This is a genomic window from Microcoleus sp. Pol17C6 (assembly GCF_036701145.1).
Classification (GTDB): domain Bacteria; phylum Cyanobacteriota; class Cyanobacteriia; order Cyanobacteriales; family Microcoleaceae; genus Microcoleus.
Genome location: NZ_JAUBQH010000019.1, coordinates 57,672 through 102,837, shown reverse-complemented (window position 1 = coordinate 102,837; position 45,166 = coordinate 57,672). Strand labels below are relative to the sequence as shown.

Here is a 45,166-nt window from a genome sequence, read left to right as displayed (position 1 = left end):
TGTCGGTGGGAGAGTCCGCCGTCGGCGAACTCTCCCACCTTTACCCCTTTTTTGATTATCATTATTGTTCCATAATATTTCTGCAGAAAGAGGTATTGACAAAATCTACTCCTTTCTAACTTGTTACCAATGAACACCCGCTTAGTCGCTACACTGTAGATACTCTGTATATACTTTCTCTTAGAAAGGGTAAATTCCTCAGAGTGATATCACTAACTAGAGGTTCAGGCTATGGTTGCGACGATCGCAAAATGGGGAAACAGTCTTGCTATTCGGATTCCACAGAATTTAGCTAAAGAGATTAACTTGGCTGAGGGTTCCGAAGTGAAGCTTGTCTTGATAGATGGCAAGCTGACGATCGAGCCGATAACTCGTCGGCGGTATTCGCTTGAAGAGTTGATCGAGGCAATGACGCCAGAGAATGTTCATACTGAGATTGATACTGGAGTTGCTATTGGGAACGAAGTTTGGTGACACAATCAAATCCCTACATTCCGAGTCGAGGCGATATCGTTTATTTAGACTTTGACCCAACTAAGGGACACGAGCAAAAAGGACTTAGACCTGCTTTTGTGCTGTCGCCTCGTTCCTACAATGAGAAAAGCTCCTTAGCTCTATTTATGCCGATTACAAAACAACAAAAAGGGTATCCTTTTGAAGTTATCCTACCCACAGGATTAAAAGTTCAGGGAGTAATTCTTGCAGATAAAATTAAGTGTTTAGACTGGAAAGCTCGCGGTATTCGATTGGTTGAGTCGGTATCTCAAGATGTAATTGAAGAGGTACAAGCTAAAATAGAGCCGTTGTTATTGTAAAAGCATGAAGTTCACGGGGCTGCATAAATCAGACATCGCACTTTTCCTGAAATTACCTATGTGCGGGGCGCTAGCGGCGAACTCGTACCCGTTTTGCGCGGCACTCGGTTGCGCGTGCAAACAGTAGTAGTTGCAGCTCAGAAATGGGGTTTTTCACCAAACCAAATTGCCACTGAGTATGATTTAAGTGAAGCTCAAATGAACGATGTTTTCGCTTTTTATGCAGTGCACTGTCAGGAAATAGATGCCTCTATTGCCGCTGAGCGAATTATCGAAGCTGCCAATGTGTAAACCGCTATTGCATCTGGATATCGATTATGACCATCAAAGAACAACTTCTCCAAACCGTTGAAACACTGCCTGATGACTTGCTAGCACAAACGCTGCAATTCGTCCAAACTCTTCAACATCCCATTCACAAAACTCCAGGAATTTGTGGCGGTGCAGCGCGAATTCGCGATACCCGCATTCCCGTCTGGACGATTATCGCCTACCAACAACAGGGCGCAACTGAAGCCGAACTTCTCTATAATTATCCAGGACTCACCCTTCAAGATTTGCAAGCGGTTGCGAATTATTACGAACACAACCGAGAAGAAATCGATCTGTGGCTTGCTGAAAATGAATAACTGCCGATGCTAAAGTTTTACTCAAATGAAAACTTCGCTATGGCGATCGCCCCAACCAACTTATCAATCTCCGCCTCAGTGGTCAAATAGTGAACACAAGCCCGCACACAATCAGGATTAAGAATAGTCCTTACCATAATTCCCTGTTTTTCCAACAAATCGACAAGCTTTTTGTGCGGCATCCCATTAGTTAATCTAAACGAAACCAAACCAGCTTCCGGTGCCGAAGTCCGCAAACATTCCACATCGGGAAGTTCCGACAAACGCTCCCAGAGATACTTACTCAAACGGCAAATTTCTGCATACCTTTCCTCGATCGTACCCCATTCATGTTGCAGGGCGATCGCACTCCGCAAACCCCCATACAAAGGATAAGCCGAAGTCGCAATTTCATAGCGCTGCGCTCCAGACTTCCACCCCATAACTTTAGCATTAGCATCCGTCACAATTCCCCGCCAACCGATAAACACCGGATGCAAATCTGCCAAAGCTTCCGCACTCACATAAAGCCCCCCCAAACCTTCCGGGCCGCACCACCATTTGTGACCAGTAAAAGCATAAAAGTCAACCCCCGATTCAATCAAATTTAAAGGCAAAACCCCCACTGATTGAGCCGCATCAACTAACACTTTGACTCCGGTTTGATGACATACTTTCACAATCTCAGCCAGAGGCAAAACTTGGCCAGTATTCCACAAAATGTGACTGATAACCAACAAGCGAGTATTTGGCCGCAAACTATCAGCAATCACCGCCACCGGATCGCCTTCATTCAAAGTTGCCGCCAACGGACAAACCGAAACCTCAATGTTGAAACGGCGCTGAAGTTCCATTACACTAGCTACAATGCCGGGGTGTTCGCAATCAGAAAGCAGCAAATGGTCGCCTGCTTTCCAGTCAATGCCCCACAGCGCAATATTGCAGCCGACGGTGACATCTTCAGTCAGGGCGATGGTTTCAGGAGGTACCGTCAACTCAGATGCGATCGCACGTCGCGTCAGCATCGCCTCCTGAACCACCCAAGCCCCCACCTCCCCCGAAAACGGCCCCCCAAGCTGCACCCGTTTGTAAGCCTCATAAATCGCCTCTAAAGCAGGCTCAGGCAGCGGCCCTTGTCCGCCGTAGTTAAAATAAGCTTTATTGGCCAAAGCTGGGAATTGTTGCCGGTGATTGTCCTTTGTCATTTTTTTTGGGGAATTATTGATAGCGTTAATATTGAATAACTAATGCTGTGAATTTTATACCTTTGGCCTGATACTCTATGCCTTGCGAATACTAAATGTTAATAACTGACAAACTGCTACTTTCCTATCAGCGATGCCATCTCCGAGCATTTTTAGACACTTGCGGAGACTGGAAACAACTAGATCCCCCCAGCGACTTTTTGCTGAAACTGATGCGCGACAGCGCGGCATACCAGCAGCAAGCTTTGGAACACGAGACTTACCAACAACCATATTATCCTAGAGGGGATTGGGAAGCTGGCGCGGCCGCTACATTGAGTTTAATGCAGCAAGGGGTCGATCGCATTTACCGAGGAGTTCTGATCCAGGGCGAATTCGGCAAAACCAACGCCGCAACAACTTCTCTGGTAGGAATTGACGGTCAATATTTCCCAGAATTTGGCGAAATCCCCGAAACCCCCGTTGATCTTTCATCCTCCAATCTTCCCTCTTCAAACATTACCCTGATCGGCCGCCCCCATTTATTAATCAAACAGCCGGGACAATCAAAATTTGGCGATTGGAGTTATATTACTGCGGATATTTGGCTTAGCAAGCGACCAAAACAAGAGTATCAAATTATCGCAGCTTTTCACGCCCAAGTTTTAGCTTCCGTACAGGAAACAATGCCCGATACTGCGTGGCTGATGCTGCGAAAAAAAGGGCTGTGCTCGGTGAATCTCGGTCAGCGAACTCCTCAGATGTTCGAGATTTTAGACAACTGCATTCAGATGATAGAAAATCGGGATAAACCAGAGGTGTTCATTTCCCGGCAAAAGTGTAATCTTTGCGGTTGGTATACTCTCTGTCACGCCGAAGCCGAATCTATTAAACATCTTTCGTTATTGCCGGGAGTTACTGCCAGCCGCTATGCTAGACTAAAAACTCTCGAAATTACTGATGTAGAAGCTCTCGCTAATGCTAGTTCCGAACTGCTTGCTGAGTATCCAGAGTTCCCCGACCGAGTTGCTTTTGATGTGGTGCAGCAAGCTCAATCGCACTTGCTAAATCAACCGCTGTTGCGGGAAGAAGGAAGTTCGGCAACGGATTTTGTAACGGATGTAACGGATAGAAGTTCGGCAACGGATTTTGTAACGGATGTAACGGATAGAAGTTCGGCAGCGAACACTGTAGGGGATTTAACAAATTTAACCGATGTAGGTGTGAGGAAAGAAAGAATAAGGGAAGAGGTAGAAGTTAATCAATTTATAATCATACCAGAAGTTGCCGAGAAGAGTTTAGCAACAGTTAATCTTGTTCTGGGAAACACTACAGAAAATAAACCTGCCACATCTTCTATACCTGCACCAATTCTCCGTAAGAAACCAATTCCCTATTCTCAATCGGTCTTTTTGCCGATCGCCCCAATCGAACTCTACTTTGACATTGAAGCGGAACCCGAGTTAAACTTAGATTACCTCCACGGAGTCTTAGTTGTTGACCGATGCAACAATACGGAAAAATTCCACGGCTTTTTAGCAGAATCAGCAGCAGAGGAAGGTGCAATCTGGGAGCAATTTTTAGAATTAATGTGGACTTATCCCATTGCTCCGATTTTCCATTTTTGCGACTACGAAGTCAAGACCTTTAAGCGACTGGCTAAACTTTACAATACTCCAGCTTATTTGTGGAAACCCGTGCTGAAACGGTTTGTAGATATTCACAAACAAGTGACGCAAAAAGCGATTATGCCGGTGGAAAGTTACGCACTCAAACCAATTGCCCGCTGGCTGGGTTTTGATTGGCGAGATGCTAAGGCTAATGGTGCTCAGTGCGTCTGCTGGTACGACGATTGGCTTAAAACTGGCGATCGATCGCTCTTGGAGGCGATCGTCCGCTACAATGAGGACGACTGTCGTGCTACTTATGTGGTTAAAGATTGGTTGACCAATTTTTTGCTAAATCATGAGCCGTGATTTTATGATTTAATGAACCGCTTTCGTCGCGGCGCGAAGGAAGAAAGGGAAGAGGAAGATAGGTAATAAGGTATTTATTGGTAAAATGCGAAAGCTAGCAAAAGCGACTATATTTATTGTCTGTTTTTTGATGGCAGCAACTGTTGCTATTTGGGTAAACCAGTCAGCCAAATCTTTCGCCGTTACGAAAATAGATTTTATCGGCAGAGCAATATTTCCTACAGGTTCTCCGTTTCAGGGGACGGAAATTGGCGGGCTTTCGGGCATTACTTATGATGCCGAAAAACAAGTTTATTATGCCATTTCAGATGACCGCAGCAGCAAGGCTCCGGCGCGCTTCTATACTCTCAACATTAACTTGGAATCTGGTAAACTCCAAAAAGAGCAAATTACTTTTACGGGAGTCACTACTTTATTAGATGAAAACGGCAAAGGTTTTCCTGAATTAAGTTTAGATTCAGAAGGGATAGCTTTTACTGGCAATAGCGTGTTTGTTTCTTCTGAGGGAGATGTCGATCGCCAAATAAATCCTTTTATCAAAGAGTTCTCCCTGGATGGTAAACTCCTGAAAACGCTGCCAATTCCTGACCTATTTTTGCCCGACGACAAAGGCACTAAAGGCATCCGCAACAATCTCGCTTTTGAAAGTTTAACTTTAACGCCCGATCGCAAATATCTATTCACCGCTACCGAAAACGCCTTGGTTCAAGATGGCGCCGTAGTTTCCCTGGAAACCGGGAACCCGTGCCGGATTTTGCGCTACGATGCGGTGAGCGGCAATCCAGAAGCATCGTTTCTCTATATCACCGAACCGCTACCCGCTGGTGCGAATCCTGTGGGAAAATTAACTAGCAACGGTTTAGTGGATTTGGTGGCGATCGACGATAACCGCTTGCTGAGTTTAGAGCGTGCTTTCTCCCTGGAAACCGGAGTTACTGTTAAACTATTTGAGATTTCTCTGGAAAAGGGCGATCGTATTGAAGCACTCGAAAGCCTCAAAAGCCGTCTCAGCGAGGTGTCTCCCGCTCAAAAACGCCTGCTGCTGGATTTGGAAACGCTGAAAATTCCCCTAGACAACATTGAGGGGTTGACATTTGGCCCGGTGTTAGGCGATGGTAGCAGAGGTCTGATTTTGGTGAGCGACAACAACTTCAGTCCCCTGCAAGAGACTCAAATTTTGGGCTTCCAAATAAAAGTTCAAAAAACCTCTTGACAAAAGGTGAAGTTATAGGCATAATAGAAATTGTGCCTGAAAAAACGGCAAAACGAGGGACAGTAGTTCAATTGGTTAGAGCACCGCCCTGTCACGGCGGAAGTTGCGGGTTCGAGCCCCGTCTGTCCCGTTCAAAATAGAAAATGTTCAGATTGCTGAAAAAAGCTATCGCAATTTCTTATTGATTATAAATTAATGGGTAGTTGAACATTTTACTACTCAATAAATGGGTAGAGATACGGAAGTCTCTGGATATCATCTCAAATCAGGTGACATCTGGAGACTTTCCGTATGTCATCGGCTTACAGAAACAGCCTTGGACGCATCAAAACCATAGCAACGGGGTTTTGGCCGTTGAGGCGGGCTGTAACGAATTATTCTCGCAAAAAAACCCGGTTTCTGGCCATCCGGGATTCCACTACTAAGAAAGAGTTGCGGAAACTTGATGTTATATTTTAGTTGTTGGTATATGGATTACCTAAATTTTAGCTAGATAACGGGTTGATTAGGAGAATGTTTACCAAAACCCATTTATAGCAATCATTTGCGTAAACGATATTAGAGGAGTAGGGAACATGGGTGACTCAGCCTTCGACGGGTTAGACGAAAAGAGCTTTTTTGACCGGGTACAAGCGAAATTTGTGGAAAAAGCACCTGATTTATCGCAATCTCTCAACATTGCGATTATCGGCAAGGTAAGTGCGGGCAAAAGTTCACTCATTAATGCTTTGTTGAAACTGAGCCGAAGAAAAGCTTTAGAAATTGCCAAGGTAGGAGCTGTTTCGGGCGTTACTAAAGATTTAACAATTTTAAAACTTGATGAAAAGGTTTATTTAATTGACTCACCAGGTCTTGACGATGTGCGTGCAGAGAATAGTGAAGTCACCAAGATTTTTTTGAGGCATATTGATGTTGGCATATTTGTAGTAACTGGTTCATCAGATGCTTCACAAAAGAAAACCCTAGATGACTTGAGGCAGCATTGTGATTCATTGTTTGTCGTTCTTAACAAAATTGATGAGTGGGATGATCTCGATCCAACGGTTGTAGACGATGTAGTCAATCAGTGGAAAAACGATTTAAAGGTAGACAAGATTTATCCAACTTGTACGAAGGGTTACGATCCTAAAAGCCGTAATCCCAAGATGGATATTAGAGGAGTTTTCCCACTACGCAGTGAGATCGAGGCATTTCTTGAAAAAAAAGGAAAAGACCTGCTGCTGGCAAGACACATGGCTGAAAAGCAGTCTTATGCAGTCAAAATAATTGCGGTAGCTTTGATAGCAGTGGCAGGTCAAGCATTGATTCCGGGCAGCGCAGTATTTATTACCGCAACCCAGGCAGTTGCCATAGGGTCTTTACATTACTTATACACTGGCAAACTTTTGTCTCCTCAAGCTGCGCTTGCTATTTTGCCAACATTTTTAGATGAAACAGTGACTTCCAGCCTCTTTTTGTTTGTTAAATCCTTTTTTCCACCTACAGGTATTTTTGATGTGGCGGCGGCTGGGGTTGCAGTTATTCTCACTCTTGCAGTATTGGCAACCGTTAATTATATTCTTTCTAGTGATGCTAAGCTTGAGCAGGAAGAGCTTCTACGTTCAAAATTTAGAAGCTACCATAAACAAGCTAAAGATGTGTTGAGGGATTTAGCATTGACGGACATACGCGATCTGCGCGATCTGTCTGAATGGAAAGTGCTTGTTAGCAAATTTTTGGGTGGTCTCTAGTTTCCGCCTAGTCCAGCGCGAAGGTGTGGCACTCACTCCACCCCCATCAACGACTCCTAATATTCCTTGCCCTTTCCTAGAACTCTCCTAACAAGTTCCGCAAACTCTTTGCCTATAATTAAATTTAAAGATCGACTCCCAGCAGCCCTCAAAGGTGCGAGGAAATAAAGGGCCTGGCTATCTGATATGTCAAAACCAGGACGATGGGCACGAGGATCGGAATAGCCACTAGCAGTCCCCATTTGCCAAACCTAAGTTTTTGACCGTCCGATTTTAACAGGAAAATCACAGCGGCAATTCCCATAAGTATCCAGAGACCGCCGAAGCCCATGAAGACTGTATAGCCTGCATCTTGCATTTTTTTTGCCTTTAATAGTCGTCCATCTTTAATGTTAGTTACAGTCTGTTTCTGCTGACATCTTCTGATAGACCGATCGCACTTACTAAATATGACTCATTTCGAGTTTGGCCGGCAGCGGCCCTGACTTTCGCACTCGATCCGCTGAGTTCGATCGCTCATAATAGTTGCTAAATCCGGCCTTCCCGTCAGCTTCAGCCGCCAGTCAGCCCAAATTCCGTACAGCCAATTGGCGATCGCCCCGATCGCTGGTAACTTAGTCACAGCATAAACCCAGCCCATACCTAAAATCTCGTAGGTGCGGCGAAAAACCTCCACATTTTTAACTGTCGTACCGTCGGGTAACACCGCGTGAATCCGCCCCATCGCCGTTTCGTAGTCGATTCCGCCGTGGGCCTCCGGGTTGTAGCCATCATCCGCGATATCCACAAACGACACTAAACCTCGCCCCGCGTCCTGTTTTTTCAAGAAATTAACCTCCCGCACGCACAGAGGACATTCACCGTCGTACAGCAACTCAATTTGCCAAGCAGGCGCAACAGAGTCGAGTGAGGGCGCAACAGATTCGGAAAACTCAGTTTTAGCAGCAGACATAGGGAAATATATTTTAACGTCGTCGATCGCACACAAACATTTTACAAGCATCAATAGTTATCAGGAGCGCCTTGGGTACTCCTAAAGCAGTTATTTGTGCTGTGAAAAATAGTCCCAAAGGTCAATCCAGTCTTGGCCACCCGCAAGCTATTATCATCAAGATGCCGTCTCTTGCCATGCCGGAGACTTTCGCCCGATCACCCGATAGTCGAATATCAAACAATTGGAGGCAAAGCACCTGCCAAGCACAACTGTTAATTCGGCAACAAAATATAATAAAATCTAAAGTCTTAAACATCAGCTATTCCCCCAACCAGCAAATCGCCCCCAATCTAAAAGCAAAAATCTACATGAATGTCAGAGTCCGTCTAGCCCCCAGTCCCACCGGAAACCTACACATCGGTACCGCCAGAACCGCCGTATTCAACTGGCTGTTTGCCCGCAACCAAGGCGGCAAATTCATCCTGCGGGTAGAAGACACAGACGTTGAACGTTCTAAAAGCGAATACACCGATAACATCCTCGAAGGACTCACCTGGCTGGGTATGGAGTGGGACGAAGGCCCGAGTTTTCAGTCGCAACGTTTGGAAATATACCGCCAATCAGTCCAAACCCTGCTAGATAAAGGACTCGCCTACCGCTGCTACACCACGTCGGAAGAACTCGACCAAATGCGGGAAGCACAAAAAGCCAACAAACAGGCCCCCCGCTACGACAACCGCCACCGCAACCTGACTCCAGAACAGCGAGAAGCTTTTGAAGCCGAAGGGCGGCAAGCCGTAATTCGGTTTATCATCGAGGACGATCGCACGATCGCTTGGAACGACATGGTGCGCGACACCGTAACCTGGAAAGGTAGCGACCTCGGCGGCGATATGGTGATTGCCCGTGCATCCAGCGGCGGCGTCATCGGCCAACCCCTCTACAACCTCGCAGTAGTTGTCGATGACATCGACATGGGCATCACCCACGTCATCCGCGGCGAAGATCACATCGGTAATACTCCGAAACAAATATTGCTTTACGAAGCTTTGGGCGCGACAATCCCAGAATTTGCCCACACGCCGCTGATTTTAAACTCCCAAGGGCAAAAGCTTTCTAAACGCGACGGCGTAACCTCGATTTCTGACTTCAAAGATATGGGCTACGTCCCCGAAGCTTTAGTTAATTACATGACTTTGCTCGGTTGGACTCCGCCGGATTCAACGCAGGAAATATTTACACTGTCGGAAGCAGCAGAATTATTTACATTCTATCGAGTCAACAAAGCTGGTGCAAAATTTGATTGGGATAAACTCAATTGGCTTAACAGTCAATACCTGCACAAAATGCCAGTGCCGCAATTGACAGATTTGCTGATACCTTATTGGTGGCAGAAAGGCGGTTATGAGTTTGACTTGGAGGCAGACCGCCCCTGGCTCGAACAAATAGCTGCTTTAATCGGCCCGAGTCTCGTTCGCTTAACCGATGCTGTGGATATGTGTAAGGTATTCTTCTCCACCACGGTGGAATACGAAGAAGAAGCACTCGCACAATTGCAGCAAACAGGGGCTGCACAGGCTTTACAAGCAGTTGTAGAAGCTATGGAAAGTCATTCGTCCCTGACATCAGCGGAAGCTCAGAAAATCACTAAAAAGCTCAGTAAAGAGAAAAATCTTAACAAAGGGCTAATTATGCGATCGCTCAGAGCAGCTCTGACAGGTGCAATGCACGGCCCCGACCTGATAGAATCTTGGGTAATCCTTCACCAGCGAGGAACGGCTAAAACCCGTTTGCTTGATGCCATTAGCAACTTGAATGGGCCTGCTGTTGGTGTCGCGGACGAAACTCCTACCCCAGAACAACCACACGCAGAAACAGTCGCCGAAAGTTCTGCTACAGAACAGTCAGCAGTGGAGGTTTCAAAAGTCGAAACACCGACTCTTGAAACAGTCGAAACCCCGGTTGTTGAACCATCAGCAGCAGAGGTTTCAGAAGTAGAAAAACTTGCGATCGAAACAGTCGAAACGCCGACTGTCGAACAAGCAGTGGAAGTTACAGCAGTCGAAATACCGACTTCAGAAACAGGCGAAGTGTCGGCTCTTGAACCAACCGACGGGGAGGTTGCAGCAGTCGAAATACCGGCTCTTGAAACAGTCGCAGCAGCAGTTGAAATACCTGCCGCCAACCAGCAAAAAACTATTGCGAGTGGAGAAATGACTTCATCAAACGAACCAGAAACAACCGTTATCATCACCGAAGTTCCTGCCGGAAATGAAGCAGACAGTTCAAGCGGTACAACAAAAGTCATAATTACCGAAGAACCGCCAAGTCAGACCCAGCAGATCAAAGAACAAATTATCTCAATTTTGTCTGAGTTTCCCGCTTACATTGGCAGCTTTTACGAGCAGTACAAAAGTCCCCTGACTGTTATCGGTGTAATTGTAGCCTCGATTGTCTCTTTGAAAGTGCTTTTGGGCGTAATAGACGAACTCAACGACATCCCCCTGCTAGCACCCACATTCGAGCTAATTGGTATCGGATACACCGGGTGGTTTATCTACCGCTATTTGCTGCGATCGTCCAATCGGCAACAATTAGGTCAAGAAATTCAAGCCTTGAAAGAACAAATTTTCGGCAAAAAATCCTAAACTTTTGCTGTAATTTGTTGAATTTATGCCCGACATTGACAACTTTAAATAAGTTGGTAGTGTCGGGTTTTTAAATGACTAATAACTAAACCCCAGTCGCAGTAAAAGCCGCCCAATAATAAGGATTAGCAAAAGGATAGGGTTTGCGGTTGCGGATTTGCTGCAAAGAAGCCTCCGCAATTAGGCGAGAACTTTGAGAAAGCCGATCGAACATTTGCGAAATTTGAGGTTGAAAATCCGCCAGCAACACCTCCAATTCCTCGCTAGTCAAATCCCGCAGCCACCTTTGAGCGTCCCCCAGCGCGATCGCCACATCTCCCACCTGCAACCGAGAAAACCGTCCCAGATTTTCATAAAACTTGCTCGTCAGCAGCAGCGTAGAAACATCGTTCACCTTCCACAGACTGCTAACTACACTAGACGTGCCAGCATACAACAAACCCGCCGACAAACCCACAAAATCTCCTCCAGCACCGCTAACTCCGCCAGGGGCAATTTCGCAACCCGATAAAGTAACTAAAAAATATTGCCGAAAATCCAGATTAAAAATTTCCTCCAAACTCAGAGAATCATTCCTCAAAAACACGGCGGATTTCAGTGGCCAAGCCAAATTAAGTAAACTCAAACAAGCAAAGTGAGCGCATTTTTTATGCGGCAACTGCCCTATTTGCTGGGGCAAATTCCCATTATTAGCAGACATTTCTTGGGAAAAAGCCTCTTTAATTGCCGGCTTATGGCGCACAACTTCTGTACTGGCAAAATACTGGGAAATCTTGCCGATTTCAATGTTGCTGTAGAACGCATCTCTGGTGAAAGTTGGAATTGCCAAAAGCTGCTGCAAACCGGGTCTGTACCGACCAAGAGTTGCTCCGTGTGCACTTTGTCTCAACAGCAATAGCTGACAGCTAGGAGCATAGCGAATTCCTCCGGCAAATCGATCGATCAAATAAGCCGCAGGCGCTGCAACGTCGCCAAAAGACGAACTTTGAGAAAAATCGGAAAGGCTGTAGGTTTCTACATCAAAACCGCTGCGATCGCTCCACCCAGACCTAAAAATTCCCCCACCGTCCTCAAACCCGTCTCTCCCCGCCAAAGGCAAAGCGTGGAGTGGCAAAGCGTGCAAAAATCGGTGCGGCACAAAAATCAGCCGATCGCAATTCTCCGGAATCAGCGCCACCACTCGATCGATTTCCAGCATCGTAGCCAAGCGTTTGAGGCGAGCCGGGAGATGATTGATCCAGCGACCTTTTTGTTCAGAATAAGCGGTGAGGTACTCCTGGCCCCAACTTTCGGCAGCCAAAGCATTTTCCGCCGAACACAGGTGAACGGTGGGATATTGTGCACTCTTTACCACCACAAAAGCAACCAGCAACTCCCCCAAACTCGCCCACGCCACAGCAGCGCAATTGTCATCAGGCAACAATTGGCGAATTTGCTCAAAAGCGATCGGTTCAACTTTGTGAGCTAGGCTGAAGAAAGGATCGTTTGCCTGCACCTCCCGCGCAATCAACCTATCAAACTGCTTCCACAATTGATTTAAGTGCATGAAGTCCGAGTTCGGCAGCAGAGAACCGCTGTTCAAACCTTGGCTATCGCCCTCAGAAATCAAGGTCGTGTTCGGCTCAGGTTCTCCCTGTTCTTGGTGCCGCTGTTCCCCCGCTATTTCCAGTCGCAGCGACTCCAACTCGCTTCGCACCGCTGCAGGAATTTCGGCTTTCGGAGTCAAGTGGCATTTAACCAGCAGTTGTACCAAATTCCGATTTTTGTGGCGTTCGGCGTATTCCAGAGCCTTAGCGTAATATTCAGGTTGGCTGGGGCCGAGTTCCAAGCAAACTTGCACCAGGCATTTATAGAGTCCAGCCCAGGTGCGGGTTAATTTGACTTTTGCGGTAGTCGTCTGATCGCCAAAATCGACTGTATCAACCCCAACTTCGCAACGCAAAAATTCCACAGTATCGACAGCAGCAGTAAAAACCCCGTAGGCGCGAAGCAAGTCGCCTCGAACTCGGTAAGCTTGACCCAAATAAAATAAAATTTCAGCCCAGCGGTGGGGATAGGTTTCGCGAGTGTAGACTTGACAGGCGCTGTGATAGCAGCCGATCGCGCTTTCCATGTGGGACAAGTTTTCCGCCTCCGTCAGTTGCGAATAAGCCCTGCCGAGATAAATTTGCAGCATTGCCCAGCGGTTGGGATATGCCTGCTTGGTGTAGACTTCGGCCGCATTTTGATAGCAGGCGATCGCGCTTTTTAGGTTGCGGTTTTTTTCCCCTTTGACGTGTTCGCAGAAAGCGCGACCGAGGTAGGCACACAGCATTGCCCAGCGTTCGGGAGATTTTTGGCGGTTGCAAAACAGCAAAGCATTTTGATAGCAGACGATCGCCATTTCCATATTTTCGGCTTTTTCCCCTTTCACCCGCCGACTGTAGATCCTACCGAGGTAAGTTTGGATCGAAGCCCAGGCTTCGGGAAATTTGATGCGGGTGTAGACTTGTAAAGCATTTTGATAGCAGGCGATCGCCATTTCCAAATTTTCCACCGGATCGCCTTTGATGCGATCGACAAACACCCGGCCCAAATTCCTTTGAGTAGTCGCCCACTGCTGCGGAAAAGCTTCCCGAGTCCGCACCTGCAAAGCTCTCTGATAGCACGTAACCGCGTATTCGAGATTTTCAGCTCGGTTGCCCCGCAGCAACTCGCAGTAAGCATTTGCCAAATTATTTTGAGTTGTAGCCCAACGCCGGGGAAACACCTTGCGGTTGTAGACTTGCAAAGCATTTTGGTAGCAAGCGACTGCCAGTTCCAGATTTTCAGCTCGGTTGCCCCGCAGCCGCCGGCTGTAAGCACGGCCGAGATTGTTTTGAGTGCTCGCCCACTCTTCCCCGAAAGTTTCGCGGGTGCGAACTCGCAGCGCGTTTTGATAGCAGGCGATCGCGTGTTCTAGATTGTCTGCCGGATCTCCCCTGAGACGCTCGCTGTAAGCGTTGCCTAGATTGTTTTGCAGCGTCGCCCACTGTTCCGGGTACTGTTCGGGCGTGCGTACTTGTAGGGCATTTTCAAAGCAAGCGATCGCCTGTTCGATATTTTGAGCCTTATCACCTTTGGGACGATCGCTATAAGCGTTGCCCAGATTGTTTTGCATCACCGCCCATTCTTGGGGAAAGTCTTTGCGGGTAAACACCTTAGCAACTGTTTCGTAACCGGCAATTTCGATTTCCAAGTTATGAGCTTTGCTGCCGAGGGGAAACCGCCCAATTTTGTTGCTCAGATTGCCGATTAAGGCTGCAATGCGCCTAGTCTCGGATTCTTTGGCAGTAGAGAACACCAAATTGGCCCAGTGGCGCAGCAGTTCTGCGAAATTCTGGTCGAGTTTGTCTAAATTGTTTCTTAGCAGCGAGTACAGGTGCTGCGAATCAGCGCCACGCGCGACTGCCTGCAATACTTCTGCTAAAAAAGCCAGATATGCTGCCCCGGTTGCGGGCAATTTATAATTCCCTTTTGCAGATTCTAAGGGTGCGATCGCCCTTTGGAAAAATTTGGCAGCTTTCAGCAAGCTTTCTCGCGTCAGTGCCACTTCTTCCAAATAAAGCGTTTGCACGAACCCAAAGTCGATCGACTTTGGGTTCGTGCTCAAAATCAAATCTATTCCTGAGTCGCCAGGATTTTCCAGCAGCGCTTGGAGCATATTAACATCAGTTTTGCGACGCTGTTCGTCCATCGTGCATTCCGCCAAACTATTAACCATAGGAGCGCTGCTTCCGTGCAACCAAGTGAACTACCCACCGCTAAATCGTAGTACCGAATATAGTAGGGGCTTGTGTACTCATAGGCGAGTGCCTTAGCTTAGACTTTCGTCCAACCTTTGGTCTTACCTCGCATCCTAAAGCCGAAATGGCTGAACCTTCTTGCGCCTTTAGTATTTTGATACCTTCTGCTTTTATCTTTATCGCTGCGTTCCCCTCCCGATCCCGATCAGTAGCACAGTGAGGACAAGTCCATTCCCTCATATCTAATGGCATCTCGGTCATTTGATAGAAACAATTAAAACAGAGTTTATAACTGGAAACCCCTCTATCAATCTCGACTAAGTTCCCGCCTTTGCGTTGCCACTTGTAGGCTAAGAAGTTGGTAAAACTTTCCCAAACCTCATCTGATCTTGCTTTCACCAAATTTTGATTGCGAATCCGGTTCCAGAAATGAAAGTTTTCTACTATGACCGCGAGGCGAGCGCTGACCAACTTATAACTAAGTTTATGTAGAAAATATTGCCACAAATTCCTAAACCGCTCGCATATCTTTGCCACAGCTTTTCTATATTTGTATTCAGAATTACTTCTTTTATGCTGGTCTGTTAACTTTTGCTGCTTGCGCTTCCAGTTCTTCTTGTGCTTGGCAAAATGCTTAGCATTAAAGTCATATTTAGATACTTTTTCATCATCGGGGACAATAGCAAAGTATTTCCATACTAAATCACTGCCCGCAATCCTACCTTCTTTTGTTCTCTGGTTCTCAGCTTTGATTTCAGTCAGTATAGATCCCAGATCTTTCCCTGAAGATTTTTTACTAACTTTTGTTCTCTGGTTCTCAGCTTTGATTTCAGTCAGTATAGATCCCAGATCTTTCCCTGAAGATTTTTTACTAATAATTGAATCATGAATTCTACCCTGATTTAATTTATATCTATTTAGGGTGGGCTTAGTTATTTTCCTATAACCAAAAATCCTATTAGTCGCTACAAATTTCACGTTTTGAGGATATTGAAATGACAGTTTTTTATCTTGAAGTGCGGACTTATAAAACCCAGCAAATTCATCAAAAAACAATTTGTAGGCAGTGGTTAAGTTGAGCGTAGTAAATTGTAAAAATTTGCTGTAAAACTCACCTAAGCAGAGACTTCCATCGGATTTTTTGAGAGCCGGTAAAAGTGTGTTGAACCCGGAGCAGCCAAGTCCTTTACCAGTTTTTTTATAAACTTCAATTGATTTATTTGAACCATAATTAGACCACCAACGCGCACACCCAAAAGTTGAAGCTACTCGTATTTGTTGATGTTGGGTAGGATACAAACGAACTTGGATAGCCTTGTGTAGCAATCAACATCACCTCCTTGATTCTTCTATTCTCTCACAATATACAGTTGATGATCAAAGCATTACGGAAAAATTTTGTGACGAGGATTACATATTTTCTCTCTTGAAAGAGCTCCCCAAAATTACTTGAGGATGCAATCGTCGTCACCCGCCCTTCCCACTATAACGGTACTCAGTTGAGTTGGAAGGGCGCGAAATAGTTAAACCAGGATTCACAAGTCGCAACCGACACGCAGATAGCGAAACTAGCACCTGCAATGGCTAATAGTATAATTTTGCGCGCTGCTCTTTAGTAAAATCGCAGTTCAAAACACCGTCAGTCTGTCAGGGCGGGTTTCACAGACATTTCTAAATTTGACAAACCCGCCCTGACAGACTTGCAGCGGGGCGGGTTGACTTTTACCCCGATCGGACTTAGGCCAAAAAACCGGGCTTCTGGGAAACTATTGGGTTTGGTAACGAGGAATCTCGAAAGAAACCCGGTTTCTGAGGAAGAGTGTGTCCTGGACTAAGTGAGTTATCTAGGATATTGCGCGAGTTTCAGCGCTACAAATAACAAAAATCCACTCCGTAGATTTTACTGTACCGCTTGAGAGCGCAAGGCTGACTCCACTGCCTGCAGAGCTCGATCGACTTCAGCGGCGGTGACAATCAGCGGCGGGACAAACCTCAGCACTTTCGGCCCTGCAGGAACCAACAGAACTCCTGCGGCGATCGCAGATTTGACGATATCGCCCGATGTCAGTTCGATGTCAGCTTGCAATTCCATCCCGACAATCAAACCCCAGCCGCGCACTTCGGCAATTAAATGCGGATATGTGGCCGCCAACTTGTTGAGCCCTGCTTTCAACTGTTCCCCGCGCTGCTGCACGTTTTCTAGAAGGTTTTCCCGTTCTAAAGTTTGGCAAACGCACAAAGCTACAGCGCAAGCAAAAGGATTGCCGCCGAAAGTGCTGGCGTGACTTCCCGGTTCAAATACATCGCAGAAAGATTTGCACAGCATAGCGCCGATCGGGATACCGCCGCCCAATCCTTTGGCAGACGTAAAGATATCCGGTTCAATGCCGAGGTTTTCGTAGCCCCAGTATTTGCCGCTGCGTCCCATCCCGACTTGCACTTCGTCGAGAATCAGCAAAATGCCTTTTTCGTCGCAAATTTCCCGAATGCGCTGGAAGTAGGCAATATCTCCGGGGCGAACTCCGCCTTCGCCTTGCAGCGCTTCCAGCATAATTGCTGCTACTTGGCGTTCGTCTTTGTCGAGTTGCTCGATCGCACTTTCGATCGCACTAATATCGTTGTACGGCACGTAGTGAAATCCGGGAACCAAAGGGCTAAAACCCTTCTGATATTTAGGCTGTCCCGTTGCCGTAATTGTCGCCAAAGTCCGCCCGTGGAAACTCGCAACGGCCGTAATGATTGTCGGATTCGAGATATTTAATTTTTCGTGGGCGTACTTGCGGGCGAGTTTAATTGCTGCTTCATTAGCTTCCGCGCCGGAGTTGCAAAAGAAGGCTCTGTCCGCGCAAGAATGGTCTACAAGCCACTTTGCCAGCTCGCCCTGTACAGGGATGTAATAAAGATTAGAAACGTGGTGCAGGGTCTGAATTTGCTGAGTTACCGCTGCAATCATTGCCGGGTGGGCGTGTCCCAGAGTGCAGGTAGCAATACCCGCCACAAAATCGAGATATTCGCGGCCCTCGGTATCCCACACGCGGCAGCCCAGGCCCCGTTCTAGGGCGATCGCAAAGCGCCCGTAAGTTGTCATTACATAGCTGTCGAAGCTCTCAGAACTGAAGAGACTGGCTTCGGCTTGCACGCTTGGTTCTTTTAGTAAGGTTTCTGGACTCACGAATCGCTCCTTAACACATAATATTCAGACCTCGATTGTACGGTAAAAATCCAGGTTAGCGGTGCAGGCTGTTAGTTTTGTCATAAAATCATAACAGTAACTTCAATTAATCCCTCACAAATCTACTGATGAGTTATTACATTTCTCCTAACTTTCTCGATAAAGTTGCGGTGCACGTCACTAAGAACTTTTTAAATTTGCCCGGGGTAAGAGTTCCCCTAATTTTGGGAATTCACGGCCGCAAAGGAGAAGGCAAAACTTTTCAAACCGAACTGGTTTTTCGGCGGATGGGCTTTGAACCGGTGATGATATCTGGTGGGGAATTAGAAAGCCCGGATGCCGGAGATCCGGCGCGTTTAATTCGCTTGCGCTACCGGGAAGCGGCGGAGCAAATTCGGGTGCGCGGCGAGATGTGCGCCATCTTTATTAACGATTTGGATGCTGGTGCTGGCAGGTTCGATACTACTACTCAATATACTGTCAATACTCAGATGGTCAATGCGACTCTGATGAATATTGCTGACAATCCAACTAACGTGCAGTTACCGGGAAGTTATGACAGTACGCCACTGCACCGAGTGCCGATTATTGTCACCGGAAATGATTTTTCTACGCTGTACGCGCCGCTGATTCGCGACGGGCGGATGGAGAAGTTTTATTGGGAACCCAGCCGGGATGATAAAATTGGCATTGTTGGGGGAATTTTTGAGTCTGACAAGTTGTCAAAAACCGATATTGTGGGGTTAGTAGATCATTTTCCCGATCAGGCTATCGACTTTTTTAGCGCTTTGCGATCGCGCATTTATGACGAACAAATCCGCGAATTCATTCACAAAATAGGAATTGAGCGAGTTTCCAAGCGTTTGGTAAACACTTTGGAAGCAGCGCCAGATTTCCAGAACCCGAATTTCAGCCTCGCTCATTTATTAGAAATGGGCAATTTGATGGTGGGTCAACAAAAGCGGATTCAGGAAATGCGCTTAGTAGATGAATACAACCAATCGCGCCTGTTCAACGTTCAAGGAACCCCCAATGCTGCGGCTGCTAGGCCAACGCAAAGTCAATTAAACGACCCGTCATCGAAATATTATAAGGCTTACGTCGAGCCAACAAGTTCTGAAGGTGGTAACGGTCATGCGGCGGGGCTGAGTTCCGAGGTATTGGAACAAGTAAAACAGTTGTTAGCAAGAGGCTGCAAAATAGGCATGGAATATGCAGATAATCGCCGATTTAAGACTGGTTCTTGGCAAAGTTGCGCGACGATTAACAGTGCACAGGAAAAAGATGTGGTTGCATCTTTAGAAACTTGTTTGGCGGAACACGGCGGCGAATACGTGCGGCTGATTGGTATCGATCCAAAAGTCAAGCGCAGGGTAGCTGAAACAATTATTCAGCGGCCAGAAAAGTAGACAAGTAGGGTGCTATGCGGCGCACCTTACAAGTTCCAGTAATGCGCGTTTGGAAAGTTAACGTAGGGTGCTCTTCGGCGCACCTTACCAAAGAAAAATTCACAATTCAGAATCCAGAATCAAGAATGCGTTCTGTGGGACAGGATGGAGAATCAAGGTTTAAAGCCTCCGATTTTAATATGAGACAATAAAAAAATATTTCCGTGACCGTTACCCCTGACTTCATGCCTGGGGAATTCGGAATTCTGTCTTCTGACTCCTTCTCATAAATTTAAATTAAATTCTGCAAAAATTTATCCAAAGTTGCCCGATCGCACATAGCACCTTGAGCACCCCTTTTAGTTGTGCACAGAGCACCCGCTGCTGCGCCCCACCGCACCGCCTCTGACAAGGACAGACCGGCATCTAATGCCGAGGCCAAGCCGCCGTTAAAAGCATCGCCCGCAGCCACAGTGTCGATCGCCTCCACAGCAAAAGCCGGTACAAAAAACGTTTCATCCGCAGTAACAGCAACAGCCCCGCGATCGCCCAATTTGACAATAACATTCTTGACACCACGCTCCTGCAAGTGTTTGGCAGCTACAATCGCTGTTTCCGTGTCATTCACCCGAAAACCGACTAACTGGCCCGCTTCCACTTCATTCGGCGTGATAATGTCAATTAGCGGATAAAGTTCGATCGGCAAATCCGCCCTCGCCGGTGCTGGATCGAGAATAACTCGCACCCCCGCTTGACGAGCAGCTTTCGCAGCTTTTTGGACAACTTCCAGCGGAATTTCTAACTGTAACAGCAAAGATGTAGCTGCTGTTAAGAGTTTTTTGAGACGTTCTATATCGGCTTCACCGACATTGTTATTCGCGCCCGGAATCACAATAATATTATTTTGACCTGTCTCGTCTACCGCGATAATTGCCACTCCTGAATGAGTGTTTGGGTCTATTAATACATTGTCTGTACTTAAACCATAAGATTGTAAATTTATCAATAATTCTTCAGCAAATTTATCGTTGCCGACGCGACCGATGATGTGGGTGAAAGTGCCGAGACGGGCGGCCGCGACGGCTTGATTTGCTCCTTTGCCGCCGCCGGCCGTGAAAAAATTGCTACCGATGATAGTTTCCCCTGGCTGTGGCAACCGGGGAGTTTTTGCTGCTAGGTCGATGTTGATACTGCCGAATACGATGATGGTCATAATTTAAATTGGGAATTGGGAATTGGGCATGGGGAATTGGGCATGGGGCATGGGGCATGGGGCATGGGGCATTATAGAATTGGGAATTGATAATGGGTAGCAACTCGCAAATAACCCATAACAAATAGACATCTTCCATAATTATCGTGGAACAGGCATCCTGCCTGTTCAAAATCTGCTTTTTAGGAGAAGTCTAATAACAAACAACAGCTAACAGTCAACAGTCAACAGCCAACAAACAACAGTCAACTGACAACAGTCAACTGTCAACCGCCAACAACCCTCAAACGTGCTAGAACAGTTATGGTCTTCATCGGTCAATTCAATGGCTGCAATTACTCTCGATCGCAATCCCTGTGTCCTGCTAGTTGAAACAGACGAAGTTCTCGCCGGACACTTGAGTCTCGACTTAAAATCCTCCGGCTATGAACCGGTAGTAGCTTCTAACACCGCCACCGGCCAAAATTTAGCCCGTGAATTGCAGCCAGCTTTGATTGTAATCGATCGAATACTTGGCGCTGAGTCGGGGCTATCACTGTGTTCTTACCTCAGAAGTATTGGCAATCGGGTGCCGGTGCTGCTATTGGTCGGTCGCGATACAGTTGACGATCGCGTAGCTTGTCTGGAAGCTGGGGCGGATGATTATTTTCTCAAACCTTACCGCACTGAGGAGTTTTTGCAGTTGGTGCGCTTGTATTTGCAGCCGGATAACAGCAGCAACGAACAATTGAGGTTTGGCGATTTAGTTTTGGATTTGGCCTCTAGGCGGGCCCTACGCAATGGACGGGCGATCGACCTGACGATGAAGGAATTTGAGCTGCTAAAGTATTTGATGGAACATCCCCGCGAGGTTTTGACTCGGGAACAAATTCTGGAAAATGTTTGGGGTTACGACTTTTTGGGCGAGTCGAATGTGATTGAGGTTTACATCCGCTATCTGCGGCTCAAGATTGAAGATGAGGGCGAAAAGCGCTTGATTCAGACGGTGCGCGGTGTTGGCTATGTGATGCGGGAAGCTTGAAGCAGTCATTAGTCATTAGTCATTAGTCATTAGTCAGTGGTCATTAGTCAGTTGGCAGTTGTCAAAAAAGAATGTTTTAATTTCCAATGTCCAATGGCCCATTCCCAATCTAAAATCTAAAATCTAAAATCATTATGAGTTATTTAACTACTTTGCTCGGTATTGGAGTAAGTATATTTTTGCTGGGATGTTCGCCGACTTTACCGATCGCCAATGCTGGTGCTACTGGTATTTTGGCGAATCAGTCTCCGACGGCGAAAACATCGGGTCAAGTGCTGCCTGTTTCTGCTAGAGCTCGGATAGGCGCTCGCCCAATCGAACTCGAAGTGGCGAAAACACCGGAACAACAGGCTATGGGTTTAATGTACAGAACTTCTTTGCCGGATGACAGAGGAATGCTGTTTGAGTTTAAACCAGCGCGGTTGGTCAATTTTTGGATGAAAAATTGCAAGATTTCTCTGGATATGATTTTTCTGCGGGATGGGGTGGTTGAGGCGATCGAAGTTTCTGCACCTCCTTGTACTGAAGATCCTTGTCCTACCTACGGGCCCGATACAGTTGTAGATCGAGTGATTGAACTCCGGGGCGGGCGAGCTGCTGAACTCGGTGTCAAAGTGGGCGATCGTATTGAAATCGAGTTTTTTAACGAAAACCTCCATCAATAAATAATCCCCCGGTTTACTTCTTCCTTCTTTTTAGCATCCGTTACATCCGTTACGGAATCCGTTGCCGAACCGCCCCCTACCTTCGGAATACCGGCGAAAATTTAGAAACTTTACAAAAATTGATTAAATCTATTAGAATATTAATGTAAGATTCAGTACAAACACCGAAAGATTTGCTACGATGTCGATCTCAGCCAGTCAGGACTTGAGCTTGTTTCCGGAAGCTGTAGATTGTTGGTCGCAGGTATGAGACGAGTCAGCGACTCGTTACCAATCCTGAGAGACGATACTCAGCCTCAAGGTATAGCAACACGAAAAGAAATTCTCTGGAAGTTCTGGCGAGCGAGGTAAATCTACTAAACCTATCTAAAGTAATATGCTACGAGCCAAGTTAATTGGCGGTAATTGGCAAACTTAACTTCTGGTAGCAGTTTCGGGTTTGATCGAAATATCTAACTAATTTTGCCGAAGTAGATTTGCGGATTCTGCATTTCGGCAGATGAAGTTAAACTCTGAACCTGGTTTAGTAGTTTTAGGTAGCAGAATAAATTCTGATTCGCGCTCCAAAGATGCCGAGGTATTCAGTTTAAGTTCGATCGCGATCGCAAGTTGATCGGGCCGACATCAGCAAAATTGCAAAACCTTTCACTTTTTGGGAAAGGTTAGCTTTACAGTCGCACTCAGCATTATGTTTGGCAGTTCAACCGCTAATAGCGTTTTAAAAGCTATCGACGGTAACAAGACAAATTTAAAACTGGCTTATTACTCATCAAAAACATCAGGTTCACATCAGAAAATGGTGTCCTATACTTAGAGGTGAAATCACATGGCACCCGCTACATACACTCGATTAATTCGATTTTTACAAGAAGATTTGGCAATTTCTCCCGCGTCAATTGCTGTCGCCGAACGTGTCGGCGGTGACAAACAGCGGCAGCGCGATAAAGACCCGAATTCCTTGCCGATGGTTCTGTGGCAATACGGTTTAGTCACTCTCGACCAGTTGGATAAAATCTTTGATTGGTTATCCCAAGCATATTAAAAGGATTTTAGATTTTAGATATAAATAATCAAAAATCCAAAATCCTTTAATAACTTGGATTAAGATTCAGCCAAAAGCTTCGCAGCAGCGGCAACGCCGGCACCAGGAGTGTAGCCTTCATGACCCAATTCTCGCAACACGACTTCTAAAGAGGAAATTGCTGCTAGAATATCGCGATCGCACACAAAGCCCAAATGACCGATTCGGAAGATTTTACCTTTCAAATGGTCTTGTCCGTCGGCGAGAGCAATGTCAAATCTCTTTCTCATCAAAGTCCGCACTTTTTGAGCATCTACGGATGCTGGCGGCATAACCGAAGTAATCGCAGGGCTGGCGGCATCGTCAGCAGCAAACAACGGCAAACCTAAAGCTTTTACAGCAGCGCGAGTAGTTGTCATTAAACGTTTGTGTCGCGCGAAAACATTTTCCAACCCTTCTGTTTTCATCATCTGCAGCGATGCTTGCAGGGCGAAAAACATATTGACAGGGGGAGTAAAAGGAGTGGTATTTTTGGCAGCGTCTTTGCTATATTTACCCAAATCCAAATAATAGCGGGGCAGTTTCGCAGTTTTGTAAGCTTCCCAAGCTTTGGGACTGACGGCCACAAAACCCAAACCAGGAGGAATCATGTAAGCTTTCTGAGAACCCGAAGCAATGACATCGATTCCCCAAGCGTCCATAGGAATATTGACAGCGCCTAAGCTAGTGACAGCATCGACCATAATTAAAGCTTCACCGTGGGCTTTAACGTGGCGGTTGATGGTTTCGAGGTCGTTGAGGACGCCGGTAGAGGTTTCCGAGTGGGTGATGATGACAGCTTTGATTTGCTTCTCTGTATCTGCTTCGAGTTTTTCGCGGAAGTTTTCGGGGTCTAAAGGTTGGCCCCACTCGGCTTTAATAATTTCGGCGTTTAAACCGTAAGCTTCGGCGACTTCGGCCCAACGTTCGCCAAATTTGCCGTTAGTGCCGACTAAAACTCGATCGCCCGCACTCAGGAAATTAATTATCCCAGCTTCCATCGCGCCGGTACCGGAAACGGTTAAACTCAGCACGTCACTTTTAGTTTGGTGCAGCCATTTCAAATTTTCGGTACATTCTGCAAAAATCCCGTCAAATTCCTTGCTGCGGTGGCCCATCGGGTGTTTTGCCATCGCTAACAAGGCCGCTTCAGGTACCGGCGTCGGGCCGGGAATCATCAGCATTAATTTGTTGTCCATGATATTGTCCTAAGTTTTTCTGTGGGAGTTATATAGAATAAATCAAATACGATACGTCACGTCGCTACTCTAACTTTTTTAACTTTTAACTCCCTTGTGGTTAATTTCATTTAGAGACCAGCGGTGTTCTACCGCTATGTTCGATCGCTCGCAGCTTTGTTCTAATTGCTTTTGAATGGCAAGGGCTTTACGCAGTGTAATAATAAGTTGGTGCACTTGTTGCTGCTGCGGCGATTGTGGACTGACAGCAAACATCGTTTTGCGTTCTAACAATTGAAGTAGCAATTCATAATGAATGTACGAAGGAAGGGGGATTGGCTCCATGAAAGCTAATATACCTCAGCGAACCGATACCCCATTGCAATTGCATGAGGCATCACAGGTGAACATTAGATGCCCGATTTTTTATTTGTTTTCTAACCGTACAGCAACCCCTGCTTTGCCGATAGAATATTCGGGGCTGGGTGCGTTGGACACGCTAAATTTGGCGATCGACCCGCTTACAGAATAGATTTAATTGCTTTCTGGCAAAATATTTCTATGCAATATAGCTTTGAGTGCTATTTTTTTTTACAGTAGCGCTTGAGTCGATGCAGGCTAGAAATTCTCATTATTTACCTACTTAATCATTTTTTATCAGAATTAAGGGTGGTTTGTCAAGCGGTCTCGCCTTTCACAGGCTGGGAGGGCGATCGGCAAGGGAGGCTAAAGCTGCACCCGGATCGGGCTGCTTGACCAGGGATTCGCCGATGAGGACGGCTTGGGCGCCGGCACTGGCAACTTGATTTAAGTCGTCGTGAGTGTGGATTCCTGACTCGCTGACGATGAGGATGCCTTTTGCTTGGATTTCGGTTTGTCGATCGGCTAATAGTTGAGTGGTAGTTTCTAGGCTGACGGAAAAGTCTGCTAGGTTGCGGTTGTTGATACCGATTAGGTTGACGCCTTGTAGGGTTAATACTCGATCGAGTTCTTCGAGAGTGTGAACTTCTATCAAAGCTGTCATGCCCAATGTCTTGACAATTTTCACAAAATATTGTAAGTCTTTGTCAGATAGAATGGCTGCGATTAACAATACAGCATCCGCGCCGTGAATCCGGGCGAGATAGATTTGGTAGGGATAGATAATAAACTCTTTGCAAAGTAAGGGTAAATCGACGGCGGTACGGATTTTAGCGAGGTTGTCGAAGCTGCCTTGAAAGAACTTTTCATCGGTGAGTACGGAGATGCAACTGGCGCCGTTTTCTTGGTAAGCTAGGGCGATCGCCACCGGGTCGAAATCTTCGCGAATTACACCTTTGCTGGGGGAAGCTTTTTTAACTTCGGCGATGATAGCGGGTGTAGTTTTGCCGTTTTTAAGAGCGGCAAGAAAGTCGCGAGTTGGCGGTGCAAAGGGGAGTTTTTTGTGAAGTTCGGATAAGGGGGTGCGATCGCGCTTTTGGGCCACTTCAGCTTCTTTTTCCCAGACGATTTCTTCGAGGATGTGCTGGGGTTCGGCGTCGGGTACGGCGATTTGGTAGCTGAGGTAGAGGACGGAGACTGATGTGCTGGGGGGACGACGGCGGATTTGAAGCATGATAGGGGGATAAAGGGCGATCGTAACAAGTGTCAACGTATTATATAATGGTTACAGTAAATCCTCCTAGCCTGAGAGCTAATGCGTGCCAGCTAAAGATATTTATCACGATACAGTTAAGCGTGCCTTACAAAAGGATGGGTGGACAATTACTCACGATCCATTTCCCCTGCAAATTGGTCGCAAGCGTTTATCTGCAGACCTGGGTGCAGAGCGTCTAATTAATGCCGAAAAAGGGACCAAAAAAATTGTTGTTGAGGTCAAGAGTTTTGTAGGGCGATCGGATGTAAAAGATTTGGAGCAGGCTTTGGGACAGTACATTCTTTACCGCCAAGTGCTTAATGAAATGGGGATAGATAGAAGTCTCTATTTGGCAATTTCTCAACCTATTTTTAATAGCGTATTTACCATAGAATTAGGACAAGTGTTATTGAAAAATCAGATTATCAAACTGATTGTTTTTGATGATAAAAGTGAGGCGATAGTTCAATGGATACCCGATTAAGATACAAAAAAATTATCAAAACCATATTGCAAGAACACGCCAACTACCGCGCTGCCATACCTGACGGATATAATTCCCAAGTTCTCTTTGATGATGAACGAGGAAGCTACTTAGTCTTGGATATTGGTTGGAATGGCGACCAATACCTTCACGCCACACCAATCCACATCAATTTAATCGGCGATAAAATTTGGATTCAATATGATGATACCGAAGAAGGAGTGGCGACTGATTTACTTGCAGCAGGTATTCCTAAAGAAGATATTGTACTCGGTTTTCGACATCCTAATGTGCGGCAATATACTGAATTTGGAACGGGTTTGAGTGGCAAAGATGAAGGAAGTGTTGCTGAATCTGCTGCTGTGCGATCGGCCTAAGTAGAGGACGGAGACGGATGTGCTGGGGGGACGGCGACGGATTTGAAGCATGATAGGGGGATAAAGGGCGATCGTCACAAGTTTCAACGTATTATATAATGGTTGACGATTAATCAAACAGAAACAAACCCGGATTTACATGAAAAAATTTTCCCAAAGCCTCAGCTTGTTTTTTGCTAATTTCTAGCTGACCGTTAACGATTTCAGTTACCGTCTCAACTGTGCCAATAATTCCTACTAAATCTGCTATTTCTAAACTTCTAGCATCCATCAAATGAAGAAGTCTTGAGTGGGGATTTGAAGCATTCAGTTGATAGTGACTTTCTTCAAAATCCTCAATAAGTTTGAGTAAAAGTTCTAACAGAGTATCTTCTTCGGGAGTTAAATTTTTTCGAGACAGCAAGTTTTCAACTATTTCTAAAAAAGTCTCGTTTTCATCTTCATTTTTGATGATTCGAGGTTGATATTGAGATAGCAGGCTGCTGTACCTGTCTGAGTCAAAAGTAAGGGTCATTTTTCCAGTTGTCTTTGTCATATTCTGCATGAGTCAAAATGTACTTGATATAAACAATCTGCTTTTGATAGTTAAGACTTACGATTAAGCGATATTTATTTCCTTTGATATTGAAAATTGTAAAATTTCCAACGGCTTCAGCTTGAGGATAAATAGTTTGAACTTCAATAAGTTTAGTCCAGTTGGCTTGACTAGCAATCTTGTACCAATCATCGAGGGCTTCGCAGGAATCAGCATGATTTTGGCAGTAGTCTCTTAATTTTTTGCGACTGATAACGTGCATTGAGCGATCGTTCAGATGTTTGGCAGATACTTAATTCTATCAAATTTAAGTGCGAACGGCTAAAACCAGAATTTTACTAAAAGGGCGATCGGGCTTCTTTTTCTATGTTTGGGCGGGAATAGTTAGTTTTGACATACTCTTTTAGTATCGGTGCAAGAGTGAAAAATGTGCGATCGCCCTCCGGGATTTTTTCAACTAATGAACGCCGTCCCAAGGATTGCATAACTTTCAAAAATTGCGATCGAGATAATTGCAGATTCTCTGGCACTTTTGAGAGGGAAACTGGCGCGGTTTCACTCGCTAGCCATGACATTACCTGTTTTTCTGACTCAGATAAACGATTAAATGGCTGATGCAGTAAAGATTCTAAATCACCTAAAAATAATGTATCATCCGACAAAAATTCCGACAGGCTGCCGTTAAATAAATCTTGAATCATTGTAGCAACTATTTTTAACCACAAGGGATTGCCTCTGTATTGTTCAATTAGTTCTGACCATTTTTCATGTTCAGCTAAACCTTTTTCTCTAAGGAGTTCCCCCGCTTCAACACCTAAACCATTGAGTTGTAATGAGCGAACTGGCTGATTTTTTCCTTCTAATGCGGCGATTTCTCTGGGTTTTTCGGAACTGAGCAACACTAAACAACTGTTGTGAGATAATTCTGCTACCTGTCTGAATAGTGTGCCGTAATCTTCATATCCAGGTTGGTAATTGCCAGCGAGTTGTCCGCTGCTATTTACCATTTGTACGTCATCGAGTATCAGCAGACAGCGGTATTTTTGCAAGTAGTTGAGTAGGGGCAATCCCCCCGTGGTTGCCCCATTCTCTGGGACAACCACGCCGTCGGCATTTGGGGCGGGCACGGGGGCACCGCCCCTACAGAAGAATTGAATTATATTTGTTTGAAGTATTGACAGGGGTGGAGATGTGGCGATACTTCGCCAGATGACGAAATCAAATTCATGTTTGATTTGTTCGACAAGTTGTGCGGCGATCGCGGTTTTACCAATGCCGACTATGCCGTGTATGGCGAGTAGGCGGGTGTTTTCGTGGAGAATCCACTGTTTGAGGGTGGTGAGAGAGGTGGTGCGATCGTAGAAAATGCCCGACTTAGGCATTTCAGCTAAGAATTGACGCAATTTTGGTTCAGTATTGCCTTTGTTTAGGGGTTCTTCATCAATTGGTGAAGTGGGGACTTTTGGGGACTGTGAATTATTTTCACAGAAGTTGACTTCACCAATTTGTACAATATCTTTATTGAAGTTCCAGAGATTTGAGAATTTTACTTGCTCCAATCTGACTCTAAAATTTGCTTTATTGACTTCTTCGCCTAATACTTCTGATAGTAGCTTCCATAAAGTAGAGGCAATATCTTTAATGTGACCTTCACTACAGTGAGATTCATCTGCTATTTTTGAGTATTTCTGACCTTGTAAAGTTCCCCGCAGTATCCTCTCTTGCAGATTGTCTAAGTGTTTTCCCGTATTGATAAAAACTAGGTCGTCGGCAAGTTTTAAGACTTCTTGAACGTCCATAGGTCGGGTTAATGCTGGGGTTTTGCCTATTATATCCTACTCGATCCGACTTTTTCCGACCCGATGGAGTTTCTCCAGCTTTTTCTGGCGTGGGTAAATGGCAAATTATATAAAAGTGCCTACTTTATCCGACTTTTTCCGACTGGACAAGACTGAGATTTTATAGTCACAATCATATTTAAGAGGCACTATTATAGCTTTCCCATAGGAAAAAAATGACTGCACAAGCATTATCCCTCCCCCAAGCAAACTTAAAAATGGCTCTCTGGCAAGTAGATGCCGATTCAATGAGTAGTAGCGAGTTGTATGTCTGGTTAAATGAGAGCGGCTTGCCCCACGAAGTCACCATCAGATTGCACGAGTTGGCTAGCTACACGAAAAAAGCTGGTAACAAAGTTTTGGCTGTAGGGAAAATTGTTCTGATCAAAATTATCGAGTTTGTCAAGGCACATCCTAATTTAGCTACTGGCATTGCTTTAGGAGCTGCTGTGGGGCTATTGGCAAATTCAGTACCAATTATAGGCCCAGTGTTAGCGCCATTGGCAGCAGTGCTAGGTATAACTGTTGGTGCGATCGCTGGACATAGACTAGATCAAGGCTACCGTCAAGTAGATGGAATAGTTGGAGTAACACAAGACTTTATTCAAATCGCCCAATTGTTTTTTCAACTACTGATTGATGTTTTCAATGCAGTTTTTCGCAACGTTATCACTGCTTAAATAAGAAAATTTGAAACAATCAGGAGGCTTAATATGTCAGGAAATAAAACCCTAACTAAGGAGCAAATCCTTAAAGCGATCGAGGAATTGGAAAAAAATCCAGATGATAAACTCGGAATTTTAGGTGATGTTGGGATTACAGCATTAGGTGCGATTGGTGCTGGCGTGGCTGTTTCTGCTGCGGGAATAACTACATCTATACCAATAATCACAGCAATAACTGGGATCGGTATGGTGGTAGCTGCTCCTTTGGGACTGGTTGCCGGAGCGGCTTTAGCAGGTGGAGCTGCTTGCTATGGAGTATCGAGGCTAATCAAAGGTGGCGGCTATAATGAAGCGAAAAAAGCAGAATTGATCCAACAGCTAAAAGAACAGCTAAGAGAGGTTGAAATAAAAGAAAGAGCATCTAAGCTTGGAGAGAGTGACAAGACAAAATTTATTGTTTCCTTGAAAGAACCAGTTAGGCTTAATCTAATTACCCCTCAAGATGCTCAGCATTTAATCAGGGCTGTCGAAACTGGTCAAATGCCTCTCAAGGAAGCTATTAATATGGTCAAGGCTATAGTTGAAGCAGCTCAACCCCAATAGTCTTTGAAATCCATGACCGGAAAATGCTAGACACAGGCTATGTTGCTCTGGTATTTCTGAGAATTGACTTAGCTGCTGAAAGAGCGATCGCCCTTCTATTATTGAGGTGCGATCGCTATTTTTTTGAGTATCACTAATTCTGTTTCTCCAACACCATAGGGAAATTTACCGCTTTGACAACCATTGATGAGAGAAGCTATCGTGAGTAGGAGAAAATCGGAGTGCGATATTGGGTATAACGAAAGAATCCCGATCGCCCTCCAATCATTTATAACAGATATGAGCATTAACGATAAACTTAAGAACATACTGATGCAATTAAGATCGCACTTCGAGCAACTGTACGGCGATCGCCTCACCCAAATGGTACTCTACGGTTCCCAAGCCAGAGGCGATGCACGCCCAGACTCTGACATTGATATTTTAGTCGTCCTCAAAGGGCAAGTAAACCCAGGCGAAGAAATTAAAAGAACCAGCCACATTCGAGCCGATTTGTCGCTCCAAAATGATGAAGTCCTTAGCTGTCTGTTTATGGACGAACAGCGATTTACGCACTATAACGGGCCTTTATTGCGGAACATTCGCAAAGAGGGAATTTCATTTCTCAATAAGCCTTTTACGGGCGGGCAGGATGCCCACCCACAAAAAAACTTACTCTTTGTGGAACAGGCATCTTGCCTGTTCTGGAGAATGCTAAAAGATGCAATTGCGAGCACTTTCATCACCTTTAACTTGCTCTACCACCGCCCTAAAACAGTATACCGAAATCCCCGACTTATTCAACAAGTCGGGGATATAAAACAAGAAAACAGCCCCTACAAATTAATGACTACCCGCTCCAGCCGCCCGTTTAAACGCCTCATCCAACACTTCCGAAAGGGTCGGGTGAGTGTGAACTCGGAATGCTAAAGTGTTCACAGAATCGCGCTGGGCGATCGCATTTGCCGCCTCCTGAATCAAATCCGAAGCGTGCAAACCGAAAATGTGAACTCCCAACAATTCCCCAGTATCTTTCCGGTAAATCACCTTAGCCATACCGTCAGTTTCACCCTCCGCAATAGCCTTAGAATTTCCCTTAAAATAAGTCTTGACAGAAGCTACCTCAAACCCTTCGGCTTTTCCTAACTCTTTTGCCGCAGGTTCCGTCATCCCCACATAGCTAATTTCCGGGTGAGTAAACGCCGCCGCCGGGATACTCAAATAGTCAACTTCGCGGGCACGGCCACAAATATTTTCCACCGCAGCAATTCCCTGAGCAGACGCAGAATGCGCTAACATCATCTTGCCATTAACATCGCCGATCGCCCACAAATTTTGCACCGGTTCTCCCGCCGCTAAAACCTGCATCTTATCGTTAACTGGGATATAACCGCGCATCGTTTCCACGCCAACAGTTTCTAACCCCAAATTCTTGCTCACCGGCACCCGACCAGTTGCTACCAAACAAGCATCTACTTCCAAAACTTCGACAACTTCCTTAGTTTTGAAATCAGCTAATTCAATAATTACTGGCGAACCAGGAGTAATCTTCTTAGCCAAAACACCCACTTTTGTTTCAATATCGCGGGGTGCAATTAACACCCGTTCTGCTAACTTAGCAATATCTGGATCGAAAGTCGGCATCAATTGATCTAGAGCCTCAATCATCGTGATTTCACAGCCCAGTGCGGTGTAAATATCGGAAAACTCCAAACCGATATAACCGCTACCAATAATTGCAATCCACTTCGGTAGCGATTCCAACCTGACAGCATCGTCGCTGGTAAATACAGTTTTGCCGTCAATTTCTATCCCGGGGGGGACGAAGGGAACCGAACCGGGAGCGAGAATAATATCCTTGGCAGTAATAGTTTTCTCGCCTTTATCGGTTTCGACGGTAATTTTTTGAGAACCGGCGATTTTTCCCCAACCTTGGATGACATCGACGTTCAAACGTTTGAGGCTGTTGGTCAAGTCGCCGCGAAGTTTGCTAACAATAGTGTTAGCGTGATTGGCGATCGCCCCGCGATCGAAATCCACACTGCCCAATTGAATTCCCAAAGTCTTCAGGTGGTGGGCATTCCGCAAATCTCGCACTCGCCCCGAAGCTGCCAACAGCGCCTTCGAGGGAATGCAGCCGCGGTTGACGCAAGTCCCCCCCATGTCCCCTGCTTCGATAATTGCCACTTTCAGCCCGCAGCTAACCGCGTGTATGGCCGCGCCGTGTCCGCCCACGCCAGCGCCGATAATTGCTAAATCGTAATCAAATCCCTGAGTCACCTTAAAATCTCCTAATGCCTTTGAAATCTTAGGACTCAAGCAAAAAACACCGTCTCTCCGTTCTTTCGAGGTGGCGCGTTGCCATCGCAACCCTTGAACAGCGGTAATAGTTGCATAAGTCCTGTCTCCTTATTCTCGACTAGACTAGGGTTAATTAGACAACGAAAGAGCCGTAACTGAGATTTTTTCAGGGTCAATGATTTTGAGCTGGGTCTGCACCAAGTCTCAAATCACTCAGTAGGCGGGTGTAGAGTTAAATATAGTTTGAAGGCTGACAATGCCCGCTGCAGGTTTTATATGGGACAGCAAGTTCAGCCACAGGCATTCCCATCGCCCGGTTAAATTCTGTCCTCCTGCTTGTTTTAGTCGGTTTTCATGTCTAATCTCTGCACGCGCCGGGGCGGACAGAGTTTGTTGGCAAATTTTAGACCCTATGGAGTGGCTTATGACGGATGACGACGACCAGAAAGATTTACGCCGGGCCTCGGCTCAATCATTTTTTGAGTCCCTGGATGAATTGTTCGATTCTATAGAATCGAACAGCAGTCAAGCTGCACAACCTAAATCTCCACCGCATCAGGCTAAGTCTTCGAGTCAGTCTTCGAGTCCGCCGAAGAAGACTAGACCTGCGAAAATTAATTTGTCGGATTTTGAAGATGCGATCGCCGATTTGGAACAGTTTATCCAGAGCAAACACCAGAAACGCCCGGAATCCAATCAATAGTGCGATGACACATTTTCAAGTAATGACTGTTGACTGTTGACGGTTGACAGTTGACTGTTGACAAGCGAAAAATTTTAGACCGAAGTTCCAGCTCCCAGATTCATCTGTGGAGTCAATTTTTAAATCTCAAATCTCAAATCTCAAATCGACAGGCAGTTGACTGTGCTTTCGGCTTAAGCTGTTTAGGTTGCAACCTACAATATATTCATATTTCGTTGAGGATTGCTTTACAAGAATCAAGCCAGATAAATTAGCTCAATTTACTATTAATAGCCTTGTTTTTAGGCTTTGACTGCTGCGGTAATTGCCTCGATTTCACTTCGATCGCGCGCTCGCCGATCGCACTCAAAGGCAACTCCAATTCATCAAGATCATTGCGGAACTTGACCGGAATGTCAGCACCGTTAATAATCGCTCCCAACAGCCGCGGCCCGGATTTATGCGACTCCTCATCCTCAGATTCCAACAACTGATCTGCCGCCTCAGACAACATACTAGACAAAGTGTAACCAGGCCGCGCCACCAAAATCATACCGTCCGTGTACGGTTCCAGCGTCAGCGCGTCGTTGCACTCGCTCAAAGCCGGAGAATCGACAACCACAAAATCAAAGCGGTTGCGAACATCCTCAAACAATCTCCGCATTTCGCTTGATTCTAGTACGGCGGAGGCTTGTCGCAAAAAGCCGGGACTCGGCACGACATATAGGTTTTCTACCTCTGGAACCAAAAGGACGCACTCGCTAATATTGCCGTAATAGTGCAAAGGTTCCACTGTCGCCAGAGGATCAGCAGCAATTTTCAAAGATTCAACGTTAGAAGGCGATCGCAAATCTGCTTCAATTAGCAAAGTCCGTTTACCCGATCGAGCCGATGCAATTGCCAAATTGTAAGCACTAAAACTTTTCCCCTCCAAAGGCGCCGCCGAAGTCAACAACACCACCTTCACCGGTTTGTCCCCAATCCGGCGCAAATTAGTACGCAACCGCTCGTAAAATTCCAAATAGGGAGAATTTGCCTCCAGGGCCAGAGGCATTTCATCGCCGTAGGAATCAAACACCGTCACTTCCGGCAAAACTCCCAGTATCGGCACCTCTTTTTCCACCAAAGCCGCCCGCACTTCTTCCCAACTGTAAAACTTGCCGTTGAGCATCCCCAACAAAAATATCAACCCCCCGCCCAGCAGCAATCCCACAAATCCTCCCACCGCCAGCATCACGGGCAAACCTCTCTTGTTTGACTCAACGTCATCAGTTTGCGGCAATTGGGCGATTCTCAAACTCCCCGTTGTCTCAGCTACCGCCGCCTCAGCATCTACCAAAGCCGACTGCATCTTGTCGTAGAGAGCTTTTTTGAACGCCACTTGCTGTGCCAAACGGGCTTGTTCTAACTGCTTGTTGGGGATTGTCGCGTGTTCCCGACGCAATAGCTGTTCAGTTTTCTCGATTCCTTGGAGTTGCTGTTGCGCCGCATCCCGCTGCGTTTGCAAAGCAATCAAAGTTTGAGCTAACTGCTGTCTGGCCGGATCTAAAGAAGAGTCTACCCGAATTCGAGCGGCACTTCTGAGGGGAGCCGCCACCCCGTTACCGCCGAGTACCTCAGATTGTCGCTGCTGCAACTGCTGCTCAAAAGCTTGTTTTTGTTTGAGCAATTCTACAATTTTCGGGTGTTCCTCCTGCAAGTCGCTGCGGAGAATTTTGAGCTGAGATTCGATCGAAAACAATTGCACTCGCAGTTGGGCAATAATTGGATCGGCAGAGAGTGCTTGAGCGACGTAAGCTTGCTCCACATTCAATCCCAAGCGCTCCTGCAAACTGTTAATTTGAGCTTCCATGCCTCCCAACTGCACGCGGAGTTGTCGCTGCTGCTGTTGGCTGCTGGTAATCGCTTGCGGCAAAGCACCGCTCTGAGCTGCTAAAATTGAAGTCCCTTCTCGTTTTTCGTAGGCTTCAAGTTTTGCTTCCGTCTCTCTAAGTTCCTGAGTTACTTTCGGCAAACGCTGGTTAATTTGGGTGATCGTTGCTCGCAGTCTAGAAGTATTAATACTTTTGCTGTGTTCCACCATTTCGTACATCAGCGTCTTTACTACCGCTTCTGCTTTTTTGCGATCGCCATTTTTGTACAATACTTGAATCAAAGCGCTGGGGTCATTATTCTTACTTGGCATCTTTATCTGCACATCTTTTCCCAGCTTTTTAGCCAAAGCTTGTATTTTTTCTTTCGCTTCTTCTTTGTTTAATTTTTCTTCGGGTTTGATGAGTTTTTCGGCTGCTGGTTCAACCACTCTTGTATCCAGCAGCATATCTTTAGTTATTTCTTGTCCTTCCTGTTGAATTTTAGTAGTAGTCGATGAAAAAATCACGCTCGGTCTGTCGTAGGCCAGCGTACCTATTGCAACGTAAACTGGCGCAGGCTTTGGCTGCACAGCCACTACTCCCGACACGCCAACAGTCACTGCGAGAGTAGCCAGTCCCACCCACTTGTATTGGTCGAAAGCAATTAAATAACGTTTAACAACGGATAAAGTCATGACGATTTTAGATTTTAGATTTTAACTTTTAGATTTTAGATTGCTAATTGTTAACGATAACTAATGATTGCTGACAAATGATACCCATTTCCAAACAAGCTGCAACTGTAGGTAAGTTGTAAACGCATATCGCATAAGTCATTCCCCATCGACAAATGAAAATTGAAAATTGAAAATAGTATGACTACCTATCATTACGTGACGGGCCGAACAAATCTGTCACCCCATTTCTCAACTGCTCAAAGAACAGAATAAATCCCAAAGTATCCCGGAATGGTCGAGTAAAAGTATTGAGTACATAACCAATGCGCTCTACCAGATTCCTACCAATAACAATCACATCATTATCTTCGAGCATCGGGTTCTGAGAAACATTGCCCTCCAAAGCAGCTTTGGCATCTATCGAACGGTTGATTGCTCTACCTTGCTTTTCGTCGAACCGAATCAGGGCTATTTTCCGCAAGTTAGCAAGATTAACAGGTAAGTTGTTGAGAGCATCCAAAAACCTGCTGCCATTTTCTACGTAGAACGAGGTCAAACCACCACTAGCGTAACTCAAAACTCGAACGTAGATCCTGGGCTTAATCAGAGTAGACCGCGAAACAAGAGCTTTGTCGTAGTCTAGGTTTTTGGTACTAGCGTCCAATTCCGGGATGACAATCACATCTCCTGATGCCAAAGGAAAATCGAACAAATCGTTAGCGTTTGCTAGGGGAGTGTAGAGGTCGATTGGTTCCTCCACCGACGAGCCGTCCGTCAGCGTCCGCCGCACTCGTACCGCCCGTAAATCGGCTTTTCCCGTCACTCCCCCCGCAATCACCAAAGCAGCCGAAATTCGACCAGAACCCGCCGGAAGCGTGTAAAAACCCGGTTTGCTGACTTCTCCGGTGACAGTGATTTGGACGGGGACAGCAGCAGCAGCTAGGCTGTACCTGGATGCTAAATCTTGATCGGATTTGCGATCGGGCGTAACCTGTTTATACGGTACGACGATCGCATCTCCATCTTCCAAACGCAAATCCGGCGGAGCAATACCAGTTTGCAACGGTGTCAAAATATCAACAACTTGCTCTGCGACAGCACCTCCCGGCAGAGTCCGCCGCACCCGCACCGCCCGCAGTTCCGCCGTAGGAGTAGTCCCAGCCGCCGCCGCCAGAGCCGCAGGAAGCTGGGGGGTTTGCAGCGGATAAAAACCCGGTCTTGCCACTTCCCCCGTCACCGTCACCACTACCGGGCGCTGAACCAGCAAAGCAGCCGAGACTTGAGGATTTTTGATAAATTGGCCAAAGCGCTCCCGGAGACGCTGCTGTGATTCTTCGACGGTAAGACCACGCACATTTACTGTTCCGATTAGCGGCAGTACAATTACCCCTTCAGGGCTGATTGCACCCGTAAAACCTAGCTCTGGGAAGCGCTGAACTTGAACAGAAATCTGGTCTCCCGGGCCCAGGCGGTAGGGCCGATTCCGAAAAGCTGGGTTAATATCCCGGTTGAAATTGGCAGGCGGCGGTGGCGGTGGCGGTAAACGCAATGGCGGTGGCGCCACGAGTCGCTCGTCTCTTGGAACAACAGATTGAGCTAAAGCGGTTTCCGAAAAATTTTTGCTATTAAAACCCCAGAATACAGCAGCAAAAGATAGAGTCCAAGCAGTTGAATACAGACCTGCCAAGGAAAAAGCGAGGCGATTTTTAATAGTGGATTTTTCCCGCATTTTCAGAGGATTTAAAAAAGTAATATTTTGAATAATGACCTGATTTGTAAGTTTCATCTAAATAGAGTAGCGCGAAAAAACAATAATATCTTTTCAGGGCGGGTTGAACTCGGATCTTTACTAGGAAGCAGTTGATTGTGGCAAAACCCGCCCACTCCCTAGGCCGATTTATTTGCACCTACCTGCTTACTGAAACCGAAAAGTTTCTGTAATTAATTTAGCCTGGATACTTTCGGCAAGAGATTCCAGCAATGGTTGAGCTATCTTAATCTCGCCCTGCGGTTGAATGGGAAGGATGATACTGACAGCAACCCAAGAGGCGCGGCGGTTCGACAGTCTAGCAATACTGTCTTCCCAAAACCAACGGCTGGTTGCTGGAGAACCCCCGTTAGGCCAAGCGTACCATTGCACGACAGCAAAAGTTTGTTGGCGAGTCCAGCTTCGGAAAAACCTGGCTTCGACAGTAGGCGGTGGCTGGTCGGGTATGGGTGCTAATTTAACTGTAAACCTCAAAGTGCGATGAGAATCGGTTTGCCATCGGTGAAATCCATCGATATCTAGCCATTCTACTTGGGGCTGGTTTTTGGGGTAATTTTGAGGCAACAGCAATAAAATGGCAATTGTTTTATCCTTTTTAATTTCTTCAACTAACCATCTGTGAGCGCCAATTTGGACGTTATTCTGAACGCCTATAACCTGCCATCCAGGAATTTTTATCCCGTTTTGGCGCAAACTTCTTAATTGCTTGAGGTTGGCAAGGGTTGGCGGGTTTGTCCAAGGCCACCTTCCCGTCGCGTAGCCGGGAATTGCTACTGCCCCAACTAATACCAGCAAAAACACCAGTACCATAATTTTAGATAATTGATACCGCCGCAGTAGTTTCTGTGCTGAAATCATCTGTTTCATTAATTGCCAGACTGACTTGGGAAATACTTTTCCATCCCGTTGAGGACAAGTACCAATAATCCTAGTATACAAGCAGAATACAAATCTCCGCCCCATCCGGCGTGTAGCCAAGTAAAAAGCGCCTCTCTGTCAGTTCCGTGAAAGTAAGTTAGCAAAGTATTACGAAAAATGTTGGAAGTGATGCTAATAATGGATGTAATCACTAAAAACAAAAGGCTTTTTTTGCGAGAGTTCCAAACTCCCGTCCAATCCAGCAGAATTAAGCTGACATAAAGACTGGTAAACAGCATTTTCAAGCCTGCACAGTGCGGGGCAACTTCTACAATGCGCTCGTTTACGTACAGATAAATTTCTTCCACTCTCACCTTGATACCAATCTTAATTAATATCCAGCCTGATGCTTCAGCAATGAATTGCTGTAAGGGCAAGGCGTAGGGTTCTATGAGGTAAGGAATGTGGTTCGGCGAGGCCAGAAATACGAATAAAAGCGGCATCGCCTGCAATTTCAAGCCGGGAATTCCTTTTAAAGATAAGCAAATGCTGGCCAGCATTACGGGGAGGGATAAATTTACTAAATCGCTCAAGCGACTCAGATAAAAAAGCGTGGCTAGTACCAGCAAAAAGCCTCCCAAAGGATGCGGTGAGTTGGGCAAGCTGCGCCAGGACTTTCGGTTCATCCAAGCAATATAAGCTGCGTAGGGCAAACCAATTAGTCCGTGGCTGAAATATTCGTGTTCGAGGCTGATGCTTTTGTTCAACCAGCCGTCGTACCAGTGTACTAGCAGGGGGGCGTACAGCAGCACTAGGAGCACCGTGATACCTTCCCCCAGGAGGTATCGCTTGAAAACAATGCGAATTCTGCGCTGGATGTGCATGGTTTGAGAAGTTTTAAGATTGCCGCGCTGGATTCGCAACGCTTTCGGGTTTTAAATTATGAGTTAAAGATTTGTTAATTCCCCACCAAAACGCTTTGAGAACCGCACCTTACTGCTTGAAACACCTGCCGCATAAATTTTATGAACAATTAGCAATTCAATGATAGTACGATCGCCCGAACAACTTGCTCGATCTGAGTATTGCTCAATCCGGGATACATTGGCAATGATAAAATCTGTTCGCACAGGGTTTCTGCGTGGGGAAAGTCGCCCCGATTGCCTAAGTTTTGGTAGGCGGGTTGCAGGTGGCAAGGTACGGGATAGTGTATGCCTGTTTGAATGCCGTCTTGGGCGAGTTTTTCCTGAAGCGTGTGGCGGTCGATCGAGCTTTCCTCAGTAATTTTGATAACATAGAGGTGATAAATGTGACCGCTGCTGCTGTGGTTGGCGATCGGTACAATGCCTTTGTGTTTCAATGGTGCTAGTAGAGTATTGTAGTGTTGAGCAGCGTCGGTGCGATCACGATTCCATTTTTCTAAGTAAGGTAATTTAATATTGAGCACGGCCGCTTGCAAATTGTCGAGGCGGCTGTTGCTGCCGATTTCTGTGTGCAAATATTTACTCGGTGCTCCGTAATTGCGGAGAGTTCGCATTTTTTCTGCGAGCTCTGCATCGTTAGTAATTAACATCCCGCCGTCGCCAAAAGAACCGAGGTTTTTGCTGGGATAAAAACTGAACGCTGCTGCTTTACCAATGGAACCCGCGCGGTATCCTTCTCTGGAAGCTAGATGCGCTTGGGCGGCATCTTCAAATATGATTAAATCGTGGCGGTTCGCAAAATCTAAAAGCTGCCGGGGCGATACCATTTGACCGTAGAGGTGTACGGGGATAATTGCTTTAGTTTTCGAGGTAACTGCTGTTTCGGCTGCTGTGAGGTCAATCAGGGCGGTTTCCGGGTCACAATCTACAAGAATAGGTATAGCTTTGGCTTGGAGGACGGCGATCGCGGTGGCGATAAAAGTGTTAGCGGGTATGATAATTTCGTCGCCCGGATTAATGCCGCAAGCTTGGAGTCCCAGAGCGATCGCATCAGTTCCACAAGCCACTCCTACGCCGTATTTTACTCCTGAAGCTGCTGCAAATGCTGTTTCAAATTCTGTCAGTGATTGACCTAAAATAAAGTCTCCTTCCTGGATAATTTTTCCAATAGCTTCTGCTATTTGGGAGTGGATTGGCTGGTGTTGCAGGGAGAGATTTACAAACGGAACTTTTGGCGGGCGCTTACTCATAAACTATCGGAACCTAATTATTTATATTAACATTTAAGGGCAAATAGCTTTTAAAATATTTTAACCGCAGAGGGCGCACAGTAGCAGAGGGGAAATGGAGATTTTTTACGGCAGAGCTGCGCCTCATGTACTTTTTTTGACTCAGCAAATAAATGAAAGTTTTTCGGTAATATAGAAGCAGATAATGGTACGACAAGCATCAAAATCATGGAATACAAAAAACTCGGCGACAGCGACTTATCAGTATCGGAAATCTGTTTGGGCACGATGACTTACGGCCAGCAGAATACCGTTGAGGAAGCGGCCCAACAGCTCGATTTTGCGATCGATAGAGGTGTCAACTTTATCGATACGGCAGAAATGTATCCCGTCCCTGGAAAGCCGGAAACTCAGGGAAAAACAGAGGAATATATCGGCGAATGGTTGGCGAAACAGCAGCGGGATAAAGTCATTATAGCGACTAAAGTGGCGGGCAGAAGCACTCGATTAAAGTGGATTCGGAAAGGGAAAAATCAGATCGATCGCCCAAATGTCGAAAAAGCCCTGAATGACAGCCTGAAGCGCTTGCAAACTGACTACATCGACCTGTATCAGATCCACTGGCCCGATCGCTACGTGCCGCTATTTGGCGCGCCGGATTACGACATTGCCCAAGAGCACGAAACTGTACCGATTTTGGAACAGTTAGAAGTATTTGCTGACTTAATAAAAGCTGGCAAAGTTCGCTATTTGGGTTTGAGCAACGAGACGCCGTGGGGAGTTTGCGAGTTTTGCACGTTGGCGGAAAAACACGGATTTCCGAAAGTTGTTTCTATTCAGAATGCTTTCAGTTTGACCAATCGCACATTTCACCTAAATTTAGCAGAAACTTGCCGTTTTAAAAATTTGGGATTGATGGCTTATAGTCCTTTAGGATTTGGGCTGTTAACGGGTAAATACTTGAATGGAATTCCCGAAAATTCTAGGTTGGCTTTATTTGCGGGATTTGGTCAGCGTTACGATAAAACTAATCTGAACGATGCGGTGAAAGCGTATGTTGAGATTGCGGGGAAACATGGGATAAGTCCGGCGCAGATGGCTTTGGCGTATGTGCGATCGCGCTGGTTTGTAACTAGCACTATTATCGGTGCAACCAGTCTCGAACAGTTGGAGGAAAATATCGGTAGTTTGGAGGTGAATTTGGATCGGGAGATTGTAGCGGAAATCGATGCGGTGTACGCTAAGTATCCGAATCCGACACCGTAAGTTTATTAGTAGGTTGGGTTGAGGTAACAAAACCCAACTTACCACTTTAATATGCGAAAATTACATAGACAGAACTTAGGCACTCCGCCAAAGAAACCGGGTTTTTTAGTGAATCTGCCGGCTGTAACGAAGTTTTATCGCAAAAAACCCGGTTTCTGAGTTCCCCTGCGTAAGTTTTAGTTGAGAAACTTTGCAACTTCTGGTTGGGAAAAGGTTTTTGAATGCGATCGCACTCAAGCATTAGATGTGCTCAGAGGTTTTCTTCAGGAAGTGATGCAGCTAGCTGTAGATAAGGGTTACATCACGCTGTCCGAGAAGGAGGAATTTATTCGTCCGGCTTTTGCTAGCAGTAAGGATGCTGTGGTATTAGGCAAGTAGTTGGTTTGGGTGGTGTTTTGGGCGATCGACCTTTTTTATATATTTCTGAAACCCTTGCCCTATCTGCCCGCAATCAATTCACTCAGGTTTCAATTCTTAATAGAGATTTAGGTTGATTGTGGCATCCATTTTACCCATAACGCGGTAGACTGCGCTATTCAAGCCTATTAGATTAAAGCGGCATCGGATGTCGGCAAATTGAGGTTGAGTTGGCATCCACTTTACCCATAGCCCGGTAGACTGCACTATTCAAGCCTATTAGATTAAAGCGGCATCGGATGTGGGCAATCGGATGTTTAAATCTCCGTAATAAAGAAAACAAACGGTCTTATTTATATTTGACAATAGACCGATTTAATGGTAAATTCTTAAAATACAAGCTCAAACAAAACTTCCTCACATTGCCAAGTGTAAGAAAGACAATGCTTTAATGTCTTGTAGTTTTTGCAATAGCAAATGATATCTGATATGGAAAAGGCCCGCCTGAAGTAACGATTCAGACAGAGGCCTTGCTTTAGCTAGCAAACTCACGGTGGTTTGACATCTCAACTTCAGACCACCACAAGTCAACGTAACTTTTGAAATATATGTCCCATAATTATACTCCACAATGCGAGTCGTTGTACACCAACCTTCGGCGGACTAAGAAAACCCTCTCTGTTTTGGCGGAGTCGAACCGCGCTTTGGCGAAGTCGAACCGCGCTTTGGCGCAGTGGAACCGCAGTCTGCTTGAGGAAAACGAAGCAAAGGATGAAACTATCAAAGCTAAGGATAAAACTATCCAATCCTTTGAGCAAAAAGTCCTTGAACAGCAACAAGAAATAGATGACTTGAGGCGCGAACGTGATTGGCAGCCTAATGCCTGGGATAACGATGGTTTATCAAACGCAGATTGTCACGATCGCGAATATGCAGCATACCGACTAGGAATCTGATAGAAAGTACGATCGCCCTTCCCATCCAAAAAATAGGACAATGGTAAAGGGCGATCGCACTTCACCCTAAAATCTTTCTCAACTAAACCCATGAGTACAATTCGCTTACAACTAGCCGAATACTTGAAATGTCGAGGTTTCACCCCCGAAAACTTAGTCGAAGCTGTGGGCGAAACACTCAATCCTGAAACCGTATACCAACTGATCGAAAAAGCCGAAAACCTCAACCATCTAGACTTATCCGTCCTAGCCGCCATTATAGATGGCTTGAGCAAACTCAATGGTTTTCCAGTCGGCATCGCAGAAGTGCTAATATTTTTTCCTGACATTTCCGAGGCAGCATTGGCAAAATCGCCTTGGCGTCAACTTTACCTCGTCGATAATGAAATTCCTCCCTATGATTGGGGAGATGTAGACCCCCTCGAAGGCACAAAGCCTGTGCGTTTTATTCCGGGAGTTGGCATAGTAATTCTGGACAATGAAATTGCAACGAATAGCAAAGAAGATATCCAGCCATTTACTACAATTACCTCCGATTCAGAATTCATGGCGGGAAAACCTTGCATTCGCAACTTACCGATAACTGTTGAAACTATCATCTCAATGATGGCGTCTCACTATTCGACAGCAGAAATACGCCAAACTTATCCAGAACTTGAAGAAGAAGACTTTAAAGAAGTTCTAGCCTATGCTGCGTGGCGGATTAAAGAAACAAACCCGATCGACCTTGGCAATAAAAAGGTAGAGAAAATTTGTGAGTCAGCTACCTAATACGATCGCACTTTTTGCTGTTTTTCCTGCAAAAACTCCGCAAAATCGCAGACTTCAGCCACTAACTCGTCAGGTAAATTATTTAAAACCGACAGTAAATGCTCTCGAATCCCCATCATTTCGTCGGCAGATTTTACTAATTGCAACTGATGCGGATAAACTGTTTCAACACCAATCGTTTCCATAAATGCGCCCGGTTCATCCTGAGTTGCAGGCACAAAATCCCCGCCCACTTCTGCTTTCACCCATCCGCCAAATAATTCTACTAAATAAGCTTCACCATTCTTGAAAACCTCAACAATTGTCCCGGCTGTTTGTGGCGGTGCAATCTCGCCATCAGCGAGGGCGACTCCTTCGGTTAAAGTCACTGCATCCAATAACTGAAATTTGCTCATTGCTGTCTCCCAAAGCGTTGAGGAAATGCGGTAACAAATCTAGCAATATCTTCACCAAATAAAACAATCCAACCTGTACGGATTTGCCAAGATACTCCCGATCGCCCTGTAACTAAAATAATAGCTTGGTAGCGTTCTCCATAGTCATTCTGTCCGACTGGCTGTAACAATTCTAGCGAGATTTGGGCTATAATTGCGTCTCGAATCGCCTCCGGTGACTCAAACCCCATTACCTCCCGCCAGAATTTCTGCTTATCTCCGCCTACTCCTGCTTCCGTGGCACTGCTAAAGAGATATTGCGCCTTAGCAATGGGAAACTCTAAACGAGTGGGTGCATTCATAGCATTGAGGTTGAGAGTTGATAGTGGAGACTAGCTTTAATATCCTCCGCTTCCAAATAGGGATAAGCTGCCAAAATTTCCTCTACACTCATTCCATTTGCTATTAAACTCACTACCAAAGAAA

General features: G+C 45.9%; 46 protein-coding genes, 1 tRNA gene and 1 pseudogene (1 of these 48 running past the window's edge). 26 read left to right on the top strand and 22 right to left on the bottom strand.

Annotated features, from left to right (window positions below; all coding sequences use genetic code 11):
* Nucleotides 1-231: 231 nt before the first annotated feature.
* Genes QUA25_RS12225 through QUA25_RS12210 form a run of 4 tightly spaced genes read left to right on the top strand, consistent with a single transcriptional unit; the run spans nucleotide 232 to nucleotide 1,444 of the window.
* Complete coding sequence (locus QUA25_RS12225) at nucleotides 232-474, top strand: AbrB/MazE/SpoVT family DNA-binding domain-containing protein (RefSeq protein ID WP_333038006.1); 243 nt, start codon at nucleotides 232-234, stop codon at nucleotides 472-474.
* Entirely contained in the window at nucleotides 471-815 is a 345-nt protein-coding gene (gene mazF, locus QUA25_RS12220) for an endoribonuclease MazF (RefSeq protein ID WP_333038005.1), read from the top strand. The genes QUA25_RS12225 and mazF overlap by 4 nt, the downstream gene beginning before the upstream one ends.
* 60 nt (nucleotides 816-875) lie before the next feature.
* Nucleotides 876-1,106: a DUF433 domain-containing protein gene (locus QUA25_RS12215; protein WP_333038004.1), complete on the top strand. Its 231-nt coding sequence runs from the start codon at nucleotides 876-878 to the stop codon at nucleotides 1,104-1,106.
* Between the two features lie 26 nt (nucleotides 1,107-1,132).
* The gene (locus QUA25_RS12210; RefSeq protein WP_333038001.1) at nucleotides 1,133-1,444 is read left to right on the top strand and encodes a DUF433 domain-containing protein; all 312 of its coding nucleotides are present in this window, start codon (nucleotides 1,133-1,135) and stop codon (nucleotides 1,442-1,444) included.
* Nucleotides 1,445-1,461: 17 nt separating this feature from the next.
* Here the strand turns inward: QUA25_RS12210 and QUA25_RS12205 are convergent, their stop codons facing one another.
* Entirely contained in the window at nucleotides 1,462-2,628 is a 1,167-nt protein-coding gene (locus QUA25_RS12205; protein WP_333037999.1) for an aminotransferase class V-fold PLP-dependent enzyme, read from the bottom strand.
* Between the two features lie 95 nt (nucleotides 2,629-2,723).
* Here QUA25_RS12205 and QUA25_RS12200 point away from each other — a divergent pair, with 95 nt between their 5' ends.
* The 5 genes from QUA25_RS12200 to QUA25_RS12180 all read left to right on the top strand — a co-directional run bounded on the left by QUA25_RS12200 (nucleotide 2,724) and on the right by QUA25_RS12180 (nucleotide 7,526).
* Nucleotides 2,724-4,583, top strand: coding sequence for a TM0106 family RecB-like putative nuclease (locus tag QUA25_RS12200; RefSeq protein ID WP_333037996.1), 1,860 nt, complete (start codon nucleotides 2,724-2,726; stop codon nucleotides 4,581-4,583).
* An 85-nt stretch (nucleotides 4,584-4,668) separates the two neighbouring features.
* Nucleotides 4,669-5,796, top strand: a complete 1,128-nt coding sequence (locus tag QUA25_RS12195; protein ID WP_333037993.1) for an esterase-like activity of phytase family protein — start codon at nucleotides 4,669-4,671, stop codon at nucleotides 5,794-5,796.
* A gap of 56 nt (nucleotides 5,797-5,852) precedes the next feature.
* Nucleotides 5,853-5,926 (top strand) — tRNA-Asp (locus QUA25_RS12190).
* A gap of 73 nt (nucleotides 5,927-5,999) precedes the next feature.
* A complete protein-coding gene (locus QUA25_RS12185) occupies nucleotides 6,000-6,221 on the top strand; it encodes a hypothetical protein (protein ID WP_333037990.1) in 222 nt (73 codons plus the stop codon).
* Between the two features lie 150 nt (nucleotides 6,222-6,371).
* Nucleotides 6,372-7,526 carry a GTPase gene (locus tag QUA25_RS12180; protein WP_333037988.1) on the top strand — a complete coding sequence of 385 codons (1,155 nt, stop codon included), beginning with the start codon at nucleotides 6,372-6,374 and terminating at the stop codon, nucleotides 7,524-7,526.
* A 148-nt stretch (nucleotides 7,527-7,674) separates the two neighbouring features.
* Here the strand turns inward: QUA25_RS12180 and QUA25_RS12175 are convergent, their stop codons facing one another.
* Together QUA25_RS12175 and QUA25_RS12170 are read right to left on the bottom strand one after the other, a co-directional pair.
* Nucleotides 7,675-7,884, bottom strand: a complete 210-nt coding sequence (locus QUA25_RS12175) for a hypothetical protein (RefSeq protein ID WP_190735803.1) — start codon at nucleotides 7,882-7,884, stop codon at nucleotides 7,675-7,677.
* A gap of 96 nt (nucleotides 7,885-7,980) precedes the next feature.
* Complete coding sequence (locus tag QUA25_RS12170; RefSeq protein WP_333037982.1) at nucleotides 7,981-8,478, bottom strand: DUF393 domain-containing protein; 498 nt, start codon at nucleotides 8,476-8,478, stop codon at nucleotides 7,981-7,983.
* 350 nt (nucleotides 8,479-8,828) lie between these two features.
* Here QUA25_RS12170 and gltX point away from each other — a divergent pair.
* Nucleotides 8,829-10,271 (top strand): annotated as a pseudogene (gltX, locus tag QUA25_RS12165) (glutamate--tRNA ligase); the annotation flags it as partial.
* A gap of 402 nt (nucleotides 10,272-10,673) precedes the next feature.
* Nucleotides 10,674-11,108 carry a CAAD domain-containing protein gene (locus QUA25_RS12160; RefSeq protein ID WP_333038016.1) on the top strand — a complete coding sequence of 145 codons (435 nt, stop codon included), beginning with the start codon at nucleotides 10,674-10,676 and terminating at the stop codon, nucleotides 11,106-11,108.
* Between the two features lie 85 nt (nucleotides 11,109-11,193).
* On the opposite strand, the gene QUA25_RS12155 is transcribed toward QUA25_RS12160, so the two are convergent.
* From QUA25_RS12155 to QUA25_RS12145, 3 genes are all read right to left on the bottom strand, one after another.
* A complete protein-coding gene (locus QUA25_RS12155; protein WP_333037980.1) occupies nucleotides 11,194-14,850 on the bottom strand; it encodes a CHAT domain-containing tetratricopeptide repeat protein in 3,657 nt (1,218 codons plus the stop codon).
* Between the two features lie 40 nt (nucleotides 14,851-14,890).
* On the bottom strand, nucleotides 14,891-16,198 hold the full coding sequence (locus tag QUA25_RS12150; protein WP_333037978.1) for an RNA-guided endonuclease TnpB family protein: 1,308 nt from the start codon (nucleotides 16,196-16,198) through the stop codon (nucleotides 14,891-14,893).
* A gap of 574 nt (nucleotides 16,199-16,772) precedes the next feature.
* Complete coding sequence (locus QUA25_RS12145; protein WP_333037975.1) at nucleotides 16,773-18,044, bottom strand: aspartate aminotransferase family protein; 1,272 nt, start codon at nucleotides 18,042-18,044, stop codon at nucleotides 16,773-16,775.
* A 128-nt stretch (nucleotides 18,045-18,172) separates the two neighbouring features.
* On the opposite strand from QUA25_RS12145, the gene QUA25_RS12140 reads away from it, so the two are divergent.
* A complete protein-coding gene (locus tag QUA25_RS12140; RefSeq protein ID WP_333037973.1) occupies nucleotides 18,173-19,453 on the top strand; it encodes a ribulose bisphosphate carboxylase small subunit in 1,281 nt (426 codons plus the stop codon).
* 271 nt (nucleotides 19,454-19,724) lie between these two features.
* Here QUA25_RS12140 and rbsK read toward each other — a convergent pair whose 3' ends face one another.
* Nucleotides 19,725-20,645 carry a ribokinase gene (gene rbsK, locus QUA25_RS12135; RefSeq protein WP_333037971.1) on the bottom strand — a complete coding sequence of 307 codons (921 nt, stop codon included), beginning with the start codon at nucleotides 20,643-20,645 and terminating at the stop codon, nucleotides 19,725-19,727.
* A gap of 325 nt (nucleotides 20,646-20,970) precedes the next feature.
* Between rbsK and nblR the strand changes: the two genes are divergently transcribed.
* From nblR to QUA25_RS12120, 3 genes are all read left to right on the top strand, one after another.
* Nucleotides 20,971-21,666, top strand: a complete 696-nt coding sequence (gene nblR / locus QUA25_RS12130; protein ID WP_333037968.1) for a response regulator transcription factor NblR — start codon at nucleotides 20,971-20,973, stop codon at nucleotides 21,664-21,666.
* Between the two features lie 134 nt (nucleotides 21,667-21,800).
* Nucleotides 21,801-22,331 (top strand): DUF192 domain-containing protein, encoded by a 531-nt coding sequence (locus QUA25_RS12125; protein WP_333037965.1) that lies wholly within the window; start codon nucleotides 21,801-21,803, stop codon nucleotides 22,329-22,331.
* 826 nt (nucleotides 22,332-23,157) lie between these two features.
* Nucleotides 23,158-23,373, top strand: a complete 216-nt coding sequence (locus QUA25_RS12120) for a DUF2949 domain-containing protein (protein ID WP_190662748.1) — start codon at nucleotides 23,158-23,160, stop codon at nucleotides 23,371-23,373.
* 59 nt (nucleotides 23,374-23,432) lie between these two features.
* Here QUA25_RS12120 and QUA25_RS12115 read toward each other — a convergent pair whose 3' ends face one another.
* Nucleotides 23,433-24,590: an alanine--glyoxylate aminotransferase family protein gene (locus tag QUA25_RS12115; RefSeq protein WP_333037961.1), complete on the bottom strand. Its 1,158-nt coding sequence runs from the start codon at nucleotides 24,588-24,590 to the stop codon at nucleotides 23,433-23,435.
* Nucleotides 24,591-24,668: 78 nt separating this feature from the next.
* On the bottom strand, nucleotides 24,669-24,914 hold the full coding sequence (locus QUA25_RS12110) for a DUF5340 domain-containing protein (RefSeq protein ID WP_333037960.1): 246 nt from the start codon (nucleotides 24,912-24,914) through the stop codon (nucleotides 24,669-24,671).
* Here QUA25_RS12110 and QUA25_RS12105 point away from each other — a divergent pair.
* The gene (locus QUA25_RS12105; RefSeq protein ID WP_333037958.1) at nucleotides 24,913-25,101 is read left to right on the top strand and encodes a hypothetical protein; all 189 of its coding nucleotides are present in this window, start codon (nucleotides 24,913-24,915) and stop codon (nucleotides 25,099-25,101) included. The genes QUA25_RS12110 and QUA25_RS12105 overlap by 2 nt on opposite strands.
* A gap of 162 nt (nucleotides 25,102-25,263) precedes the next feature.
* Here the strand turns inward: QUA25_RS12105 and trpC are convergent, their stop codons facing one another.
* Complete coding sequence (gene trpC, locus QUA25_RS12100; protein ID WP_333038014.1) at nucleotides 25,264-26,163, bottom strand: indole-3-glycerol phosphate synthase TrpC; 900 nt, start codon at nucleotides 26,161-26,163, stop codon at nucleotides 25,264-25,266.
* An 85-nt stretch (nucleotides 26,164-26,248) separates the two neighbouring features.
* Here trpC and QUA25_RS12095 point away from each other — a divergent pair, with 85 nt between their 5' ends.
* A complete protein-coding gene (locus QUA25_RS12095; RefSeq protein WP_333037957.1) occupies nucleotides 26,249-26,668 on the top strand; it encodes an element excision factor XisH family protein in 420 nt (139 codons plus the stop codon).
* The gene (locus tag QUA25_RS12090; protein WP_333037955.1) at nucleotides 26,653-27,045 is read left to right on the top strand and encodes a XisI protein; all 393 of its coding nucleotides are present in this window, start codon (nucleotides 26,653-26,655) and stop codon (nucleotides 27,043-27,045) included. The genes QUA25_RS12095 and QUA25_RS12090 overlap by 16 nt, the downstream gene beginning before the upstream one ends.
* Nucleotides 27,046-27,154: 109 nt before the next feature.
* Here the strand turns inward: QUA25_RS12090 and QUA25_RS12085 are convergent, their stop codons facing one another.
* From QUA25_RS12085 to QUA25_RS12075, 3 genes are all read right to left on the bottom strand, one after another.
* Complete coding sequence (locus QUA25_RS12085; protein ID WP_333037953.1) at nucleotides 27,155-27,559, bottom strand: transcriptional regulator; 405 nt, start codon at nucleotides 27,557-27,559, stop codon at nucleotides 27,155-27,157.
* On the bottom strand, nucleotides 27,543-27,842 hold the full coding sequence (locus QUA25_RS12080) for a type II toxin-antitoxin system HigB family toxin (RefSeq protein WP_333037951.1): 300 nt from the start codon (nucleotides 27,840-27,842) through the stop codon (nucleotides 27,543-27,545). The genes QUA25_RS12085 and QUA25_RS12080 overlap by 17 nt, the downstream gene beginning before the upstream one ends.
* A gap of 76 nt (nucleotides 27,843-27,918) precedes the next feature.
* A complete protein-coding gene (locus tag QUA25_RS12075) occupies nucleotides 27,919-29,379 on the bottom strand; it encodes an NB-ARC domain-containing protein (RefSeq protein ID WP_333037949.1) in 1,461 nt (486 codons plus the stop codon).
* A gap of 215 nt (nucleotides 29,380-29,594) precedes the next feature.
* On the opposite strand from QUA25_RS12075, the gene QUA25_RS12070 reads away from it, so the two are divergent.
* From QUA25_RS12070 to QUA25_RS12060, 3 genes are all read left to right on the top strand, one after another.
* Entirely contained in the window at nucleotides 29,595-30,098 is a 504-nt protein-coding gene (locus tag QUA25_RS12070) for a hypothetical protein (protein WP_333037947.1), read from the top strand.
* A gap of 33 nt (nucleotides 30,099-30,131) precedes the next feature.
* Nucleotides 30,132-30,686, top strand: a complete 555-nt coding sequence (locus QUA25_RS12065; protein WP_333037944.1) for a hypothetical protein — start codon at nucleotides 30,132-30,134, stop codon at nucleotides 30,684-30,686.
* Nucleotides 30,687-30,965: 279 nt separating this feature from the next.
* The gene (locus QUA25_RS12060; RefSeq protein WP_333037942.1) at nucleotides 30,966-31,595 is read left to right on the top strand and encodes a nucleotidyltransferase domain-containing protein; all 630 of its coding nucleotides are present in this window, start codon (nucleotides 30,966-30,968) and stop codon (nucleotides 31,593-31,595) included.
* Here the strand turns inward: QUA25_RS12060 and lpdA are convergent.
* On the bottom strand, nucleotides 31,509-32,945 hold the full coding sequence (gene lpdA / locus QUA25_RS12055) for a dihydrolipoyl dehydrogenase (RefSeq protein WP_333037941.1): 1,437 nt from the start codon (nucleotides 32,943-32,945) through the stop codon (nucleotides 31,509-31,511). The genes QUA25_RS12060 and lpdA overlap by 87 nt on opposite strands.
* 445 nt (nucleotides 32,946-33,390) lie before the next feature.
* Between lpdA and QUA25_RS12050 the strand changes: the two genes are divergently transcribed.
* Complete coding sequence (locus QUA25_RS12050; protein ID WP_333037939.1) at nucleotides 33,391-33,669, top strand: hypothetical protein; 279 nt, start codon at nucleotides 33,391-33,393, stop codon at nucleotides 33,667-33,669.
* A gap of 250 nt (nucleotides 33,670-33,919) precedes the next feature.
* Here QUA25_RS12050 and QUA25_RS12045 read toward each other — a convergent pair whose 3' ends face one another.
* The 5 genes from QUA25_RS12045 to QUA25_RS12025 form a co-directional block, all read right to left on the bottom strand.
* Nucleotides 33,920-36,196 (bottom strand): lipopolysaccharide biosynthesis, encoded by a 2,277-nt coding sequence (locus tag QUA25_RS12045; protein WP_333037938.1) that lies wholly within the window; start codon nucleotides 36,194-36,196, stop codon nucleotides 33,920-33,922.
* 184 nt (nucleotides 36,197-36,380) lie between these two features.
* Nucleotides 36,381-37,964 carry a polysaccharide biosynthesis/export family protein gene (locus QUA25_RS12040; RefSeq protein WP_333037936.1) on the bottom strand — a complete coding sequence of 528 codons (1,584 nt, stop codon included), beginning with the start codon at nucleotides 37,962-37,964 and terminating at the stop codon, nucleotides 36,381-36,383.
* Nucleotides 37,965-38,093: 129 nt separating this feature from the next.
* Nucleotides 38,094-38,813, bottom strand: a complete 720-nt coding sequence (locus QUA25_RS12035; RefSeq protein ID WP_333037933.1) for a cyanoexosortase B system-associated protein — start codon at nucleotides 38,811-38,813, stop codon at nucleotides 38,094-38,096.
* Nucleotides 38,813-39,688 carry a cyanoexosortase B gene (gene crtB / locus QUA25_RS12030; protein ID WP_333037931.1) on the bottom strand — a complete coding sequence of 292 codons (876 nt, stop codon included), beginning with the start codon at nucleotides 39,686-39,688 and terminating at the stop codon, nucleotides 38,813-38,815. Before crtB ends, QUA25_RS12035 begins: the two co-directional genes overlap by 1 nt.
* A 149-nt stretch (nucleotides 39,689-39,837) precedes the next feature.
* Nucleotides 39,838-40,977 (bottom strand): DegT/DnrJ/EryC1/StrS family aminotransferase, encoded by a 1,140-nt coding sequence (locus QUA25_RS12025; protein ID WP_333037929.1) that lies wholly within the window; start codon nucleotides 40,975-40,977, stop codon nucleotides 39,838-39,840.
* A gap of 207 nt (nucleotides 40,978-41,184) precedes the next feature.
* Here QUA25_RS12025 and QUA25_RS12020 point away from each other — a divergent pair, with 207 nt between their 5' ends.
* From QUA25_RS12020 to QUA25_RS12005, 4 genes are all read left to right on the top strand, one after another.
* Nucleotides 41,185-42,222: an NADP(H)-dependent aldo-keto reductase gene (locus QUA25_RS12020; RefSeq protein WP_333037924.1), complete on the top strand. Its 1,038-nt coding sequence runs from the start codon at nucleotides 41,185-41,187 to the stop codon at nucleotides 42,220-42,222.
* Nucleotides 42,223-42,402: 180 nt separating this feature from the next.
* The gene (locus tag QUA25_RS12015; protein WP_333037921.1) at nucleotides 42,403-42,600 is read left to right on the top strand and encodes a hypothetical protein; all 198 of its coding nucleotides are present in this window, start codon (nucleotides 42,403-42,405) and stop codon (nucleotides 42,598-42,600) included.
* 587 nt (nucleotides 42,601-43,187) lie between these two features.
* On the top strand, nucleotides 43,188-43,535 hold the full coding sequence (locus tag QUA25_RS12010; RefSeq protein WP_333037918.1) for a hypothetical protein: 348 nt from the start codon (nucleotides 43,188-43,190) through the stop codon (nucleotides 43,533-43,535).
* 90 nt (nucleotides 43,536-43,625) lie between these two features.
* Complete coding sequence (locus QUA25_RS12005) at nucleotides 43,626-44,306, top strand: DUF433 domain-containing protein (protein ID WP_333037915.1); 681 nt, start codon at nucleotides 43,626-43,628, stop codon at nucleotides 44,304-44,306.
* Here QUA25_RS12005 and QUA25_RS12000 read toward each other — a convergent pair.
* The 3 genes in view from QUA25_RS12000 to QUA25_RS11990 are tightly spaced (each overlapping or abutting the next) and all read right to left on the bottom strand, a layout consistent with a single transcriptional unit that may run on beyond the window.
* Complete coding sequence (locus QUA25_RS12000; RefSeq protein ID WP_333037913.1) at nucleotides 44,303-44,701, bottom strand: DUF2281 domain-containing protein; 399 nt, start codon at nucleotides 44,699-44,701, stop codon at nucleotides 44,303-44,305. The two genes, QUA25_RS12005 and QUA25_RS12000, sit on opposite strands and share 4 nt — an antisense overlap.
* Nucleotides 44,698-45,042 carry a DUF6883 domain-containing protein gene (locus QUA25_RS11995; protein WP_333037912.1) on the bottom strand — a complete coding sequence of 115 codons (345 nt, stop codon included), beginning with the start codon at nucleotides 45,040-45,042 and terminating at the stop codon, nucleotides 44,698-44,700. Before QUA25_RS11995 ends, QUA25_RS12000 begins: the two co-directional genes overlap by 4 nt.
* Nucleotides 45,039-45,166 carry the 3' portion of a DUF433 domain-containing protein gene (locus QUA25_RS11990; RefSeq protein WP_333037911.1) on the bottom strand. It continues 76 nt past the right edge of the window, so 128 of the gene's 204 nt are visible here — the last part of the coding sequence; the start codon falls outside the window, past its right edge — the gene reads right to left on this strand; the stop codon is at nucleotides 45,039-45,041. The genes QUA25_RS11995 and QUA25_RS11990 overlap by 4 nt, the downstream gene beginning before the upstream one ends.

Excerpts from the sequence above, each read along its gene's own strand:
- QUA25_RS12065 (WP_333037944.1), top strand. The coding sequence starts at position 30,132 with ATGTCAGGAAATAAAACCCTAACTAAGGAGCAAATCCTTAAAGCGATC.
- QUA25_RS12160 (WP_333038016.1), top strand. The coding sequence starts at position 10,674 with ATGACTTCATCAAACGAACCAGAAACAACCGTTATCATCACCGAAGTT.
- QUA25_RS12180 (WP_333037988.1), top strand. The coding sequence starts at position 6,372 with ATGGGTGACTCAGCCTTCGACGGGTTAGACGAAAAGAGCTTTTTTGAC.
- QUA25_RS12010 (WP_333037918.1), top strand. The coding sequence starts at position 43,188 with ATGTCCCATAATTATACTCCACAATGCGAGTCGTTGTACACCAACCTT.
- QUA25_RS12125 (WP_333037965.1), top strand. The coding sequence starts at position 21,801 with ATGAGTTATTTAACTACTTTGCTCGGTATTGGAGTAAGTATATTTTTG.
- QUA25_RS12040 (WP_333037936.1), bottom strand. The coding sequence starts at position 37,964 with ATGAAACTTACAAATCAGGTCATTATTCAAAATATTACTTTTTTAAAT.
- QUA25_RS12045 (WP_333037938.1), bottom strand. The coding sequence starts at position 36,196 with ATGACTTTATCCGTTGTTAAACGTTATTTAATTGCTTTCGACCAATAC.
- QUA25_RS12080 (WP_333037951.1), bottom strand. The coding sequence starts at position 27,842 with ATGCACGTTATCAGTCGCAAAAAATTAAGAGACTACTGCCAAAATCAT.
- rbsK (WP_333037971.1), bottom strand. The coding sequence starts at position 20,645 with ATGACCATCATCGTATTCGGCAGTATCAACATCGACCTAGCAGCAAAA.
- QUA25_RS12060 (WP_333037942.1), top strand. The coding sequence starts at position 30,966 with ATGAGCATTAACGATAAACTTAAGAACATACTGATGCAATTAAGATCG.
- QUA25_RS12050 (WP_333037939.1), top strand. The coding sequence starts at position 33,391 with ATGACGGATGACGACGACCAGAAAGATTTACGCCGGGCCTCGGCTCAA.
- QUA25_RS12105 (WP_333037958.1), top strand. The coding sequence starts at position 24,913 with ATGAAAGCTAATATACCTCAGCGAACCGATACCCCATTGCAATTGCAT.
- QUA25_RS12110 (WP_333037960.1), bottom strand. The coding sequence starts at position 24,914 with ATGGAGCCAATCCCCCTTCCTTCGTACATTCATTATGAATTGCTACTT.
- QUA25_RS12090 (WP_333037955.1), top strand. The coding sequence starts at position 26,653 with ATGGATACCCGATTAAGATACAAAAAAATTATCAAAACCATATTGCAA.
- QUA25_RS12115 (WP_333037961.1), bottom strand. The coding sequence starts at position 24,590 with ATGGACAACAAATTAATGCTGATGATTCCCGGCCCGACGCCGGTACCT.
- QUA25_RS11995 (WP_333037912.1), bottom strand. The coding sequence starts at position 45,042 with ATGAATGCACCCACTCGTTTAGAGTTTCCCATTGCTAAGGCGCAATAT.
- trpC (WP_333038014.1), bottom strand. The coding sequence starts at position 26,163 with ATGCTTCAAATCCGCCGTCGTCCCCCCAGCACATCAGTCTCCGTCCTC.
- QUA25_RS12200 (WP_333037996.1), top strand. The coding sequence starts at position 2,724 with ATGTTAATAACTGACAAACTGCTACTTTCCTATCAGCGATGCCATCTC.
- QUA25_RS12005 (WP_333037915.1), top strand. The coding sequence starts at position 43,626 with ATGAGTACAATTCGCTTACAACTAGCCGAATACTTGAAATGTCGAGGT.
- QUA25_RS12210 (WP_333038001.1), top strand. The coding sequence starts at position 1,133 with ATGACCATCAAAGAACAACTTCTCCAAACCGTTGAAACACTGCCTGAT.
- QUA25_RS12085 (WP_333037953.1), bottom strand. The coding sequence starts at position 27,559 with ATGACCCTTACTTTTGACTCAGACAGGTACAGCAGCCTGCTATCTCAA.
- QUA25_RS12175 (WP_190735803.1), bottom strand. The coding sequence starts at position 7,884 with ATGCAAGATGCAGGCTATACAGTCTTCATGGGCTTCGGCGGTCTCTGG.
- QUA25_RS12000 (WP_333037913.1), bottom strand. The coding sequence starts at position 44,701 with ATGAGCAAATTTCAGTTATTGGATGCAGTGACTTTAACCGAAGGAGTC.
- QUA25_RS12020 (WP_333037924.1), top strand. The coding sequence starts at position 41,185 with ATGGAATACAAAAAACTCGGCGACAGCGACTTATCAGTATCGGAAATC.
- QUA25_RS12035 (WP_333037933.1), bottom strand. The coding sequence starts at position 38,813 with ATGAAACAGATGATTTCAGCACAGAAACTACTGCGGCGGTATCAATTA.
- QUA25_RS12195 (WP_333037993.1), top strand. The coding sequence starts at position 4,669 with ATGCGAAAGCTAGCAAAAGCGACTATATTTATTGTCTGTTTTTTGATG.
- QUA25_RS12075 (WP_333037949.1), bottom strand. The coding sequence starts at position 29,379 with ATGGACGTTCAAGAAGTCTTAAAACTTGCCGACGACCTAGTTTTTATC.
- QUA25_RS12205 (WP_333037999.1), bottom strand. The coding sequence starts at position 2,628 with ATGACAAAGGACAATCACCGGCAACAATTCCCAGCTTTGGCCAATAAA.
- QUA25_RS12140 (WP_333037973.1), top strand. The coding sequence starts at position 18,173 with ATGAGTTATTACATTTCTCCTAACTTTCTCGATAAAGTTGCGGTGCAC.
- QUA25_RS12170 (WP_333037982.1), bottom strand. The coding sequence starts at position 8,478 with ATGTCTGCTGCTAAAACTGAGTTTTCCGAATCTGTTGCGCCCTCACTC.
- QUA25_RS12070 (WP_333037947.1), top strand. The coding sequence starts at position 29,595 with ATGACTGCACAAGCATTATCCCTCCCCCAAGCAAACTTAAAAATGGCT.
- QUA25_RS12155 (WP_333037980.1), bottom strand. The coding sequence starts at position 14,850 with ATGGTTAATAGTTTGGCGGAATGCACGATGGACGAACAGCGTCGCAAA.
- nblR (WP_333037968.1), top strand. The coding sequence starts at position 20,971 with ATGGCTGCAATTACTCTCGATCGCAATCCCTGTGTCCTGCTAGTTGAA.
- QUA25_RS12025 (WP_333037929.1), bottom strand. The coding sequence starts at position 40,977 with ATGAGTAAGCGCCCGCCAAAAGTTCCGTTTGTAAATCTCTCCCTGCAA.
- QUA25_RS12120 (WP_190662748.1), top strand. The coding sequence starts at position 23,158 with ATGGCACCCGCTACATACACTCGATTAATTCGATTTTTACAAGAAGAT.
- crtB (WP_333037931.1), bottom strand. The coding sequence starts at position 39,688 with ATGCACATCCAGCGCAGAATTCGCATTGTTTTCAAGCGATACCTCCTG.
- QUA25_RS12225 (WP_333038006.1), top strand. The coding sequence starts at position 232 with ATGGTTGCGACGATCGCAAAATGGGGAAACAGTCTTGCTATTCGGATT.